Origin of the sequence: Nannocystis exedens (assembly GCF_002343915.1) — a bacterium.
In the GTDB taxonomy this organism is placed as follows: domain Bacteria; phylum Myxococcota_A; class Polyangia; order Nannocystales; family Nannocystaceae; genus Nannocystis; species Nannocystis exedens.
This window is the reverse complement of record NZ_NETK01000001.1, coordinates 9,125,124-9,182,794: the sequence shown is the minus strand read 5'-3', so window position 1 is coordinate 9,182,794 and position 57,671 is coordinate 9,125,124. Positions and strand designations below refer to the sequence as shown.

At 72.4% G+C, this 57,671-nt stretch carries 32 protein-coding genes and 1 pseudogene (2 of these 33 cut by a window edge); 7 read left to right on the top strand and 26 right to left on the bottom strand.

From position 1 onward, the window contains the following. From NAEX_RS35930 to NAEX_RS35850, 17 genes are all read right to left on the bottom strand, one after another. A protein-coding gene (locus NAEX_RS35930) for a serine/threonine-protein kinase (RefSeq protein ID WP_096331981.1) crosses the window boundary here: on the bottom strand, positions 1-965 show its 5' portion. 742 nt of this gene lie to the left of the window's left edge; 965 of the gene's 1,707 nt are visible here — the first part of the coding sequence; the start codon lies at positions 963-965; its stop codon lies beyond the left edge, outside the window. A 662-nt stretch (positions 966-1,627) separates the two neighbouring features. Further along, positions 1,628-2,428 (bottom strand): hypothetical protein, encoded by an 801-nt coding sequence (locus NAEX_RS35925; RefSeq protein WP_100793095.1) that lies wholly within the window; start codon positions 2,426-2,428, stop codon positions 1,628-1,630. A gap of 42 nt (positions 2,429-2,470) precedes the next feature. After that, positions 2,471-3,679: an RNA polymerase sigma factor gene (locus NAEX_RS35920; RefSeq protein WP_096331979.1), complete on the bottom strand. Its 1,209-nt coding sequence runs from the start codon at positions 3,677-3,679 to the stop codon at positions 2,471-2,473. 47 nt (positions 3,680-3,726) lie between these two features. Then, complete coding sequence (locus tag NAEX_RS35915) at positions 3,727-4,794, bottom strand: hypothetical protein (RefSeq protein ID WP_096331978.1); 1,068 nt, start codon at positions 4,792-4,794, stop codon at positions 3,727-3,729. A 377-nt stretch (positions 4,795-5,171) separates the two neighbouring features. Then, the gene (locus NAEX_RS35910; RefSeq protein ID WP_096331977.1) at positions 5,172-6,782 is read right to left on the bottom strand and encodes a hypothetical protein; all 1,611 of its coding nucleotides are present in this window, start codon (positions 6,780-6,782) and stop codon (positions 5,172-5,174) included. 454 nt (positions 6,783-7,236) lie between these two features. Then, positions 7,237-9,429 (bottom strand): BamA/OMP85 family outer membrane protein, encoded by a 2,193-nt coding sequence (locus tag NAEX_RS35905; RefSeq protein WP_143140728.1) that lies wholly within the window; start codon positions 9,427-9,429, stop codon positions 7,237-7,239. A gap of 183 nt (positions 9,430-9,612) precedes the next feature. Continuing rightward, positions 9,613-10,959: a cytochrome P450 gene (locus tag NAEX_RS35900; protein ID WP_245913877.1), complete on the bottom strand. Its 1,347-nt coding sequence runs from the start codon at positions 10,957-10,959 to the stop codon at positions 9,613-9,615. Positions 10,960-11,055: 96 nt separating this feature from the next. Continuing rightward, positions 11,056-11,559 (bottom strand): DUF6335 family protein, encoded by a 504-nt coding sequence (locus NAEX_RS35895; RefSeq protein ID WP_096331975.1) that lies wholly within the window; start codon positions 11,557-11,559, stop codon positions 11,056-11,058. Between the two features lie 112 nt (positions 11,560-11,671). Next, positions 11,672-13,300 carry a cytochrome c oxidase subunit I gene (ctaD, locus tag NAEX_RS35890; protein WP_096331974.1) on the bottom strand — a complete coding sequence of 543 codons (1,629 nt, stop codon included), beginning with the start codon at positions 13,298-13,300 and terminating at the stop codon, positions 11,672-11,674. Between the two features lie 567 nt (positions 13,301-13,867). Then, entirely contained in the window at positions 13,868-14,839 is a 972-nt protein-coding gene (locus tag NAEX_RS35885; protein WP_143140727.1) for a glycoside hydrolase family protein, read from the bottom strand. A 14-nt stretch (positions 14,840-14,853) separates the two neighbouring features. Then, complete coding sequence (locus NAEX_RS35880) at positions 14,854-16,251, bottom strand: DUF2403 domain-containing lipoprotein (RefSeq protein ID WP_096331972.1); 1,398 nt, start codon at positions 16,249-16,251, stop codon at positions 14,854-14,856. A gap of 315 nt (positions 16,252-16,566) precedes the next feature. After that, a complete protein-coding gene (locus tag NAEX_RS35875) occupies positions 16,567-17,211 on the bottom strand; it encodes a WD40 repeat domain-containing protein (RefSeq protein WP_096331971.1) in 645 nt (214 codons plus the stop codon). Further along, positions 17,208-19,175 carry a WD40 repeat domain-containing serine/threonine protein kinase gene (locus NAEX_RS35870; RefSeq protein ID WP_096331970.1) on the bottom strand — a complete coding sequence of 656 codons (1,968 nt, stop codon included), beginning with the start codon at positions 19,173-19,175 and terminating at the stop codon, positions 17,208-17,210. Before NAEX_RS35870 ends, NAEX_RS35875 begins: the two co-directional genes overlap by 4 nt. An 87-nt stretch (positions 19,176-19,262) precedes the next feature. After that, positions 19,263-19,910, bottom strand: a complete 648-nt coding sequence (locus NAEX_RS35865; protein ID WP_096331969.1) for an RNA polymerase sigma factor — start codon at positions 19,908-19,910, stop codon at positions 19,263-19,265. Between the two features lie 150 nt (positions 19,911-20,060). Beyond that, the gene (locus NAEX_RS35860; RefSeq protein ID WP_096331968.1) at positions 20,061-21,092 is read right to left on the bottom strand and encodes an STAS domain-containing protein; all 1,032 of its coding nucleotides are present in this window, start codon (positions 21,090-21,092) and stop codon (positions 20,061-20,063) included. Positions 21,093-21,100: 8 nt separating this feature from the next. Further along, positions 21,101-22,282, bottom strand: coding sequence for an FIST signal transduction protein (locus tag NAEX_RS35855; protein ID WP_170136287.1), 1,182 nt, complete (start codon positions 22,280-22,282; stop codon positions 21,101-21,103). 274 nt (positions 22,283-22,556) lie between these two features. Then, complete coding sequence (locus tag NAEX_RS35850) at positions 22,557-24,317, bottom strand: WD40 repeat domain-containing protein (RefSeq protein ID WP_096331966.1); 1,761 nt, start codon at positions 24,315-24,317, stop codon at positions 22,557-22,559. A gap of 316 nt (positions 24,318-24,633) precedes the next feature. Between NAEX_RS35850 and NAEX_RS53340 the strand changes: the two genes are divergently transcribed. Beyond that, complete coding sequence (locus tag NAEX_RS53340) at positions 24,634-24,828, top strand: hypothetical protein (protein WP_096331965.1); 195 nt, start codon at positions 24,634-24,636, stop codon at positions 24,826-24,828. A gap of 259 nt (positions 24,829-25,087) precedes the next feature. Here NAEX_RS53340 and NAEX_RS53335 read toward each other — a convergent pair. The 3 genes and pseudogenes from NAEX_RS53335 to NAEX_RS35835 all read right to left on the bottom strand — a co-directional run. Continuing rightward, a pseudogene (locus NAEX_RS53335) lies at positions 25,088-25,494 on the bottom strand (type 1 glutamine amidotransferase domain-containing protein); the annotation flags it as partial. 228 nt (positions 25,495-25,722) lie between these two features. Next, positions 25,723-26,526 (bottom strand): hypothetical protein, encoded by an 804-nt coding sequence (locus NAEX_RS35840; RefSeq protein ID WP_143140725.1) that lies wholly within the window; start codon positions 26,524-26,526, stop codon positions 25,723-25,725. 120 nt (positions 26,527-26,646) lie between these two features. Continuing rightward, the gene (locus NAEX_RS35835; RefSeq protein ID WP_096331963.1) at positions 26,647-28,137 is read right to left on the bottom strand and encodes an alpha/beta hydrolase family protein; all 1,491 of its coding nucleotides are present in this window, start codon (positions 28,135-28,137) and stop codon (positions 26,647-26,649) included. A 677-nt stretch (positions 28,138-28,814) separates the two neighbouring features. On the opposite strand from NAEX_RS35835, the gene NAEX_RS35830 reads away from it, so the two are divergent. Next, positions 28,815-29,030, top strand: coding sequence for a hypothetical protein (locus NAEX_RS35830; RefSeq protein ID WP_096331962.1), 216 nt, complete (start codon positions 28,815-28,817; stop codon positions 29,028-29,030). Between the two features lie 34 nt (positions 29,031-29,064). Here NAEX_RS35830 and NAEX_RS35825 read toward each other — a convergent pair whose 3' ends face one another. From NAEX_RS35825 to NAEX_RS35815, 3 genes are all read right to left on the bottom strand, one after another. Then, a complete protein-coding gene (locus NAEX_RS35825; protein ID WP_170136286.1) occupies positions 29,065-30,072 on the bottom strand; it encodes a DUF4003 family protein in 1,008 nt (335 codons plus the stop codon). Positions 30,073-31,144: 1,072 nt separating this feature from the next. Continuing rightward, complete coding sequence (locus NAEX_RS35820) at positions 31,145-31,357, bottom strand: hypothetical protein (RefSeq protein ID WP_143140724.1); 213 nt, start codon at positions 31,355-31,357, stop codon at positions 31,145-31,147. Positions 31,358-31,430: 73 nt separating this feature from the next. Further along, the gene (locus NAEX_RS35815; RefSeq protein ID WP_143140723.1) at positions 31,431-31,682 is read right to left on the bottom strand and encodes a hypothetical protein; all 252 of its coding nucleotides are present in this window, start codon (positions 31,680-31,682) and stop codon (positions 31,431-31,433) included. Between the two features lie 129 nt (positions 31,683-31,811). Here NAEX_RS35815 and NAEX_RS35810 point away from each other — a divergent pair, with 129 nt between their 5' ends. Continuing rightward, positions 31,812-33,893, top strand: a complete 2,082-nt coding sequence (locus NAEX_RS35810) for a DUF11 domain-containing protein (RefSeq protein ID WP_143140722.1) — start codon at positions 31,812-31,814, stop codon at positions 33,891-33,893. 190 nt (positions 33,894-34,083) lie between these two features. On the opposite strand, the gene NAEX_RS35805 is transcribed toward NAEX_RS35810, so the two are convergent. Beyond that, the gene (locus NAEX_RS35805; RefSeq protein ID WP_096333840.1) at positions 34,084-35,007 is read right to left on the bottom strand and encodes an FHA domain-containing protein; all 924 of its coding nucleotides are present in this window, start codon (positions 35,005-35,007) and stop codon (positions 34,084-34,086) included. A gap of 130 nt (positions 35,008-35,137) precedes the next feature. On the opposite strand from NAEX_RS35805, the gene NAEX_RS35800 reads away from it, so the two are divergent. Next, positions 35,138-39,223, top strand: coding sequence for a serine/threonine-protein kinase (locus NAEX_RS35800; protein ID WP_170136285.1), 4,086 nt, complete (start codon positions 35,138-35,140; stop codon positions 39,221-39,223). A 128-nt stretch (positions 39,224-39,351) separates the two neighbouring features. Here NAEX_RS35800 and NAEX_RS35795 read toward each other — a convergent pair whose 3' ends face one another. Together NAEX_RS35795 and NAEX_RS35785 are read right to left on the bottom strand one after the other, a co-directional pair. Further along, positions 39,352-40,230, bottom strand: coding sequence for a DUF3179 domain-containing (seleno)protein (locus NAEX_RS35795; RefSeq protein ID WP_275937579.1), 879 nt, complete (start codon positions 40,228-40,230; stop codon positions 39,352-39,354). Between the two features lie 541 nt (positions 40,231-40,771). Then, positions 40,772-41,347 carry a biopolymer transporter ExbD gene (locus NAEX_RS35785; RefSeq protein WP_096331954.1) on the bottom strand — a complete coding sequence of 192 codons (576 nt, stop codon included), beginning with the start codon at positions 41,345-41,347 and terminating at the stop codon, positions 40,772-40,774. A gap of 371 nt (positions 41,348-41,718) precedes the next feature. Here NAEX_RS35785 and NAEX_RS35780 point away from each other — a divergent pair, with 371 nt between their 5' ends. From NAEX_RS35780 to NAEX_RS35765, 3 genes are all read left to right on the top strand, one after another. Further along, entirely contained in the window at positions 41,719-42,864 is a 1,146-nt protein-coding gene (locus NAEX_RS35780) for a cysteine desulfurase family protein (protein WP_096331953.1), read from the top strand. A gap of 461 nt (positions 42,865-43,325) precedes the next feature. Continuing rightward, on the top strand, positions 43,326-45,272 hold the full coding sequence (locus NAEX_RS35775; RefSeq protein WP_096331952.1) for a multicopper oxidase family protein: 1,947 nt from the start codon (positions 43,326-43,328) through the stop codon (positions 45,270-45,272). A 654-nt stretch (positions 45,273-45,926) separates the two neighbouring features. Then, positions 45,927-57,671, top strand: the 5' portion of a protein-coding gene (locus NAEX_RS35765; protein WP_143825693.1) for a non-ribosomal peptide synthetase. Its footprint extends 5,520 nt past the window's final position; only the first 11,745 of its 17,265 coding nucleotides appear in the window; its start codon is at positions 45,927-45,929; its stop codon lies off the right edge, out of view.

The following is a 57,671-nucleotide window of genomic DNA, read 5'->3' as shown; positions in this document are numbered from 1 at the left end:
ACCACCGGCGGGCTGACCGCGGCGGCCGGGGCCTCGAACGGCTGCAGCGCGTCCGCCAGCTCCTTGGCCGACTGGAACCGATCGTCTGGCTTTTTGGCCAGGCAGCGCAAGATCACCGCCGACAGCGCGCGCGGGACCCCGGGCACGCGCGCGTCGACCGGCTCGGGCTCGGCGGTGATGATCGCGATCAGCGTCGCCGGCACCGAGGCCGCGGTGAACGGGTCGACGCCGGTGATCGCCTTGTAGAGCACGGCGCCGATCGCCCAGATGTCGGTGCGGGCGTCGGCGAACACGGCCCCGTTGATCTGCTCGGGCGCCATGTACTCGGGCGTGCCCATGAGCACGCCGCTGCCGGTCAGGGCCCCGTCGCGGTCGATGAACTTGGAGATCCCGAAGTCCATCAGCTTGATTACCGCGGGGCCGGTGTCGGGCTGGTGGATGAACAGGTTCTCCGGCTTGAGGTCGCGGTGGATGATGCCGGCGCGGTGGGCCGCGTCGAGCGCGTGGAGGGCCTCGCGGATCAGCGCCACCGCGGCCGCCGGCGCCAGCTTGCCCTCGCGGGCGATCCGCTGGCCGAGGTTCTCCCCGCGCAGCAGCTCCATCACGATCACCGGGCCGAGCGCGCTCGTCTCGAGGTCGAGGATGTCGCAGATCCCCGGGTGCCCGATCCGCGCGGCCACCCGCGCCTCGTTCTGGAACCGGGCCACGATCTCCTTGTTCTTCAGCGCCTCCGGCAGGATCAGCTTGAGCGCGACGTCGCGGTCGACGTGGACGTTGCGGGCCCGCCACACCGCCCCCATGCCGCCGCGACCGAGCTCGCTGACGAGGCGGAACTTGCCCGCCAGCATCCGGCCCTCGAACGGCAGAACCATGTCCGTGGCCGGACAGCGCAGCGTCGCCTCGTCGTGGTCCGCGCCGCAGAACGGACATGCTTCGAGGTGCGCCCCTGCCGACTCGGCGTTCATCGGGACCCGCACCGTATCACAGGCACAAGGGCCCCGGCTCGCGCCCGGCGGCGAACCGAAGCGCGCCTGTCGCGGCGCGACCGCGGCGTCTCCCCGGGCGATCCCCGGCGACCCCCTCTGCCGTCCACTGGCGCCCCCGCCATGAGCGCACGACGCGCACGCGCCTCCGCGAGCACCACCGCGAAGATCGCTCGCCCCGCGCCAGCGCCCGCCCGCGAGTGCACCTGTCTCCGAGGACAGGATCTCGCCGGCCGCGGCGCGCGCGTCGGGGCCGTCGAGCCTGTCTTATGGGACAGGCGCTTCGACGGCCGACATGAGCCGCCGCATGAGGCAGCCTGTCGCGGGCCCGCGCGCGCGGCTCAGGTGATCCGTCCCGCGAGACAGTCGGCCGCACGCGCCTGCCCGCTCGCCGCGCCGAGCTGCGCCCCGCGGCGCGGCCGGAGATGTCCCAAGAGACAGCCCGTCCGCAGGTCCGGCCCTCGTCACGGCCGATCTGTCCCATGAGACAGACTGCCAGCGCTCACGGCACCGACGAGCTGTCCCGGGGGACAGCCTGTCGGCGCCAGGTCAGGCCTCCCGGGCGCGGCCGCGAGTCACCGCGGCCGTCTCTCCGGACCCGCGCCATGGGCCCGCGGACGCGCCCGGCCGGGCCGCCGGTCGCGTCAATCGCACCCCGAAACGCCCCTCTCGCCGCACTCGACCCAGCCGGCGGGGATGCAACCCGACGGCGAGTCGTAGGGCTGCTCGGGGTTGTCGGGGTCGCAGACCACCGGGACGAAGGGCGGGCAGGCGCCGCCGTTGGCCTGGCAGATCAGGAATTGCATGTCGGTGTAGTCGGCGCAGACGCTCCCGTTGGTCTCGATGTGCGGCGCGCCGTAGATCGGCTGGCACTCGGCGGGTTCGGCCAGGCACTCGGCCTCGGTCAGCGACTCGCACGAGTCGCAGAACGCGACCCCCGGCGGCTCGCACTGGACGTACCCGGGCGGCTCGCAGGTCGTCTCGATCAATTCGTAGGCCTCGTCGGTGCCCTCGCGGCAGAAGGTGTGCTGGTCGTGCTCGCAGTCCTTCGGGTCCGAGCAGCCGAGGAACAGCAGGCCCGACGTGCAGCCGGGGAACTCGTAGGCGCTGCCGTAGTAGGCCATGCAGCCGCTGGCCTCGCAGTCGGCCTCGCCGAGCTCGAGGCAGTCGATCGGCACCGGCCCGTCGGTGGTCTCCGGGATCGGCCCTGCGGTCGTCTCGGACGGATCGAACATCGAGGTCGACGTCAGCCAGGTGTCGGAGACATTGTCCGTCGTCGCGGCGGTGGTGCCGGCGCTGGTCTCACCGTCGGTCGCGTCGAGCGTGGTGCCGGCCTGCTCGTCGGTGTCGGTCCCGCTCAGATTGCCGAGTTTGGTCGGCAGCTCGCAGGCGGCCAGGGCGAGCGCGATCGTCAAGCTCCGGGGGGTGTAAGCGAAGTGGTGCATGTCGATTCCTCGCCCCCTCGTCTCCGACCGCCGCCCGATCCGTCACTGCTCGCAGCGATTAAAATTCGCGAACCGCTGCGCCACCGCCGACGACGGGAACGAGCGCACCAGCAACTGCGCCGCCGACTGCGCCGCGGGCTCGTCGCCGAGCCGGCACAGCGCCTCGACCCGCGCCGCCTCGCGCACGTCGGCCAGCGTCCCGTCGGGGAAGCGCTGCGCATGCTCGGCCACGCCGGCCAGCGCGGCCGCGACGTCGCCGGCCGCCAGTCGGGCCTGCACGCGATCGATCGCCGCCACCTCCGCGGCCAGGCGCGCGCCCGCGTCGCTCGCCGCCGCCGGCGCGGGCTGCCGGACGGACGTGACGCTCGTGGCAGATGGCTTCTGAGCCATGTCCTTCGGGACCTGTACCGGAACGACGGGCGGCTCGCTCGGCGGGGCCGGCTCCGGCGCGCTCGCGGGCTCCTTCGCCGCCGCGACCACCGGCGCGCTCGCGGCCGGCGGCGGGCGATCGGCCGCGCGGGCCGGCTCGCGCGCGACCACCAGCCCGACGGTCGCCGCCCCGGCGACGATCATCGTCGTCGCCGCGGCCGTCTGCGTCGACACCCACGCGGTCAGCCCGACCGCCGCGCTCGACTTGCCGAGCACCGGCAGCATCAGGCCCCACGTGCGCGACTCGGCCTCGCGCGGCGGCGCCTGGCGCTGGCGGGTGGCGTCGCGCAGCGAATCGAGGCGGTCGGCGGCGACCAGCGCCTGCAGCTGCTGCCGCGCCAGCCGCAGCCGCGAGTACACCGTGTTGAGCGGCAGCCCCAGCTCCGACGCGATCTCCGGCGCGCTCATGCCGAGCAGCTCGGTCATCTCCCACACCGTGCGGGTGCCGTCGGCCAGCTCGCCGAGCACGCGCGTCAGCAGCTGGGCGTCGTCGTGGCGCTGCTGCGGGGCCGCGGCCTGCGGGCGGGCCAGCTCGGCGAACGCCGCGTGGCGCCGGGCCAGCCGCGCGGCCCCGCGGCGGTGGCGGAACGCGACGCGGCGGGTCACCCCGAACAGCCAGGCCCGCGGCGAGACCTCGAAGTGAAGCTGGTCGAGCCGGCGGTAGGCGGTGAGGAAGACCTCCTGGACCACGTCGTCGACCGCCCCGGCCGACACGCCGAAGTGCTGCGCCGCCGACCACACGAACGCGAATTCGGCGCGGTACAGCGCCTGGAAGCGACGCAGGCGGGGTTCTTCGTCGTGAGCGGTTTCGCGCGGGGTCATCGCGGGTCCGGCCGGTACCCACGATTCTCCGCGTCCCCGCCGATCCGTCACCACGGATCCCCGAATCGCAGCTCGACCCCGAGCATGAGCCGGCCCGAGGCCCAGGACGGGGCCCACAGGCGCACCGGGTCGGGGACCGCGTCGAGCTCGAACTTCGGATGGACCGGCGACAGCACCGCCTGCACCGCCCCCCACACGCCCCAGCGGGCCCCCGCGTGCCACACGACCCCGGCGCCGAGCACGCCCGCGAGCCAGCCCTGCGCCGCCGCGCGCCCGGAGGCGAGCCCGCGCGCCTCGCCGCGCATCGCCCCCGCCTCGAGCCCGACGCACAGCGGCACCTCGAGCGCCCCGCGCCCCAGCCGGGCGCAGCCGTGGACCGCCGCCGCGAACAGCCCGGCCCGCACCTCGACCGACATGCCGGCCACCTCGCGCGCCGTCGCCTGCGGGGCGACGAACAGCCCCTGCACCTCGAGCCGCCAGCGCGGCCACAGCACGCCGCCGGCGACCCCGACGGCCCCGGTGATCCGCGGCGCCGCCCCGACCTCGCCGCCGCCGTGGACGCGCACGAAGCCGCCTGGCTTTTTGGACCTGCGCGAAGGGACAGGCTCCGGCGGCGGCGCGAGCGGCTCCGCCAGCGGCTCGTCCACCGGCGCGGGCTCGGGCGAGCTCGCGGGCTCGGGCGCCGGCTCGGGCGGGCTCGCGGCCGCGGCCGCCGGCCCGGGCGAGCTCGCGGCGGTCCCGGGCTCCCCGGGCTCGGGCGCGGTCGTCGGGGCCGGGGCGGGCACGCGGGCCGGCTCGACCGCGGCGGCCACCAGCACCGCGACCACGTCGGCCAGCGCCGCGCACGACGGGTCGGAGATTGCCCGCGTCTCGCCGCGCTCGCCGGCGGTCAGCCGCAGCCGCAGCGTGAACCCGCGCCCGCTCTCGCGCACCACCGTCGCCTCGACCTCGGCCTCCTCGGCGGTCAGCGGCCGCCCGAGCCGGCGCGCGATCGCGGCGAGCACCTCCTCGCGCTCGGGGCAGCCCGCCGGCGCCCGCCATTCCAGCGCGACCTCGGGCGGCGCAGGCACCTGCGCCGCGCCGAGCAACGGCGCGAGGGCGAGGCGCACGAGCATCGTCCGCCGAGGATACCACGCGCCCCTCGCCCGGCGAGCGCCGGCGCGCGGACCCGCCCGTGCGCCGAGCCCTCGCCGCGAGCCGCGTGAGGCGTATCCCGGGACGCGCGGCGATCGATCCTGGCCCGGCCCTCGCGGCGGCGGACAGCCGATCGTGCGGGCGCTTCCGGCCGACCTCGCGGACCCGACGGCCTCGCCTCACACCGCCGAGCTCGCGGCGGATCGGCTGCCTTTAAAAAATGTCCTTTCGCACCTGTCCGATCGGACACAGGCGGCGAACCGGAGGCCGACCCTCGCGGGCGCCGGACGACGGGCTGGAGCCGTCCGCGTGGGACCGGCTCGCCGCCCTGCTCGGCGCCCGCGCTCGTTGACCGCGCTCAGGGCACGCAGGCGGCCGGGCCGACGGTGACGTCGTCGACGTTCCAGCCCGCGACCGTGTACACCCCGCCGCTGGCGACGTTGAAGCACCAGCGGGCGCGGAAGTTCGCGTTCTTGTGCGCGGTGACGTTGTACGAGAGGAACTGCCACTCCGTGTCGTACGTCCCGGGGAACCCGAGCGTCTCCCACAGCACCACCCAGTCGGTCCCGTTGAACACCGACAGCGTGTTCTTCATGTACGGCGTGTAGTCGCTGTTGAGCCAGCGCCAGTACGACAGGTGGACGTCGGCCGTCGCCGCCGACAGGTCGATCGTCGGGCTCTCGAGGCAGTAGTAGTCGTGGAGGTTGGCGTTGGGGATGCAGCCGCCGAGGACCACCCCGGCGACCCCGTTATCGGCGCTCGCCGAGTGGTCGGACGCCGGATCTTGCCCGTTCTGGCAGCCGACCGACGCGGCCGTGGGACCGATCGCCCACTGCGTCCCGAGCGTCCAGCCGGCGCTGTTGTCGGCGAAGTCCTCGGTGAAGATGTCGTCGAGCGAGCCGCCGCAGACGCCGGCGCTGCACACCTCGAGGGTGGTGCAGGCGTCGCCGTCCTCGCACTCGGTGCCGTCCTGCACCCCCTGCGCGAAGCAGCCGCTCACCGGGTCGCAGGCGCCGACGTGGCAGGCGTCGGCGACGTCGCTGCAATCGAGCGGGTCGCCGCCGCCGCAGGCGCCCGCGTTGCACACGCTGTTGTCGAAGCAGACGGTGCCGTCCTCGCACGGCTGGCCGTCGTTGATCGGCTCGGCGACGCAGGTGAAGCCCGGCATCTGGCACACGCCCTGCGTGCATTCGCCGTCGAGCGCGTCGCAGTCGGCGTCGACGAGGCATATCGGGGCGGTACACATGCCGAGCGTGCAGGTCCCCGACAGGCAGTCGCTGTCGGCCATGCACAGCTCGTCGCCGAGGCAGCCGGTGCAGGTGGCGCCGCCGCAGTCGACGTCGGTCTCGTCCTGGTTCAGCACGCCGTCGCCGCAGGTCGCCGGGGCGCAGGCGCCGTCGGTGCACACGCCGCTGACGCAGTCGGACGGCGCGGCGCAGCCGAGGCTGTCGCCGCACGCCGGGCACCCGGCGCCGCCGCAATCGACGTCGGTCTCGTCGGCGTTCTTGACGAGGTCCTCGCAGCCCGGCGCGGCGCACACGCCCGCGACGCAGCTCCCCACCGCGCAGTCGCTGTCCTGCGCGCACTGGAGGCCGTCCGCGCACGGGGAGCAGGCGGCGCCGCCGCAGTCGACGTCGGACTCGTCCTGGTTCAGCGTCCCGTCGTCGCACGAGGCCGCCGGCTCGGTCGTGTTCTCGCCGGTGCTCGGGTGGAGCGTCGAGTCCGACGCGCTCGCATCGTCGGTGGTCGCCGGTCCGGTCGAGCTCTCCGACGTGGTCGGGGCGCCGCTCGTCGTCGTCGACGTCGGCTCGTCGGTGGTCCCCGGCTCGGTCGTGGCCGGCTCGCCCGAGGTGCTGCTGCTGGTGCTCGCGGTGACCTGGCCGTCGGTGGCCGTCGCCCCGCCATCGCTGCAGCCGACGAGCGCGAGGGCGCCGGCGAGGAGCGCTGCTGGTGTCCGTGGGTTCTTCATTCCGGGCCACAATGCCAGCACCGCGCACGCCGGCGAAAGTCCGACGATTGTGGAGACTCGGCGAATGATGGCAGCGCACGGACCGCCGGATCGGCGGCGGACGAATGTAGGTACTCGTCGCCGACGGCGACCGAGGTCGGCGCCGGCGATTGTACGCACCCGCGGCGCCGCCGAGACGCGGCTGCCGCCCCATGAGCCCGCCTTCGTCGATTCGATGCGCCGCCGACGCCGGCTCCTCGGGCTGCCGATCCGACTCGACGGTTCGCCGCCCGGCCTGGAATTTGGGGGGACCGGCGAGGTCTCACCGCGGCGCGGCCCGACGCCCTCGTCGGCGCCGGACTATGCGCTCGAGCCGTCCCACGGGACCGGCTCCCGCCCTGCCCGGCGCCCGCCGACGTCGACCGCGTCGGTGACGTCGCCCTCGCCGAGCGACGTCGCGTTGGTTCCGCTCGCCCTAAAATGCTTCGCCGAGGCCAAAATGCACGGCCCACCGCTGCTGGCCCAGCGCATACTCGGAGTCATTGAGGCGCACGCCGAAGTCGAGACGAAAGGTGCCGATGGGCGTGGAGAGACGGGCGCCGGGCCCGGCCGAGTAGCTCAGGCGATCGAAGCGGAACTCGTTCCGGCCGGCGCGAACGTCACCGACATCGAGGAACGCGACCGCGGTCAGCATGTCCGTCAACTGGACGCGGGCCTCGATGTTGCCGAGGATCATCGTATTACCCCCGACGGGGATCGAGCGGCAGTCCGGGCCTCCGGGCGTGCACCCCGGCGGGAACACCTGCGGAGAGAGCCGCCGCAGACCCCAGCCGCGGACCGTATCGGCGCCGCCGAGGTAAAACCGCAGGTCCAGCGGAGCCCCTCCGCGAGGGCCGAACGGGAAGATCCATCCGAGCTCGATCCGGGCCGCGAACGTCAACCGTCGGTGCGGCGTCCAGTACAGGCGCAGGCTGGGGCGCACGCGGTGAGCGGTGAAACTTCCGCCGAGGCCGAAAAAATCGTACACGACCCCGAGGACCGCGCCGTTCTTCGGGCGCAGGATCGAGTCCGTCAGATAGATCCGCAGCGACGGCTCGATGTAGCTCAAGAAGTACGGGTCGCGAAAATCGAGGCCGAGGATCGTGTTCTGCGCGGAGAGCGTCGGAGAGACGTTGAAGAAGTCGACGAAGCGGAAGTTGTAGGTGAGCTCGGCCTCGACGAATCGGCTGAAGAACCGCGACAGGCCGGTTCGCAAGGTCGGGCTGTAGAACTGATACCCCTCCCAGATGCCGAGCTCGAACGCCGGCGTCAAGGTCGCGGTCGTGCGCTTCTCGATCAGCCCCTTCTGCCGGAAGCTCAGCTCGAGCTTCGCCACCGGGCCGTGCTCCCGCGGATTGAACAGGCTGGGCAATTCCGCGTAGCCGGCGCGCGCGTCGAGGTCGAACCGCGTGAGGTTGGCGCCGAGGTTCCGGTGCGTGTAGAGGAGGCTGGCGCGCTGCTCCCACCGCACCGGATCGAGGCCGAAGCCCGCGCCGAGCTTGATCGACTGGGGCCGCGTCGGCCGCACCTTGACCGTCAGATCGAGCACACCCGCCCCCGGTGGCCGGTCGCGGGTCTCCACCGTGACCGTGTCGAAGACCTCGAGGGCGTACACGGCCGCCTCGACCTTGCGGACGAGCTGCGGCGAGTACGGCTTCCCCGGGGCATAATCGACCTCATTGCGGACATACCGCTCGGGGACCCCTCCCAGGCCCTCGAAGCGGATCTTTCCGATCTTGAAGAAAGGTCCAGGGCGCACGACGAACAGGACGTCGGCGCCCACGCCGGGCACCACGGTGGCCGACTCGGCGACCTCGGCGTGGGCATAGCCGGCCGCCTGCAGGGTCTGTCGGAGGCTGTCGACCGAGCGATTGAGGGCGGGGACTTCGAAGGTCCTGTTTTCGCGGAGCTCGATCTGCCGCCGCAGCGCCGGCTCGCTGACCTTGCGATTGGGGGGACCGGAGGGCGGCCCGGCGGGAAACTCCAGGCGAACCCTGCGAACCGGCGTCGGCTCACCCTCCTGCACCACGACCTGGATCGTCACGGCGTCCCGCCGTCCCCACCGCCGGTGCCGTCGCCGCGGGGTCATCGAGACGACCCGGGCATCGTAGTAACCGTGAGCCTTGTAAACGGCCTCGATGCGCTCCGCATCGACGGGCAGGTTGGCCTCGAGGAACTCGTATCGATCCTTCCAGGGCAGCCGCGACGTCTCTCCCATATGCAGGTACCTGAGGAGCTCCCGCTCCTTGAAGCGTTTGACGCCGATGAACTGGACATCGGTGATGTCGGCGGTCGAACCGCGGACATCCTCGCGGTGAGCGCACGCCCCCGCCTCGAGCACCCCACCCGCGCAGCAGGCCGCGCACAGCCAACGGCCCGCGCGCCGGCGGGGCGACGCCCCGCGCTCCACCGCGTGCGGACGCTCGGATGCGCCGGCGGACGAGTTCGTCCAGGGGATTTGGGTCATGGCGGGTGCCGGCTTCCTTCGCTCCGCGGAACGCTCGGCCGAGCGATACCGCGACTCGGCCGTCTCGCAACCGTGCTCGCGCGCCCACGGCTCGAACCGATACCGGCGATCCGATCGCCCGCTACGGCGAAGAGGAATACGGCCCGGCTCGCCTGACTTCACGCGTGGTGCGCCGCGGCGGCGCGCTGCGCTGCCACGCCGGCCGTCTGGCTGCTCCGCGCGACGACGCCGAGGACCGCCGGACTGCGCGCACCGACCGCGATGACGAGCGCTCCGCCGAACGAATTTCCCCTGGTCTCGATTTCACGGAGCTCGCGGGCGAGAGCTTCGGTTTTTCGTCGGCCTTCACGGCCTCCGGGCGGAGGTCCCGAGCGGGTCGTCGGCGACTGGACTGACCAGCTCGATCAGGTTCGATCGCACCCGATGGATCACGAACCCGCTGCGCGGCAGCGTCGGCATGCGGGTGAGGTCGAAGCCGAGGTCCTGGGCGGGCACTTCATACTCCATGTGCCGGGTGAGGTAGAGGATCCCGATCTTCATCAACTCGACCGTCGCAGCCTCGCCGGCGCACCGGTGACCCGTATCGGGGTCGCCGCCGCCCTGCGGGATGAAGTCGAACGGGCTGGCGGTCCGCTGCATGAATCGCTCCGGCAAGAAGTCGTCGGGACGCTCCCAGCGCCGCGGGTCGCGGTTCGTGCCGTAGATGTCGAGCAGCACCAGCGTGCCCCTCCGGAATGCGTGGTCTCGCCAGACGAAGTCCTTGCGGACCCGCGCTCCGACGAACGGCGCGAACGGGTAGAAGCGTCGGACCTCGTGCGCGAACAGGACGGCGTGGTTCTCGGTGCCCTCGCGCACGAGTTCGCGAGCGCGCGGGTACTCGTGCAAGGCCAGGGCGGCGAAGGTGATGTACCGCGCGACGGCGACGATCGGGCGGATGAGGTTGATCAGCTCGACCGCCGCCGTTCGGGTGTCGAGCGGCGACCCGCCGGGTTCGACGTGCTCGGCGATCACGCGCAGCGCGGTCTTCCGGGCCGGGGAGAGCGTCTCGGCGCGCACCTGCGCGATCAGCCCGCCGATCCAGCGCTCGAGGCTGCGCCGGGCCAGGCGCCCACGCCAGTGGCGCAGACCCACCCCGCCGAATGCATCCACCAGCGCGCCGAATTGGCGAGCCCGCCGGCGCGCCTCGGATTCGTCGAGCGGCACCCCCGCCCACGCGCACGCCGTCCGGCACAGGATGTCCTCGACCTCCGGAAAGAGGACGACGCGGTCGGCCTCGGTCCAGCGATCCAGCGCGGCCCGCCAGAACTGCTCGTTGAGGTCGCCGAGGTCGCCCAGACGCTCCGGGCTGAGCAGGGACAGGAGCATCGCCTTGCGGTGCCTGTGCGCCGCGTCATCGAGCGTCTGGACGCCGCCGTCGCCGAACAAGGTCTTGCGGATCCGGCGCGGCACGGCCCCGGTCCGCTGGAAGCGCTCGCCGTCGTAGAACACCTCGGCGGCCGCCTCGCCGCTGATCCAGATCGCCTTCTCGCCCATCAGGCGGGCGCTGAAGATGTCCGTGGCGAAACGACGACACCGGCGCGGGATGAACAGGTAGCCCTCTCGCAGCAGCGCCAGCGTACTGTCGAAGCTCGGGTCTTCGGGGATAGGCGTGGTCGCGCGAGGCGACTGCTGGGCTCGGCCGCGATTCATCATCGGTTTCTCTGTTCTCTGTTTCCAAGATCGGAACCCGCGCAAGCCGACTGAACCGGGGCTGCGCCGGGCACCTCGCCGGGCCCGCTGCCGACGAGCTCAGGGCCGCTTGTCGCCGGGCCTGCCGCTCGATCGCGGATCCAGCTCCCACCGGCGCGCGTCGCGTTCGTCGAGGATCTCCGCGGGCGTCCGCAGCCCTTCGCCGGCCAGGCGGTCGTCATCCTCCTCGTCGAGCCCGGCGGCGCGGCCGATCTCGTCGACGTTGTTCTGGTCCGGCGTCGGATCGCTGGCGCCTGGAAGCTCTTCTCCCGAGAAGAGATTGTCGAGCGGGTCGACGTCCGGGTCGCCTGCGCGCAGCACGTCGTCCTGACCGGGCACCTTCTCCAGCGTTCGCTCGGGGTAGACGCCGCTGCGCAGCGTCTCCGCAGCGATCGCGGTCAGCGAGCTGTCATGCGGCGGCTCGACGTCCTCGTCACCCTCCCCCTCCTCGCCCTCGGTGACGAGCTCATCGGGGCTGGCGCCGTATTCGCGTACCGTCTTCTCCGCCAGCCGCTCCGGATCGGCGACGGGTTCGATTCTGGCGCTGCTTCTCCGCTTCTTCATGACGGCTCCTGCGCGATCCTTTGACTCGAGGCGAGGGCCCAGGCAAGGCGACGCCGCCGATCGCCGGCCGCCATGCTCTATCGGGCATGTCCTCTCGCACATGCTTGAAAGTTCACGAGGCGCCGCGCTCGCCCGGCGTCTTGTCGATCTCGGGGAAGTCGTACGGGCTGCCGCGGACGACCGGCGTCTCGTCGAAGTTGTGCTCCGGCGGCGGGCTCGGCGTCTGCCACTCGAGCGAGACGCCGCCCCACGGGTTGGCCGGGGCGCGCGGGCCGTACCTCAGCGACCACAGCCAGTAGATCAGGATCCAGATCAGGCCGGTGGCGAGGATCCACGAGCCGACGGTCGAGACCTGGTGCATCCGCTGATACTCCGGCAGGTACGCGTAATAGCGGCGGGGCATCCCCTGGTGGCCGAGGAAGAACTGGGTCATGAAGGTGAGGTTGAAGCCGATGAATACGAGCAGCGCGCCGACCCGACCGGCCCGCTCGCTGAACATCCGCCCGGTGATCTTCGGCCACCAGTGGTGCATCGCGCCGATGAAGGCGACGACGGTGCCGCCGACCATCACGTAATGGAAGTGCGCGACCACGAAGTAGGTGTCGTGGAGGTGGACGTCCATCGCCAGCGTCGACAACGCGATGCCGGTGAGCCCGCCGATCGTGAACGTCCACAGGAACATCAGCGCGTACAGCATCGGGGTGGTGTACTGGATGCTGCCCTTGTAGAGGGTGGCGAGCCACGAGAACACCTTGATCGCGGTCGGCACCCCGACGGCGAAGGTCAGCAGGCTGAACAGCACGGCGGCGACCTCGGACTGGCCCGAGACGAACATGTGGTGGCCCCAGACGAGGAACGAGATCACCGCGATCGCCACCGACGACAGCGCGATCGCCTTGTAGCCGAAGATGTGCTTGCGCGAGTGGACGGTGACGAGCTCGGAGATCATGCCGAAGCCCGGCAGGATCATGATGTACACCGCGGGGTGGCTGTAGAACCAGAAGAAGTGCTGGTAGAGCACCGGGTCGCCGCCCATCGCCGGGTCGAACACGCCGATCCCGAGCGTGCGCTCGACCACCAGCAGCAGCAGCGTGATCGCCAGCACCGGGGTCGCCAGCACCTGGATCACCGCGGTCGCGTAGGTCGACCACACGAACAACGGCATGCGGTTCCAGTGCATGCCGGGCGCGCGCAGCTTGTGGGTGGTGACGATGAAATTGAGGCCGGTGAGGATCGACGAGAACCCGGCGATGAACACGCCGAGCGTCGCGGTGGTCACCGCGGTGCCGGTGCTCGTCGAGTAGGGGGTGTAGAAGGTCCAGCCGGTGTCGACGCCGCCGACGAGGATCGCCGCGATCAAGAAGCACGAGCCGAGCGCGAAGATGTAGTAGGACAGCAGGTTGAGCTTCGGGAACGCGACGTCCTTGGCGCCGAGCATCAGCGGGAGGATGAAGTTGCCGAGCGTCGCGCTGATCGGGATGATGAACAGGAACGTCATCACCGCGCCGTGCAGCGTGAACACCTGGTTGTAGGTCTGCGCGCTCATGAAGTCCTGGTCCGGCGTGAACAGCTCGGTGCGCAGGACGAGCGCCAGGATCCCGCCGACGAGGAAGAAGAAGTTGGTGGTGACCAGGTACATGACGCCGATCCGCTTGTGATCGACCGTCAGCAGCCACGACAGCAGGCCGCGCTTGGCGTTGAGATAGTTCGGTGGTTCGCGCTCGGTGCTCAAATCGCTCATGGCGGACGCCGGCCTCGGGGCCCGTCTATGGCGCGATAACGCGCAAGCGACCACCCGCGCCGGGGAGGGCCGGACCGATGGGCCGCGGCCTCCGCCCGCACGCCCGCGGGCCTCCGCGCACCACGAGCTCGCGGAGCCTCCGCCGCGCCGGCTCGGTCCGCGCCACGTGGCCGGCGCGACCTCGCAAGGAGCTCGAGTCCGACGCCGACGCAAGCGGACCTGACCGCGACGCGCCGCGGTCGTCACGGCCCCCGGCCGCGCGCTCGCCCGATGCACCCGATCCGCGCGGCCGCCGACCCCCGCGAGGAGCCTCTCCGCGACCGCGGCGCCGCGCTCGGCGCCCGCGTTACACATGTCCCTCGAGACATCACGTTCGCTGCTGACGACAGGGGCGGCGCGTCGCCCCGCCGCGGCGCCGGTGCGACCCGGTCGCCGCGAGGCCGCCTGCGCGTCACCAGCCGAGGGCGACCAGCATGTACTCCGGGTCCTCGTGCGAGATGTACGTCGAGTACGAGCCGACGTCGTCGTACGGGAACCCGTACGCCTTGCCGTCGAGCCCGTGGTCGTTCAGGGGCAGCTCGCCGGCGCGCTGACGTACTGCTGGCCGAGCTCCGTCAGCGCACCCGATTCGCCGAGCAGGTCGACCGTCGGGGTCGCCTCCCAGCGCCCGCTGAACCACGCGTAGCGGGCCACCGACGGCTCGGCCTCGAGGTACTCGAGCGCCTCCTGCATGTATTGCTTCTGCACCGCGACCGACTTGTCCTCGGCGTCGAGGCACGAGAACTCGGTCAGCCAGATCGGCCGCTCGTACTTCTTCATCTCGCCGATGTACCAGGTGAGGGCGTCGCGCGTGCAGGCGTACCAGTGGACCGCGAGGTGGTCGACCCGGCAGCCCGGGCAGGCGGCGAAGAACTCGTCGAACCACTCGAACGGGTCGGTCTTGTTGCAGTCGCCTCCGCAGTAGTTGAGCGCCGGCGACACGATCTCGAGCCCGTGGGCGTCCGCCACCGCCTCGACCTGCGGCCACAACGCCGCCGCCTCCTGCGGCGTCAGGTCGGCCTGCGCGCCGAAGTTCGGCTCGTTGAACGCCAGCAGGTAGCGCGCGCCCTCCGGGATCGGCGGGTCCTGATCGAGCGATCCGCCGCCCCACAGCATCGGCACGAACTCGACGTTCAGGGCCTGATAATCGCCGACGTCCGGGTCGGGCGGGACCGCCCAGTTGTACCACCACGACACCCCCGGCGCGAGCGCGGCCAGGTCGGCGTGCGAATGATAGCCGTAGGCGATCCCTCGCTTGCACGACGAGCGGTCGACCCCGCCCGAATCGGTCGAGTCGCCCGGATCGGTGCCGGGCCCCTCGCCCGTGCTCGTCGGCGTCGCCGGTCCCGTCTCCGTCCCGCTCGCCGGGCCCGTCTCCGTCCCGCTCGCCGGGCTCGCGGTCGACGCGTCCGAGCCGCCGTCGCTGTCGCCGTCCCCCGGGGTGGAGCCGCAGCCGATCGCAAGCCCCAGCCCCAGCCACCATGTCCTGCGAATCATCATCGTCGTGTCCTCCGTCAATTCGGCAGACGCAGCCCGAGCGCCGCCGCGATCGCGGCCTGCGGGAGCGCCCCCGGCAGCGCCGGGAGCAACGGCGCGAGCGCCGGCGGGACCTGCTCGGGATGGACGATCGCCAGCTGGACCGTGCGCGACGCCGTGTCCATCAGGATGAGGAAATAGCGATAGCCGGCGATCGGCCGGCGGAACGCCGCGCCCGGCCCCTGGTCGGGCGTCGCCACCGCGCCCTCGGCCGCCTCGACGTTCTCGCCCTTGTCGATCAGGTCGACCTCCGGCCCGAGCTGCGACACGTCGCACTGAGCGCCGCACGGCCCCTCGCCGACGTAGCCGGCGTAGCCGAAGAAGTTGGTGCTGAACACGCCGAAGTTCTGGTACTGGTTGTTGTCGTTGACGACCTCCCACACGTTGAACTGGCCGCACCCGTCGCCGAGGTACCATTCATCGGGGTTCTTGGCGTAGCACTGACAATTCGAGAACGCCCCCGCGCGCACCAGCTCGCCGAGGCTCAGGCCGATCCACGGCGCGTCGTACCAGTTGCCGCTCATGTCGTCCGAGCACGGCTCGCCGACCTCCTCGGCGTTCGGCATGCGCGCCAGCAGCACGAACAGCTTCGAGCCGGCCCAGCCGTCGTACTGCGTATCGTCGGAGGCCGGGCAGAACGGCACGCTGCCCTCGCCGCAGGCGAACGGCGCCGCGGTCGAGACATTGACCAGACACTCGGTGCCGACCGTGCCGTGAAACCCCATCGATTCGGTCGCGTTGCCCTTGAACGCCAGCCCCTGCCCGTCCGCCGGCCAGCGCTCGTCCCAGCTCGAGGCCAGGGTCCACTGGTCGCCGCCGCCCGGCTGATACACCGCGAATTGCTTGAGCTGCAGCGGCCCGCGCAGCGTGAGGATCAGGTCCTCGTCCCACGGCGTCAGCGCGTCGCCGGCGACCTCGTGCTGCGCCAGGCAGCAGGTGTCGCTCTGGTACGCGTCGCACGGGCCGACGGCCGGGTCGCGCCGGCTCGGGTACCAGCCGGGCGCGCCGATCTGCTGGAACGTGATCGTGCCGCCGTGCGACGGCGCGTCGAGCTCGTCGGCGTCGAATTCGGCCGGCCCCAGCCCGTCGCCGCCGCCGGTCGGGTCATTGCCGACATCGGGCTTGGGCCCCCCGGTCGGGTCCTGGCCGGTGGGGTCCGCTCCACCCGTCGGATCGTCGGTCTCCGCGGTCCCGGTGGGGGGCTCGCCACCCGTCGACGGCACCCCGCCGGTCGGACCGTCGCTGCCGGCGCTGGTGGCCGTCGAGCCGCCCGGGCCCGCGGTGGTGCCGTCGGTCGGCTGCTCCGAGCCGCCCGGCGTACAGGCCAGCAGCGACGCGAGCGCGAGCGTGGCGTGAATCGAGCTTGACCGCCGCATCCTCGACCTCCCGAATGCGGCCACTCTACCGCGACCTCGGGCGGCGCATCCATCGCAATCGTCGCGCGCGCGCGAATGCATCACCCGCGCATACCGTGCAAACCACGAGGGATGCGACGCGTCCTCGTCCCCGCTTGCCGAAGGCCGTGCAGCTGTGCGCAGGCATGGGCCGCCGCCCGACAGGGGTTCCACGATCCGGGCCCGCGCACGAACCTCGACGCGCCGCCGAGCGACGGCACGAATCGCGACGAGGTCACGACGCACGCCACCGAGACGATGGATGTCTCGGGAATGTCATGAGTCGGCTCGCCGCGCTCACGGCTCGCTGGCCGCCAGCAGGCCCTCGGCCGTCGCCGGCAACCTCGCCGCGCCGAGCGGCGACCCGGCCACGATCAGGTCGCGACTGTCGGCCGTGAACGCCAGGTGCAGCGGCGCGTCGCCCTGCAGCCGCGCGACCGTCCCCGCGAACGCGCCGTCGCGCGCGTCCCACAGCCCGATCGCGCCGCTGCGATCGGCCGCGACGATCCGCGACCCGTCCGGCGAGAAGCGGGCCGACAGCGGGACCCAGCTCCGCCGCCCCTCGAGGCGCAAAAGCGGCGACAGATCGTCGGCTCGCCACAATCGCCCCGAGTGGCCCTCGTCGAGCGTCAGGATCGTGCTGTCGTCCGGCGAATAGACGGCCGACAGGATCATCGTCGAGCTCCCGGTCAGCTCGGCCAGCGTCTCGCCCGTGCGGGCGTCCCACGACTTGGCGTCGCCGCGCCAGCCGTGCGCGAACACCTGCGAGCCGTCGTTGCTGAACGCGACGTGGAGGATCGGGCTCTTCATGCCCTCGAGACGCACGCGCCGCTCCGGCGACCACGGGTCCACCAGCTCGAGCTGCTGCATGCTCGCGGGCAGCGCGATCTGCCCCGCCGGCGTGCCGCGCACCTGCCCGTACGGCAGCGGCGGCGCGTTCAACGGGTGCAGATCGCGGCAGTCCCGTCCTCGCTGATCGCCACCTGCGAGTTCATCCGCGCCGACGTCGGCAGCTCACCCAGCAGCTTCCCGTCGGGCAGCGACCACAACCACGCGTCGCCGTCGGACCCCGTGACGATGCGCGAGTTGTCGCGCGAGAACGCCGCCGCATGGCCCACGCGCGGCAGCGTCGCCACCCGCGCCCCGCTGACCGCGTCCCGCACGACCACCTCGCCGTCACCGCTCGCGGCCACGCGCGAGCGATCGGGCGACATGGCCACGAGCCCGCGCTCGTCGCCCAGCTTCGCGAGCACCGCCCCCGTGCGGACGTCGCGGCGCACCAGCCCCTCGTCCCCCGCGGTGACGAGCGCCCCGTCGACCGCGACGTCGAGCCCGGACACCCCCGCGAGCTCGACCAGCATGCGCCCGCTCGCCGCCTCCCACAGCCGCGCGCGCCTGTCCTCGACCCGCGTCGCGATCACCTCGCCGCCCGCCAGCCAGTGGGCGTCCTCCACGTACGCGCCATCGCCCGCGCCGAGCGTCGTGATCGCCCGCGGCGCCATCATCGCCGCCGCCAGCGCCCGGCTCGCCGCCGCGACCGGCCCGCCGGTGCGCAACGCCTCGCCCAGCGCCGCCCGCGCGACGGCCCGCGCCTCGTCGGTGCGATCGGTCTCTTCGGACATGTCCTGCGCGCGCAGGATCGACGTCTGGAGCCGCTGGGCGTCGACCACCGCCTGGCGCTCGAACGCGATCCGCTCCGCCTTTTCGGCCTGCGCCGCCGCCTCGCGCTCGGCCTGCTCGGTGCGCGCGCGCTCCTCCGCCCGGGTGCGGGCCTTCTCGACCGTCAGCCACGTCAGCGCCGCGCCGGCCGCGAGCGCGAGCCGCAGCCCGGCCATTGCCACGCGGTGCTCGCGGGCCCACAGGCGCGCCCGCTGCGGCAGCGAGTACGCGTGCGCCGCCACCATCTGGCCGGCGTTGAAGCGCCGCAGGTCCTCGGCGAACGCCGCCGCGTCCGGGTAGCGCTCGTTCGGCGCGCGGGCCATCGCCCGGTGGGCGATCGTCGCCAGCTCGGCCGGGATCGCCGGGTCGAGCCGGCGCAGATCGGGCAGGCTGCCGGCCAGCACCTGCGCCGCCAGGCCGGGCCCCGTCACCGCCGCGAACGGCGGCTGCCCGGCCAGCACGTGATAGAGGATCGCCCCGAGCGCGTACACGTCCGAGCGGACGTCGACCACCTCGCCGGCCGCCTGCTCCGGCGGCATGTAGCGCAGCGTCCCGAGCACCGTGCCCGCCTGCGTCATGTCCGAAGCGCCATGGTCTTCTGGACCTGTGCCTTCGGACATGTGATTTTCGCCCGCCGTCAGGTCCTTGGCCAGCCCCCAGTCGATCACCACCGTCTCGCCGAAGCGGCCGATCAGCACGTTGGCCGGCTTGAGGTCGCGGTGCAGCACCTTCTGGTCGTGCGCGTAGGCGATCGCGTCGGCGACCGCGATCACGTGCTCGACCAGCCGCAGCCGCTGCGGCAACGTCGTCGCCTGGCGGATCTTCGCGTCCAGGCTCTCGCCGTCGACCAGCTTCATGCAGTAGAACGGCTCGCCGGTGGCGCGCCAGCCGAGGTCGTACAGCGGCACGATCCCGGGGTGCTGCAGCCGGGCCGTGATCGCCGCCTCGAGCGCGAACCGTCGCTGCGCGTCGGGGCTGTCGCGCAGCAGCTCCTTGACCGCGATCACCCGCCCGAGCCGCCGGTCCTCCGCGCGGCGGATCACCCCGATCCCGCCGGCCGCCAGGGCCTCGCGGAACACGTAGCGCTGCTCGTCGGCGACCTCCGGCAGGGTCGTGGGCGCGGGGCTCGGGTCGGGCTCGTCGGTCCGCGTCACCGACGGCTCGGCGAGCGAGGACACGCGGGCGAGCAGCCGGTCCTGGGCGCGGCGGACGATCTCGGTGGGCGGGGCAAGGTGGGGAACGGGCATGGCGAACTCCTCGCCGGTGGTGTGTCCGCAGCCGGGATTTCTGATCCCCGCCGCGCGCGGGTCGGCGTCGCTTTCGTCGCGGCGGCCTCACTGCTCGGGCGCGCGCACCCGCCCGAGGTGGGCCTGCAGCTTGCCGTAGATGCTCTGCATGCAGCTGTCGAGCCCGTGGACGCTGGCGTCGCGCAGCGCCGGGTCGGCGACCAGGCGCTCGACCGCCTCGCGCAGGCGCGTGCGGGCGCGTTGCAGCCGGCGCGCCACCGTCGGCTGCGGCGCCTCGAACAGGGCCGCCAGCTCGGCCTGCGTCAGCCCCTCCCAGTCCTTGAGCTCGACCAGGATCTGGTCGTCGAGCGGCAGCGATCGCAGCGCCTGGACGACGATGAACTCGAGCTCGCGGTCGGCGAACAGCGCCGTCACCGAGCCTTCGGTCGCCGGGTCGATCGCGCTGTCCTCGGCCGGCTCGAACCGCTTGCCGTGCCGCTGGCGCCGGCGGATGTGCGCCACCAGCACGAACCGGGCGATCCCGTAGACGTAGGCGCGGAACGGGCTGTCGCCGCGGAACGCGTCGCGACGGCGGACCACCACCTCGAACGTCTCCTGCGCCAGGTCCTCGCACGCCGCCGCCTCGGCCTTGCCGTAGAAGAAGCGATAGATCGCCGCGTAATAGCGGGTGATGAGCTGCCGCCCCGCCTCGGCGTCGCCGCCGCGCCATGCCTCGAGGAGCGCCCGTTCGTCCACCCGCGCAGTCTAGCGCGAGCCCCGTCCGCGCGCGAGCCTCCCGGCGCGACCACGGGGCCGGGCTCCGGCGCCCACCGATCATTCCTCGCCCGCCGAGACACTGCCGTCAATCGCCGCGATCCATCGCTTTGCCCGATTCATCACACTCATTCATGGCACTTCCCCCCGGGCGGGTCCCTGCCCGCAGCGGCGGATCGCGGCTGCCAGCGCGTCGGCCACGGTCGCGAACGTCTCGGCGCGCGGGGCCGTGCCCTGCTCGACCAGCGCGTCGGCCACGGCGGGGCGGACCCCGCTGACGAAGCAATGCACCCCGAGCAGCCGCACCGCGTGGAAGATCGCGTGCAGTCGATCCGCCGCCGCCACCTCGATCGTCTCGAGCCCGGTCATGTCGAGGATCGCCACGCGGGCGCGGGTCTCGACGATCACCTCGAGCAGCTTCTCGCACACGTGGGAGAGCTGCTGCTCCTCGAGCGTCCCGGCCAGCGGCACGGCCAGCACGTCGCGCCAGATCCGGAGCACCGGCGCCGACAGCCGGAGGATCTGCGCGCGCTGGCGCTCGATCTCCTCCACGCGCTGCTGCAGCTCCGCGTTGCTCTGCTCGAGCGCGGCCGCTCGCGCCGCCGCCACGCTGCCGAGGTGTTCGCGCTCGCGGGCCACCAGGCTCTCGAGCACCGGCCCCGCCGTGCGCAAGAAGCTCCGCGCCAGCGCCACCAGGCGCGGCGAGAACGCGGCCGCGCGCGCGTGGACCCCCAGCAGGATGGCCGTCCCGCGGCTCGTGCGCAGCGGCAGCATCAGCGCCGCGCGGACCTCCGGCACCGCCGCCAGCGGCTGCAGGTCGGGCACGCGGCCCACGTCGAACACCGCCGCCACCTCGCCGCCCTCGACGCGCCGCATGAACCCGCCGGCGGGCAGGCGCACCGAAGCCAGCGCCGGGTTCGTCGCCGTCGCCGCGCGGTACGTCGCGTCCGCGTCGGGCACCAGCGCTGCGCCGGCCTCGTAGCCGAACACCGGCGCCAGCACCTCCAGCAGCGCCGACTCGGCCTCGGGCAGCGAGCGCGCCGTCGAGGCCGCGCCGACCCCGGTCAGCAGCCCCTCGGCCTCGCGCCGGCGCTCGCGCTCGCGGTGCAGCGCTTGCTCGAGGTGGGCCACCGTCTCGCGCAGCAGTTCGTCCTCTCGCGACACCTCCGCTCCTATGTGCGCACCAGCGCGGTGACCGAGATCATCAGGTTGCCGTGGCGGTTCTCGCCGCCGACGAAGCACCCCTGCTCGCCGAACGTGAAGCAGCCGATGAACGGCGCCCCGCCGAGCGCCGCCCGCACTTCGGCCGCGATCGCCTCGAGCTCGGCGCGCACCGCCAGCATGCAGCCGGCGCACATCACCACCAGCGCCCCCGCGACTGCCTCGGTGCCCACGCCGGCGAGCGTCAGCGCGTCGGCGGCGACTCGCGCCGTGCGGGTCGCCAGGGCCTCGTACGTCCCGTGCATCAGCACCAATTCGTCGCCGACCTCGAAGCTGGCGAACAGCTCGATCCCCTTGTCGGGCCGGACCACCGTCGGGTGCGCCAGGCGATACGACGCCACCTCGCCGATCCCGCCGACCCGTCGACCCAGCGGGAACATCGTCGATTCGGCCAGCACGTTGCCCCCGGCGCGCACCCCCGGCAGCGCGCCGCCGGTCCACCGGTCGTAGACCTCGGCCGCCGGCGTCCCGTCGATCTCGAGGATCGTCCGCTCGTGCGCCCGCGTCACCTTGCCGTGGCGCAGCGTCGGCGTGTATCCGCTCTGGAACGCCGAGACCACCCGCCCCGAGGGATACAGCACGCTCACCGCCACCGCGGCCGCGTGCGTGCCCGACCGCGTCCATTGATACCACCGGCCGGCGATCGCGTCGTCGGCCGCGCTGCCGCCGACGATCGGCACATCGGGGCCGAGCACCGCCTCGATCCCGGCGATGCACGCCTCCTCCTGGCCCGGCGCCGCCGTGATCCACACCAGCATCGGCACCTCACCCGGGCGGCGGGCGTCGTCGATCGCCGCCGTCACCGCCTGCTCGGCCGCCGCGCGCGGGTCCGCGCCCAGCTCCGCCGCCCCGACCCCGAACGCCCCCGCCGGATCGCGGACGCCGAACAGCGCCAGCCCGCCCTCGTGGACCCCCGCGTCCGTCATCACCGACCCGCACGAGCTGCTGCCGTGGACCGCCGCCGCCCCGAGCTCGACCAGCGCCCGGCGCACCGCCTCGCCGGCGTGCGCCTCCGTCGATTGCGCGAACAACCAATCCGGCGGCCCCCCGAGCGCCTCGACCACCGCCGCGTACGCCGCCCTCGCCGCCTGCGAGGTGTCCCGCTCGACACTGTGAGCACTCGCTGTCCGCATGGCGGCGATGTTACTACAGAAGGCCACTGCCGGGTCCCCGGCAGACATTCGCAGGCCGCGACATGTCCGCGGAATCACGCCTCGCCCGAGCCGCGTCGACCTCGGCCTACATCGTCCTCGCGGGGCGCCCGGCGACCTACGAACTCGGCTTCGCCCGAGGGTCCCCCCATTCATCACGACCCGGCGCGGCGGACGGCGCGCGTCAATGTCGAATCGTGGCCCGCCGACCACAATCCTCGCAGATGTCCCCGAGGACAGCTCGCGTCGCGCCCTCTCAGCCCTGCAGCACCACGAGCAGCGCGTCGCAGTTGGCGATCTGCGGCTCGGCCGGGTTGAACATCCATCGCCCGTTCACCGGCAGCGCGATCCGGGCGCCGCTCGCCTCGTGCGTGAACACCGACACCCGGTCGACCTCCAGCGTCCAGCCCGCGGGCCACGGCCACGCGAAGTCGGCGGCGTCCCCGAGTCTGTCCTCGACGCGCTCCTCCCCGCTCGCGAGCGTCCAGATCCGCCACTTGTCGTCGACGCGCGCCGCGACCCGCCGGCCGTCGCGCGAGAACTCCGGGGCCGGCTGGGACCACCGCCGCTCGCCCTTCGTTTCGGTCGCCCGACCGCAGCGCCGCACCAGCGCCCCGTGCACCGTGCGGACCTCGACCTCCCCGCCCTGCTGCACCGCCAGCATGCTCCCGTCCTCGGCCATCGCCACCGCCGCGCCGGCGAGCTCGAACGTCACCCTGCCGACACGGCGCCCGCTCGGCAGCTCGTGCAGCGCCACCGTGTTCTCCCCGTTCTCCAGCGCCGCCAGGCGCGAGCCCTCGCGGTCGTACGCCAGCGTGTACCAGTGCGGGAACCCGAGCGGCTTCTTCATCTTCAGCGGCTCCCCGGTGCGCGCGTCCCACAGCTGCAGCCCGCCATGGGTGCAAATCAGAAGACGTGTCCCGAAGTACAGGCTCGGCTGCGGCGGCCCGCCCTCGAGGTACGGATCCAGCTCCGGATCGAGCCGCGCGATCCGCTGCCCCGTGCGGCCGTCGAGCAGCTCCCGGTCGCACAGCAAGCGCGAGCCGGTCGGATCGAAGCACGGCGCGAACCCGGGCTTCGGCGGCCGCGCCTCGCGGCGCAGGAGCTCCGCCAGCGACCAGATCTGCAGGTCTCGCGCGAACGTGGCCACGTACGTGCCGCTCGGCGACAGCGCGACATCGTCGCCGTGGATCGGCAGCACGTGCTCGCGGCCGTCGACCCACCCGATCGTCCCGCTGCGGAACGTCGATACCACCATGCGCCCGCCTCCCTCGGCGACCGCCGACACCGGCGAATCGACCTCGAGCGTGCGCTCGACCGCCAGCGTCTCGGGGTGGACGACGTACACGAAGCCTCCGGCGTACTCGTCGTGCGACCCGTATACGATCAGGCGCGCGCCGTCGGCCGAGAATTGCCCCCTCGCGCTGCCCTCCTCCGGGCACGGCAGCGCCACCCGCGGCGCGCCCTCCGCCCGGATCAGGTACGCCGGGCCCCACCCGTCCGTCACGATCCGCGGATACGTCGGCGAGGCCTCGACCGCCGGGTCGGGCTCGATCACCGCGCGGCCCTCGGACCAGAACCAGCGCAGTCGCTCGTTTCGCCGCTCTTCGGGCTTCTGCACGCTCGGGTGAAAGCGCCGCGCCGTGAGCACCAACTCTTCGTCCGACGCGAAGCGCGGTACGTGCAGCCCCGCGAACGACAGCGTCTCGTCCGAGGTCAGCTCGGCCAGCGGACCGTCGACCACCGGCAGCGGGCGCAGCGGACGGATCCACGGCCGCCCGCGCGCCGCGAGCTCCACCGTCCACGCCTCGTGGAGCGACGCCAGCGCCTTGACCCCCGACGTTCGCGCCAGCAAGCAGCTCCCCAGCGAATCGGGGTACTTCGTCCAGAGCTTGCGATCGACCTCGAGCGCGCGACGGACCTGCGACCGCACCGCCTCGTCGCCCAGCTCCGCCAGCCACGCCTCGACGGCACCGGTAGCGAGGGCGGACTCGAGGGCAGCGAGCGTGGCGGACATGCCTCGCTTATCGCACGGCCCCGCGGGCCTGGGCAGACGCTCCGGGGTCGGGCGCCGTCGTGCCGACCTCACGCGCGCGAGCGCGGCGACCCGTCACCGTCGCCGGCGGCCTGGCGCGAGTCCGAGCGCCGGCGACCACGTAAAGCCCCCGATGTCGCCACGAAACGGCCCTCGCCGTCGATGCGAGAGGTCGTGCCGGCCCTGCAGTCCGTCCGCGGACCTGCGAGGATGCACACCGCGGCAGCGCGGCGCCCTGGACGAATGTTCCCTCGCCGTCGCTTGCGCCGCAGCGCCAGGCCGGTAAGCTCTCGCAACCATGCAACCCACGGAGCCGAGACGACGGAAGTTCTTGTACCTGGCCGCCGGCGTCCTGGCGTCCGCCATGTGGTTTTCCTGGGACGCCATCACCTTCATCCCCGGATCGACGAGTGACGAGCTGTATTGGGCCGTGAGCAACGCCCTCGCGTTCCTGGCCGGCGCGGCTTTCGGGGCAGCCGCGGTCGCCCGCTGAGACGGCCGGCGAGCGCTCCTCGGCCGTCTTGGCGGTCGACGCATTCGCCGAGGCCGTGCCGCCCGCCCCCCGGACGCTCCTCCGTCGGCGCGGCATCGATCGCCGCCTCGAACGACTCATCACCGAGGGTCGCCGTATTTGCAGGACGCCGCCTCGTCCTCCGCCAACGCAAGGACGCACTCGCACCGCCGCACCCGCGGCCGAACCTGGGAGGACGAGGCTCAGCCTGCGGTCGCGTTCCTCCGCGCCACGAATCGCGTTACTCGAGCAGTTTCCCGACCGCCCTCGCCGTCGCCGCCGCCGACGCCGGGTTCTGGCCGGTGACGAGCCGCTGGTCGACGGAGACCTGCTCGGCCCACATCGGCGCGCCGACGAAGCGACCGCCGCGCTCGGTGAGCCGGTCCTGCAGCAGGAACGGCACCACCTTCTCGAGCTTGACCGCGCGCTCCTCCTCGTTGGTAAAAATCCGCTGACCTGCTTGCCCGCGACCAGGTAGGTCCCGCCCGACAGCTTCACGTCGACGATGGCCGCGGGCCCGTGGCACACCGCCGCCACCACCCCGCCGGCCTCGTAGATCCGGGTCGTCACCGCGGCGAACGACGCGTCGTGGGGCAGGTTCCACATCGCCCCGTGACCGCCGGCGAAGAACACCGCATCGTAGCGCGCTCGCGCTCGCGCGACCGGCCGCGGAGGCTCCCCCGCCGGGCTGAGGGGCGCCCTCGGCTTCATCGCGGTCCGCTCGGCCCGTGCAACGAATGTCTCTCGGGCCATCTCCGTGCATTCGCGCGCCAGCCGTCTCTCGATGTCCACCTGTCCTTCTGGACATGTATTTCCGGTGATTTCACGCGCGGAGGGGAAAGGCGCTTTTTCGAGGAGGGCTCTCGACGTGCTGCTTCACGCCCGCGCCGGACCGCCGCCGGGCAGCCACCCGAGCGCCCCCCGGAAGCCGTCCCGCGCGAGCGCCCCGGCTGCGCTGGCGATGTTCGCCGCGTCGAGCGGGATCCACACGAGGAGCGCCCGGCCGTCGACGTAGCCCGGGTTCGCGGCGCAGAAGTACTGCACGTCCGGATCGCGGGCGCGCTCCGCAGTGATCGGCGCCGTGCGCAGGGGTCGGACGCCCAGGTTCACCGTCCAGGGCTGCGCCCCCTCCGGCGACAGGTTCCTCGCCCGCGCGAACTCCCGGACGAGGCGGGCGACCTCCGGTGGAAAGCCGAGGCGGCGGTGCGGGTAGACGCGCGCGAAGCTGCGAGCGAAGCGCTGGTACGTCGTCGGACCCAGCAGCGCGCCGAGGAAGCCGAAGGGGACGCGAGGATGACGCAGCATGAAGCGCGCCGCCTCCGAGAGCGTGTACGCGCCGGCCATCGTCCCGCCCTTGTACGCGGGGAGGATGAAGCCGCTCCCGCCCATCGCGGCGTGGACCCGACCGTCGATCGTCAGCCGCTGGATGGTGTTGGAGGTGAAGCCGGCCAGGGTGCCGTCATCGGCGTAGAGCAGCGCGAGCCGCGTCTCGGCGGTCGGCAGCGCGATGCTCGCGAAGGTGTCCCGGTCGTGCCCGCTGAAGTAGGTGCAGAAGACCGAGTACAGCCGCTCCAGGACGGCCTCGCGCTCGGCGACGGCGAGCCCGCCCATGTGCAATCGCCGCGCGCGGACGATCGGCCTGCGGCGGGCATGAACCGCGCCCCCTGTCCTCTTGTTCACGACGCCCAGCATACCTCGCACGACGACGCGCCGGCAACGGCGGGCGAGCCAGTGCTGCGAATGAAGGGCGCGCAGGAGCGGACCGGTGCGGCCCGAGCGTGCCTCTCGCCGTCCTCGCGCTCAGGGGATCTCGATGCCGAGGTTCGTCTCGAGGAACGCCGAGAGCGCGGCCCGATCGGCCTCCGAGAGCGACGAGAACGTCGCCACGTGGTTGCCGTCGGTGACGTCGAAGCGGACGTTGCCGCTCATCGCCTCCGGAGTGACGGCAGCGGACGCCCACGGGTCCTGATCGGAGTAGACGAAGGCGACGCCGCTGCCGAGGCGAGCGAACTCCGCGAGCGCGCTGTTCTCGGCGGCGTCGAACTCCGGCGGGATCACGCCCTCGGGCACGAGCCCGCGCTCCATGTCGACGAGGTCGGCGGGGATGAGGCCCTCCGCGACGAGCTCGGCGCGCGGCAGGGCCGGCCAGCCGCTGCTCCGCTGCGCCTCGTAGAAGTAGGCGCCGAAGAACGCCAGGTACGCGTCGGACATCGGGTAGGTGCCGAAGATGCTGGTGACGCCGAAGAACGCCGCCGTCAGCTCCTCCGCCGCCGCCGTCGCCGGATCGGGCAGAGCGGCGCAGTCGTCGGGGGTGCCGAAGTACTGCCAGAACAGCCACGGATAGGAGAGCGCCGCGGCCTCGAAGGCGCGCGTCGGCTCGACGCGGGCGAAAGTGTCGCCGAACTCGTCGGCGGCCGAGGCCAGCACGGCGGGCTCGACGTCCGGACGGTGGGTGCCGAGGACGGCGCGCTGGATCGCCTCGAGACGGCCCTGACAATCGGCGTCGACCGTGTCGAAGAACGCCAGGAAGCGCGTGTCCTCGGCCACCATGAACGGGGCGCCGAAGGCGACGGTGACGTCGACGTCGTCGGGGTAGTGCTGGCGGAAGCTCACCATGTCGACGCCGCCGTTGCTGAAGCCCGAGCCGAGCCACGCGCTCGTGTACAGGTCGTGCAGGCGCATCACGACGTCGTGGGCGTCGTCCGCGACCTGCTCGCGGGTGAAGTGGGCGAAGTCGCCGCCGTTGCCGTTGTGGAAGCGCTTGTCCAGGACGAGCTGGTTGCCCTGGAGGAGCGTCGTCAGCTCGTCCTCCTCGAACCCGAGGTAATTGCTGTACCCCGTGGAGATCAGGTTCATCGGCAGGTCGAAGCCGCGGTGGATCAGCGTGAGGTGCTGCTCGTGGGTGCCCGCCTTCGGATCCTGGTGATCGTTCGACTGCAGGAGCGTGAGGTCGTAGAGTTCGGCGCCGTCGTCGCTGGTGCCGGCCGGGCTGACGATGAAGCCGGCCGCCTCGAGCGCCGCGGTCACGCTGACGCACGGCTGCGCTTCGCCCTCGCCGTCGACGCAGGCGTCGCAGGCCGGGTTGTCGACGCCGGTGCCCGGGTCGGCCGAGCCGGCGCCGTCGCAGTCCGGATCGGGCGCGCCGCAGCCGCAGTCGCAGCCGTCAATCCCGGCGAAGCGCTGCGCGTCGCAGGTCCATTCCGGCGGCGGCGACACGGGCGTCCCGCCCGGGCTGTCGCAGGAGGCGAGGGAGAGCAGGAGCGGCGGTACCAACAATGCAATCGATTTCATGGGAATGTCCTTCTCGGTGATGCGTTCAAGCAAAGAGCGCTCGATCCGCGCGCACGCGGCGAGGCAAGAGTCGCAAGGATGGGAAAGGGCTCGGCGACGTCCGGCGCGACCGCAGGCCGCCCCGTTCGTTGAGACCCCGCGAAAGACGGGGGCACGAACGCCTCAGGTCTCGTCCGTCGCCAATCGTTCGGTCGTGATGGCGGTGGCGAGTACCGTACTCAAGCCCACTCCGAGTGCCAGTAGCATTCCTGCCACTGTGACTCGCAGAGCTGCGAGCGCTCCGGGCGCCGCTCGGGAGCCTCCCCTCCGCCGAGAGGAAGAAGCCGCACGGCCAGGCGGGTCGGCGCCCGAGCGATGCGGCTCGTCAGGGCCACCTACGGCGGCGGCTGTGGGGCAGCGGGCGGATTTCGCACGGCTGTCAGGACGGCGCCGAGCTCCCCGTGCCGGCGGCCTCGCATCGGCGCCCGCCAGTCGAGCGGGACCGAGCGGAGCGCAGGGGCGCGTTGCAGCGGTGCGAACGTGCCTCGCACCGCTGCGACGACGATGCGACCCGCGAAGCGTACAATGGCCACACTGAACTTACGGGGCGCGGCCGTGAGCGTGGTTCACGACTCGCACGAATCCGCCGTCCCGGCGATTCCGCCCCGGCGTTCGTCAGCCCGCACGAGGAACCCACCATGAAGAAGCTCGCATTCATCCTTTCGTTCGCCGTCGGCGTCATTCTCGCCAACACCGCCCTCGCCGCCCAGCCCACCAAGGCCTGCACCGCCAGCAACGAGGGGGAGATCGTGAGCACGTGGAACCAGACGCACACCCGCGAGGAGACCTACCTCTGCAGCTCGGGCTGGCAGTTGATCCGGGTCTGCAGCAACGGCGTCTGCGAACATTACTGACCGCCGGTGTGCCGCCGACGGCCATCGCGGGCGCTCAGGTGGTCGCGCTGATCGCCGCGATCGAGGCGGTCTGGCGGGCCGTGACGATCGTCTGCATGTCGAGCAGCAGCTTGGCGTCGGCCAGCGTCCCGAGCTCGCCCGAGGCGCCGGCGAGGCGGACGAACGCCAGGCTGGCGCCGAGGCTGAGGGCGTCGCGCTCGCTCAACCACTTGAGGCGGGCGCGCAGGCCGGCCTCCAGCTCCCGCACCGTGGCGACGATGCTCGCCGCCGGCAGGGCGACGAAGCTGAGGATCGCCACCTCGTCGTACTCGCCGGTCCCGATCTTCGCGCCCGCGGCCCGAAACGCCGCGAGCAGCCCGCTGAAGCGCTCGACGATCACCGGCGCCTCGAGCCCGCCGAGGTACAGGATGTGGGCGGCAGTCTGCAGCGGGTCGCCGCGCGACAGGCCAGCCTGCTCATGCAAAGCCCTGTAGATCGCGTCGGTGCCGGTGCCGATCGCCGCCGGCTCCTCCGGGCGAGCGGCCAGCATGGCACAGGCCGGGAAGTCCTCGGGTCCGGTCAGCCACCAGTGGTGGGCCTTCATCGCGTCGTAGATCTCGTGGAAGCGCTCGACGTGCTCCGGCTCGATCTTGCCGAACAGGCGGCGCAGGACCAGCACCGCGAGGACCTCGTACACGCCGCCGCGGCGCAGCTTGTCGGCGCGAAACATCCCGCGCACGCGCTCGAGCTCGTCGACGAACGCTTCGGGGTGGTCGTCCGCCTTGACCAGGTGGGCCGCGATGACCAGGCGGACCGACTCGTCGACGCCGGAGAACCACCCGAGCCGCTCGCCGAGCACCGCGCTGGCCGTGCGGGTCGACGCCGCGATCCTCTTGGCGTCGCCCGGGGTCACGAGCAGGGTGATCGCCGCGAGGCGGATCGCCGCCTTGTCCTGCATCCACCCGCGGCCGGCGTCGAGCGCGGTCAACAGCTCGTCGAAGCGCGCCAGCGGGTCGGCGGGCACCACGAAGCCGGAGTCACCTTCGAGGTTGCGAAACGGCATGGACCCGAGGGTAACCCCGTCCGCGCCCCGCGGCCGGCCTTCGCGCCGCCCGCGTCGTGCGACCGGGCACACGCGCGTGGTCGCCAGCGGCCGAACTCGGCCGAGTGCGATCTGCCCGCCGTGGCCCGCCTCGCGCTCGCTGCGGCGATGAGCGCGGTCGCGGGATGAATCCGTCGAGGGCAACGCCGCGGATCTCCGCGGGCATCCCCTCGAGCCCGGCAGCGAGCGATGCGCGGAGGTTCGCAGCTTCCACCGGCCACAGCCGTCGCGACCGCGACGGCCGCTCATCGCCGCGCTCCGCGGGAGGCCCGTGCGCGCGGACTGCTACGTTCTCCCGGTGCTCCCCTCCGCCGTCCGGCTTGGTCTCGCCCTCGCCCTGATCGCATTATTATCGCCGAGCCGTGGTAGCCCCATGAGGGCCCGACATTCCACGCATCCCGGACAGTGACCCCGACACGCTCCCCGAGCCGCGGCCGGTCGCAATCATCCCGACCCGCGCGTGCTTCCTCTCGCCGGGCGTCTCGCGCTGGCCTCGTCCCTCACCTGCAGCCTCGGCGATCGAGTGCGCGCCGGAGCCGGCAGCGACGACGCTCGCGTCGACGCCTGCCGTAGCGCCCGGGCGACCTCCGAGGCTCCCCGTGCACGAGGCCACGGCCACGGCCCGACGGCACGACGAGCAGGCGCCGCCGGCACCGACGACAGCGACGAGCGAGCCGCAGGCGGGCCTTTCGCCGCCTCCTCCGGAGAGCGCACCGCCCGACCCGACCCCCGCGCCGCTCGAGGTCGTGGCGAAGCTGGTCGAGCCGAAGCACACGGCCGACTGCGGCATTCTTCATAGGGTGGTGGTGGTGCGCTACGAAACCCTCGATGTGCTCGAAGGGACATACGGCGAGCGCGAGCTGTACGCTGCCCATCACTGCCCCGAGATGGGGACGACGCGCCCGTGGAGCTGCTCGACCGGACCAGCTCGACGGCCGCGGACCCCGGGCGCAGGAGGACGCGGTGATGAAATACGCGGCCATCCGCCCCCAGCACCACGGCAACGAACGGGCACGACCGAGCCGTGGATCGCCTAAATAATGGCATGCCCGTTCTTCTCGCTCCCCGGGGCGGGGATGATCTCAATATAGTCATCCCTCCGGGCACGACGAATCTTCGTGCCAATGGGCAGCCCGAAGTCCGGCTTCAGGATGATGTAGGCGCTCCCCTCTTCATTAAAGTAAATGGTACCATTGACCTCGAATGCCTTATTGATGGGGAAATTTTGGCCGCTCTCTCGGGACATGGTCGACTCCTGTTTCTGTTCAGAAACGAGTATCTGGGGCTGCCGGCGCAGCAAGGAGGAATGGTGCTCTGCATCACATGACAATTATCGAGCAAAGCGGCTCAGAGCCGCTTTTGAACCCGGCTGCATGCGCGCGGCATGCTCGACGCGGCCATTCTGGACGTCCCAACGCGTGGAGCCCCATCGCGGTCGCCTGCGGGCCTTCGACCGCGCAGCCGCGGAAGTCCCACAAGCTCCCCGTCTCCGCGTCGCGCAGGTGTTCCGCGTCTGCCGGCGCGAGCAGCAGCGCCTTGCCGTCGACGCGGCGGTCGAACACCCGCAGCATCCGTCCAGCGCCCGACCCCAGCACGACCGGCACCTCCCCGAGGCGCACCGGCAGCGGCTGTAATTTGCCTGTAATTTCCTCGCCCCGCGCTGACGGTAGGGTCGATGACGCCGTTCCGGAGTCACCGTCGTGCGAAAGATTGGTCTTGGAGTGGGTCTGCCCGCGATCGCGGGTTGGTTGGGGCTGGTGGCCGGCGCCGAGGCGGCGCCGGCGCTGCGAGTGCAGGTCACCCAGCGCGGCGACTTCGCGCTCATCGGCAACACGCTCGGGCACAACTGCGCCCCGAACGTGCCGATGCCGGTGGTCGGCGCCGTCGGGATGTGCGGCACGAACACGGGCGACGCCGCGATCGACGTGCACTGGCGCGCCGACTCGCCGAGCCCTGGCGAGGCCGAGGCCAACCTGGCGGTCGCGCCCGCCGATGCCCGCAGTTCGGCGCTCCTCGAGCTCCCGCCGGGCGCCGCCGCCTCGCACGCGTTCCTCTACTGGGCCGCCTCCATCGACGACCCCGGGTCCGACGGCATCGTCACGCTCGACCGCCCGGGCGTGTTCTCGGCCGACATCGACGGCTCGATGCACTGCGTGATCACCCCGTTCGACGCCTACCAGTGCAGCGCCGACGTCACGGACCTGGTCCAGCAGCACGGCGCCGGGTCCTACCGGGTCGGCGGGGTCGACACCTCCACGCTGACGAACGTCAACAACGAGGGGACCTTCGCCGGCTGGTGGATGGTCGTCCTCTACCAGGACCCGGGCGAGCCGACGCGCAACCTCGCGGTGTTCGACGGGTTCGACCTGGTGGCCACCAATGCGTCCCTCGACATCCTGCTCGAGGGGTTCCTGGTCCCCGACGGCGGGATCGAGGGCAAGCTCGGCCTGGTCGCCTTCGAGGGCGACATCGGCCTCCAGGGCGACCAGTTCTTCTTCGGGGGCGGTCCGGCCCTCGGCAACGGCATAAACCCGGCCAACAACTTCTTCAACAGCACGCGCTCGCAGCTCGGCGCGCCGCTGTCGGTCCCCGGCGACCTCCCCCAGCTCACCGGCGCGCCGAACTCGATGTCGGGCCTCGACCTCGACACCGTCGACGTTACCGCCAAGCTCACGGCGGGGCAGACCCAGGCGATGTTGACGGCGAGCACCATGGGCGACCAGTACTTCCTGTCCGGCTTCATCACCTCGATCTCCGACCTCCGGCCCGACTTCACGACGTCGATCAAGACGGCCGTCGACGTGAACGGCGGCGCGCTCGTGGCCGGCGACGAGCTCGAGTACACGATCGAGGTGCTCAACACCGGCAGCGACGTGGCGATCGAGGTCGCCCTCACCGACCCGCTGCCGACCGGCGTGACCTACGTGCCGGGCTCGCTCGAGATCGCCGCGGGCGACAACGCCGGCGCCAAGACCGACGCCGCGGGCGACGACCAGGGCGAGTACGACGCGAACACGAACTCGCTGGTCGTCCGCCTCGGTGAGGGCGCCAACGAGACCGCCGGCGGGTCGCTGGCGATCGATGCGTCCGCCACGGTGAAGTTCCGCGTGACCATCGACGCCGACAGCTCCGGGCAGATCGACAATCAGGCCCTCATCGGCGCGGCCGGCCTGCTCGGCGCCGAGCCGGCCTCGACGCCGACCGGCGACGGCAACTTCCCGGGCGCGCCGACCTCGGTGTTCGTCGATCCGTGCGAGACCGACGCGCAGTGCACCGACCCGGACCTGCCCCACTGCGACACCGCGAGCGAGCCCAGCGCGTGCGTCGGCTGCGTCGACGACGGCCACTGCACCGCCGGCTGGATCTGCGACCCCGTGGGCCACGCCTGCACCTGCACGCCCGCCGACGCCGAGCTGTGCGACGACGGCCTCGACAACGACTGCGACGAGGAGATCGACGAGGGCTGCGACACCGACACGACGACCGGCGAGCCGTCGACGACCGGCGAGATCCCGACCAGCTCGGCCTCCGGTGGCGACTCGATGTCGGGCGGCGACTCGATGTCGGGCGGCGACTCGTCGACCGGCGATGACGGCTCGACGGGCGGGACCGACGACGGCGGCTCGAGCACCGGCTCCGGCGCCACCGGCGAGACCGACACGGGCCCGGCCGGTGCGGGCGACGCCGGCTGCGGCTGCGACGCTCGCGGCCCCGACGCGGGCGGCCTGCTGCTGCTCGCCGGCGTCATCGCGGCCAGGCGGCGTCGCCGGACCTCGACGTGACGCTCGGGTCGGCGGCTCGGCCCTCCAGGCGGTGTTCGGCGAGCTCGCGGTCCGTCCCGTCGATGCGGAGCCGGCGGGTCCCGCGGTGTCGGCTGTCGCAAGAGACAGGTTGACGATCGGGTCGGGTCCGCGGACGCGCCGACGTGAGCCCGTGCTTCCGACCGCGCTGGGCAGCCGATCGTCGCTGCTCTCATCCGGAAGCGAGGGGGCGATCGAGTTGCACGATCTCGAGGTGCGCCGTGCCGATCCGCAGTTGCCGGGTTCCCGGCCGGCGTTCGACGATCCGGGCCGCGTCCACCACGCCGGCCTGGGCGAATTGCTGACGCAGGCGGTGGATGTCGACATAGAGCTGGTTGCGGTCGACCTGCAGGGCCATGAGCAGCTCCTCCTGGAGGACCCAGCCCTGCTGCGCGGGCGCCAGACGGCCGTGACGCAGGCGCTCGCGCGCGAGCAGCAGCAGCGGGTAGTGGCAGGTCCGGGCCTTGAAGTCGAGCGCGGACGCGCCGTGGAAGGCGACGAGCTCGACGTACTCCGTGCCGGGCCGGACGGCGAAGTGCAGGCGCAGGTCGGCGATCTTCCGCGGCGCCTCGGTGGCCTCGGCGGTGGGCGGCAGCGACTCGGGGAGGGCGAGCTGCCAGGCGACGTCGCCGATCCGGACGACTTCGTCGTCGTGGACCTCGCGGACGTTGCCGGCGTGCTCGAGGTACCACCCGTGCGGTCCGCGGTAGATCGTCGCGGGATCGGACGGATCCGGCAGGGTCAAGAGGCCGGCCTCCGCGACGAGCACTTCGCGACCGCCCTCGGGGACGGCGAACGCGTCGGGCGGGCCGGCGTCGACGAGCACGAGGCCGCCGGGCTCCCCGAGGCCGATCTCGGCGCCGGGACCGAGGGCGAACCGCTCGTCGGGGGCCAGGCGCCGGCCGGCGACGAACACGCCGTTGCGGCTGTGGAGGTCCTGAAGATGCCAGTGGCCGCCGGCCCAGCGCAGGAGGGCGTGCTCGCCGGACACGGAGGGCGCGAGCAGCTGGATCGTGCACTTTCGCGAGCGTCCGAGGATGTTGCGCTCACGCAGCTGCCACGCGCAATCACCGCTGCTGGTCGTCAGACGCCCCACGGCTCGCCATGACTATGACGGGCGGCGAGGAGGCCGTCCAGGACGCGCGATCGCGACCGCGGCCTGGGGCGGGCGCTGCGTGATAGGCTGCCGGAGCTCGTCGTCCGCGACGAGTTCGCGCGCTCCCGTGATGCTCCGCGACGAGAACGAGCGACCGACGGCTGCGACGGTGAGCTCGGGGACGGGACCGCGGGCGCAGGGCCTCCCGGCGCCCGCGCGGATCGGCCGCTACACGCTGCTCGGCATGCTCGGACGCGGCGGCATGGGCGAGGTCCACCTGGCGCGCGACGAGCTGCTCGGGCGCCGCGTCGCGCTCAAGCTGCTCGGCACGCCCGACGCCCGCCCGACGGCGCAGGCCCGCCTGCTGCGCGAGGCGCAAGCGCTGGCCCGCCTGTCCCACCCGAACGTCGTGACGATCCACGAGGCCGGCGAGCACGAGGGCCGCGTCTACCTGGCGATGGAGCTGGTCGTCGGCGACACGCTGCGCGACTGGCTGCGCGCGCACCGACCCGCCGTCGACGTGCGCCTCGAGGTCGCGCTGCAGGCCGGTCGCGGGCTGGCGGCGGCGCACGACCGCGGGCTCGTCCACCGCGACTTCAAACCCGACAACGTGATGGTCGGCGAAGACGGCCGCGTGCGCGTCATGGACTTCGGCCTCGCCCGCCTGGACGCGCGCGACCTCGCGGTGGAGAGCGGCGCTCCGGTCCCGCACGCCACGGTCGTCGGCGCCGTGCTCGGGACCCCGGGATACATGGCGCCGGAGCAGCGCGAAGGCCGGCCCGCCGGGGTCGTGAGCGACATCTACGGGTACTGCGTCGTGGTCTGCGAGCTGTTCACCGGCAAGAGCCCGCCGCCCGACGCCGACGCCGACACGGTGCGCGCGACGCTGCGGCACGGGGCGGTGGCCGGGACGGTACCCGGGTGGCTCGCCCCGCTCGTGGAACGGGGGCTCGACCCGCGGCCCGCCGCGCGCTGGCCGACGATGCACGCGCTGCTCGACGCGATCGAGGCGGCGATGGCACGGCGACGGCAGCGTCGGATCGCCGGCCGGACCGCAGCGGCGGCGCTGATCGCCGGCGTCCTGGCGCTCGGCGGGGTCGCGCTGCACGGGTGGTGGGACCGGGCCGAGCGCGAGGCCACGGCCGCGGACCGGATGGCGGCGATCGCCGCCGCGGACGCGCCGGAGCCGGCGCTCTCGGGGTTCATCGCCGAGCCGGACCACCGCCGCACGCGGGCGCTCGGGCGGGCGTGGCTGCTGCGCGGGGACCGGGCGCTGGCCGACCGGCGGATCGAGGAGGCGCTCGCCGCCTACGCGCGCGCGTACGTCGAGGCGACGGACCCGGGCGACGTCGCGGCGGCGATGCGGGCGCTGGCCGCGGTGTTCGCCGCGCGGGGCGACGCGCCGGAGCTGGCCCGCGTGGTCGCGGAGCAGCGGGCGCGCGGGCTCGGCGATCCGACGGTCGACGGGCACGCGGCGATCGCCGCGCTCGGCCTGCGGGACGGCGCCGGCGCGGTCGACTCGCTCGCGCCGGACGACCCATGGCGGGCGCCGCTGGCAGCGCTGGCCCGCGGGCAGCCGCTCGGGTGGCTGATTCACCGGTTCGACGCGCTCGGCCCCGGCGGCCCGGCGGCGTTCGCGGCGGTGAGCGGGTACCAGGACACGCGGCTGCTGGATCGCTCGCTGGCGACGATCGGCCGGGCGGCCGGCAGCTTCCCCGTGTTCCCCGGGACGACCCTGGCGGCGCGCGACGCCTGGCAGGTCGTCGACCTCGCCGCGCCGGCGGTCGAACTGTGGCGGACCGAGCACGTGATCGCCGCCAACGCGGGGCTGCGGCTGGCCGACGGGCGGGTGGCGTCCGTGTACTCGCACGTCTGGCCGCACCAGGGGTTCTGGCGGCTCGCGGACCCGCCCTCGCTCGGCGCCCGCCCGGCGCACGCGGGGACCCACCGCACCGGCGCGGCGCTGATCGACGGGTGGAGCGGCGACCTCGACGGCGACGGCCGCGACGAGCTGGTCGCGGCGTTCGACTCGCCTGCCGACGACGTCCGGGTGTTCCAGGCCGACGCGCGCGGGGAGCTCGAGCTGGTGGACCGGCGGGCGCTCGCCGGTGCGCGCGCGGTGGCGGGGATCCGCCGCGGTTCGTCGCGCGCGGTGGTCGTCGCCCAGGACGCGGCCTACACGGTGTTCGTGTGGACCGGCGCGGCGCTGACGGAAATCGGCACCACGGCGATGCCCGCGATCGAGGCCTTGGTGCCGCAGACCACCGAGCGTCTGCTCGCCGCCGACCTGGACGGCGACGGAACCGACGAGCTGCTGCATCCCGGGAAGTTCGGGCAGCAGTACGGGATGCGGATCGTGCGCGACGTGGGCGGGCAGGCATCGTGGCGGACGATCGGTGGTATCGACCCTTGGGCCGCGGTCCAGTTCGACGCCGATGCGGCCGACGAGGTGGTCGTGCGGATGTTGCCGGGCCTCGACGCGTGGGTCCTCGGCGCCGGCGACCAGGCGCCGCCCGACCTGCGGACCGCCGCGGAGGCCGTCGCCCCGCCGGACATCGCCGACGCGTGGCTGGCCGATCGCGTCGCCCGCACCGAGGCGCTGGCGGCCATGGGCCGGTCCGCCGACGCGGCGACGGCGTTCGTCGACCTCGCGGCGATGGCCGGCGAGCCGCAGCTTCGCCACCACCTGCTGGACCGGGCCGCGGCGCTGTGGACCGCCGTCGGCGACGATGCGCAAGCCGAGGCGATCGACCGCGGCCTCGCCGGCCCGCGCCCGCTGGCCCGCCGCGCCGCGGCCCTGACCCGCCTCGGCCGCTGGTCCGAGGCGCACGCCGCCGCGACTGCGCTCGCCGGCGATCCGCAGGCCGACGCCGCCGCCGTCGCCGAGGCGCGCCGGCTCGTCGCGCGCCTGGACCCGCTCGTGCGCGTCGGCGTCGTGCTCGACCCCGACCTCGAGGCGTGGCGATTCGTCCGCCCCGCGGGGCTGCGGCGCGACCCGGTCGGCGAGCGCCTGGAGGTCGCCGCCGCCGCCGGTCCAGCCCCGCTCGCCGAGGTCTCGCTGGCGTGGGACGGGTCGGCGCTGGCCTTCGAGGCCGAGGTCGAGACGTCGTGGCTCGAGAGCGCGGGCTGCCTGACGATCGGCGTCGACGACGAGCACGGCGCGGAGTGGCTGGCCATCGCCGTGTGCGGCAGCGCCGACGAGCGATCGCTCCATCGCGGCATCTCGTGCCGCATCGGCGACCAGGGGAGCTCCCTCCTCGGCCAGCAACACATCGCCTCGGCTGCGACCCCGGGGCGAGTCGTCGCGCGCGTCGCGTGGTTCGCCGACGGCACCGTCGAGTGTGCGGCCGACGGCGTGAAGGGCCGCTGGACCGCCGCCGATATGCCTTCGCCCGGCGCCGCGCTGCGCTTCGTCGTCTCGGCCCGGTCCACCCACCAGCGGCCGGCGCTGGCCAAGGGCGCGTTGCGGGAGATCCGGGTCCACGGCGCCCGCCTCGCCGCGCCGTCCCCCGAGACCGCGTGGGACGCCGCGGCCCGGCACCTCGTCGACGACGACCCGGCGGCGGCTGCTGCTGTCCTTTCGGACATGTCGGCGACCACGGCGCGCGAGCACGCGATCCGGCTGGTCACGCACGATCGCCTCGGCGACCTCGCGGCGCTCGAGCGAGCCGCCGTGCTCGCCGCCCCTGTCCTGCTCGACCCGGCGGCGCGGGCCGACCTCGCCCTCCTCGTCCGCACGCGCCCGCTCGTCGCGGCCGCGCTGGTCGGCGTCGGCGCGCCGCTGCTGCCGGCAATGGTCGAGATCTGGTCCGGGCTGCGGGCCCACCTCCGCGACGGCGAGGTCCGCCCGGCCGCGCTCGCCGGGCTGCACGCGCTCGCTGCGGCGACCCCGACGAACCCCGACGAATACGCGGCGCTCGCCCGGTTGCTGGCGCTGCGCGGGCTCCTGGCGATGTCCGAGGGCCGGACCGCCGCGGCGATCCGCGATCTCGAGGCGGCGCTCGAGCTCGCGGACCCGACCGAGGACGAGGACGAGGACGAGGAGCTCGCCGACGTCCACGCCGCGCTCGCGCGCCTGCTGGCCCCGGAGTCGCCGACGCAGGCCCGGATGCACGTGCAGGCGGCGGTCCACCGCAGCGTCACCCCGGAGCGGACCCGCGAGCGGATGCTCGCCGATCCGGCGCTCGCCGGCTTGCTCACCGACGTGGGACCGTGAGGCCAGCCGGGGCCGGGGCCTGACCTCATCCATCCCGCCGACACGACGAAGGCGGCTGCAGCCACGTCGGCACGCGCTCGCAGTTCGAGCCGGGTTATCCTCCGTGTCCATCACGAACACCTTGCCTCTCATCTCCCATAGATACTGGTCGCGGGATGATATTCCCTCCAGTCAAACCAATAGTCCCATAGAACAGGTAGGGTGACCATGCACGCGTTCGAGCGCGCATGGGGGCCCTCGATCGCGCAGCCGCGGAAATCCCACAGGCTTCCAGCATCGGCGTCACGGAGGTGCTCGGCGTCGGTGGGTGCGAGCAGGAGCGGCCTGCCGTCGATTCGCCGATCAAACGCTCGCAGCATTCGCCCGCCGCCTGACCACAACAGGATCGGGACGTTCCCGATCTCGTCGAGGATCACCCGCTCCGCCTCCAATCGGCTCGCCTCGTACGCGCGCGCCTGCCCGCCCACCACGATCCCAGCGACGAGCGCCCGCGGAGGCAGCGGCGAGTCGCTCGTGTCGACGACCGTCGGCAGCGGGTCGATCCCCGGCTCCCAGTCGCGCTCGTAGCTGTTCATACGGCCAGGTTCGCCGAGGAGCACCTGCCCCGCCGGTGATTCGACCCGGAAGCGCGCGACCGTCAGCTCGTCGTTGTGGACCCGCTCGAGCTGCGCCCCCTTCATCGGCCCGGCGATGCACTCCCCGCTGACCTGCTGCCAGAAGCTCCCCGTCTCCTCGTCGCGCATCAGGAAGTTCTGGTTGTGGATCCCCGCGAGGTGGAACGTCAGCGTCTTGCCCTGGATTGTCCGCGCCCACACTAGACCAGTGTGGCAGAGCGTTCAATATGTCACCCCGATCGGCTGATCACCGACGACGTCGTTGAGCACGTGATGGTAGGCCATCACCTCGACCGGGTACGCCCGCGCCGCCGCGCCCACGCGCACCGCCATCACGATCGCATCGTCGGGCAAGCTCGACTCGCTCGCCCCCGCGAAGCGCGGCGCCGGCATCGGCTCGAACATCTTCTCGAACACGTTGATCCGCGACAGCCCGCCCGCGCCGAGCGTCAACAGCAGCATCGCCACCGCGCCGCTCCGCCGCCACCACCCGCCGGGCCATGCGCGCACCACCGCAGCGACGGCCAGGAGACCTGCCCCAAGGAGCAGCCACGGCCCGAAGCGCAGCACCCACAGCGCGACCGCCAGCTCGGTCGGCCCCTGCGGGCGGAACGGGCGCATCACCCACAACGGCGTGATGAGCGTCGCCGCGGCGAGGAGCACGGCACCGAGGCCGAGGAGGACGAAGGGGCGCCGGGTCGAGGTGGGCATGGCTCGTGATCCTATACCCGCCCCTCGGTTCCGCCCATTGTTTCTGCAGGCCCCGCATGGCCCCGTCGCCGGGGTGGATGATGTCCGCCGACCGCTCCGCCGCGGCCTCCATCCTGCCGTTCTCGCCCCCACGGGGCGCCTGCTTCGCGTCGCCGCGGGTCGCCACGCCCCGGACGAACTCGGGCCATCGTTTTTGGACAAGCAGAGGAACACGCCCCCGGGTTCAGCCGGCCCCCCCTTCCACGATCGGTTGCCAGAAGTAGCAGTCCGCCGGGATGTTCTCGCCCTTGAGCGCCCTGCCGAGCTTGCACGTGCGCCCGGCGAGCGCGTCCATCGTGGAGATCAGGGCCTGCATCGGGACATTGCCCTCCGCGGAGATGGTCACGGTCGTCTCGTTCGGGAACAGATCCTTGTAGCTCTTCGCCTTCTGCTCGAGCGCTCCATAGTCGTAGCGGTCGTAGTCGGTGAGCGGCGTGCCGGGCTTCGCCAACGGGATCGTCGGCGCCTTGGAGTCGGTCCCCTTGCCGGCCTCGGCGCCGTCCTGCTGGCCGTCGGCCGAGATCCGGAAGCCGTCCTCGAGGACGATCACCTTGAGGTTGAGCGGCTTGTCCTGGGGCGAGTCCTCCTGCTTGGCCTCGGACCGTTCGGCGGTGAAGCGCGGCGGCGCGACGTTGACCGAGGCCATGGTCGCGAACTCCATCGCCTGGAGCAGGAGCGGGACCAGCAGGAACATGACATTCATGACGGGGAGGAGGTCGGCCACGATCTCCTCTTCGACGAATTTCGCTCTCTTGCGCATCGCGTCATCTCCTCTCCACGAGGCCAAAGGGCAGGCGTACCTGCGCGGCGAGCCGGTTCGGTACGAACCTTGAACCAGCCGCCATCGCGGCAAAAAGCGCCGCACAGTGACTATGAATAATCCCGGCGAGCACCGGCCGCACCTCCGCAGAGACGCGGAGGTGCGGCTGCTGGCAGGCCGCGAGGCGAGCCCCGAGCGAGACGGTGCGGGACGGGTCGCATGCTCCGGTCCGTACAGTGCCGCGGCCGCCGAGGATCCTACACGCGCGCGACAGAAACGTTCACCGGCCCCGGCACGCCCTCCGCGCCCGGCGCTCGCCGCCGCGTTGACGCGCGACGCCGGGCCGGCCCAGACTGCGGCGCGAGGACCTCGTGCAGCCGGACGCCGTCATCTACCTCGATCACAACGCCACCACGCCGCTCTTGCCCGAGGTCGTCGACGCGATGCTGCCGTTCTTGCGCGCGCACTTCGGCAACCCGTCGAGCGGCCACGTCTACGGCCGGCACGCGCGCGAGGCCGTGGCGCGGGCGCGCGGCCGGGTCGCCGCGCTGCTCGGGTGCGACGACGACGAGGTGCTGTTCACCTCGGGCGGCACCGAGGCCAACAACCTGGCGATCCGCGGGGTCGCCGAGCGCTGCGAGCGGCCCGGCGCGATCGTCACCACCGCCGTCGAGCACCCGGCCACCGAGCGGCCGTGCGCCTGGCTCGAGCGCCACGGCTGGCAGGTGACGCGCGTCGGCGTCGACGCCGGCGGGCGTGCGCGCCTCGACGAGGCCCGCGCCGCGCTGGCCCGGGGCGCCGCGCTCGTCACGGTGATGCACTCGAACAACGAGACCGGCGTGCTCCAGCCGATCGCCGAGCTCGCGCCGCTGGCCCGCGCCGCGGGCGCGCTGCTGCACACCGACGCCGCCCAGTCGCTCGGCAAGGTCCCCGTGCGGGTGCGCGAGCTCGGCGTCGACCTGCTGTCGATCGCCGGCCACAAGCTCTACGCGCCCAAGGGCGTCGGCGCCCTCTACGTCAAGCGCGGCACGCCGCTGGCCCCCCTGCTGCTCGGCGCCGGCCACGAGCGAGGCCTGCGGCCGGGCACCGAGAACGTCGCCGGCATCGTCGGCCTCGGGGTCGCGTGTGAGACGGCGGGCCGCGACCTGGAAGCGACCGCGGCCCGGGTCCAGCGCCTGCGCGACCTGCTGTGGGCGCGCCTGGCCGACGCGGTGCCCGGCCTGGCGCTCAACGGCCACCCCGAGCTGCGCCTGCCGAACACCCTCAACGTGCGCTTCCCGCGGGCCTCGGGCACCGCCGTGCTGGCCGGCGCGCCCGAGCTGGCCGCCTCGACCGGCTCGGCCTGTCACGACGGCCACGAGAGCGCCTCCGCGGTGATCGTGGCCATGGGCGTGCGCGCGGCCGAGGCGATCGGCTCGGTCCGGCTGACCCTCGGCCGCGGCACCACCGAGGAAGAAGTGACGCACGCCGCCGCTGCCCTCGGCGCCGCCTGGCGTCGGATCGTGGCCGACGTCTGAAGCCCGTCGCCATGTCATGAGGTCGGCATAGGGGGCGCACGCAGTGCGAGCCCTGATGCCCGCCGGATCGACTCGCCCGACGGATCCCTGTCCGCGTCGAAATTACCCTGTCGGGGTTCTCGCCAACCCAACGATTGTGCATCCTACGCGGCAGGGAGCCCAGAAGCGCGAGAACGGCCATCCGTTCACGAACGAGTCGATCGCGCCCCTCCATCGCTTCGAGGCCGTCGAGCAGGCGGCTCTGCTGCCCTGCCGCCGCCGGCGTCGCCGTCGAGGCTCGCACCGGCGCACGAGCGCGGAGATGTCGCCTGCAAGGGCGCGAAAAAAGTTCGAAGTTTTTTGGATCGCAACGGGATGGTCCTGGCTCTCCACCCTTGAGGCTCGCTACGGCCGGTCGTCCTCCGACGGAACCTGAACCGGGCGGGCCCATCCACCCCGAGGCTCGACCGACGAGAAGCGTCATGACCTTTCAGAAAAAACCTTCGTCTGGCCACAACCGCTCCCATGTCGCGCTGACGCTCGATCGGCGCGGCTTCCTCACGGTGGGCGCCACGCTCGGCGCTGGCTTGTTGCTACCCGAGCTCACAGGTTGCAGTCCGGGCGATGACGACAATCCCCAACCGGTCGTGAATGAGGAGCTCTTCACGCCCGCCAGTGTCCGCTCCCGGGACGGCGTCCTCGATATCGAGCTGACCATCACCGAGACCGAAGTGACGGTCGGCCAGTATACGTTCATGACCCGCGCGTACACTGGCCTCAAGGTCAATCGTGGGGAGTCGAGCTTCGGCGATGCGACGTATACGGGGACGGTCCCGGGCCCGAGCATCGAGCTCCGCCCGGGCGATCAGCTCAAGCTGAAGCTCATCAACCACCTTCCGGACGACAGCAGCGCCGTGGACCCCCCGGACTGCGCCATGGGCGGCGGCGGCGGCGGCGGCGGGCACGGGCACGGCGCGGGTACGCACAACAACACGACCAACCTCCACACGCACGGCCTGCACGTCGACCCCGGCCCGCCCGGAGATGACGTCTTCCTGGCGATCGGCCCCGGTGAAAGCTACGACTTCGTCTTCGATATCCCGCGAGACATCGCCATGCCGGACGGGACGAAGGCCAATCACCCGGCCGGGACCTACTGGTACCACCCACACATGCACGGATCGACGGCGATCCAGGTGGCGGGCGGCATGGTCGGGGCGATCATCATTCGCGACGAAGAGAGAGACGACCTCGACAGGCTGTTTTCCCCCGAGCCCGGGCCGGGGCAGGGCAAGGAGCAGCTCCTCGTCGTCGGCGAGTACATGATCCAGACCAAGGACTCGTGCGACGGAAAGACCCGCCTCGCGACGTATGGGGAGATGGGCCATGCCGGTCCCCTTCCTCCTGGCGTCGAGGATTTCTTCCACATCAACGGCCAGCTGAATCCGGTCATTCGCATGCGCCCGAGCGAGGTGCAGCGTTTCCGACTGCTGCACACGGGCTTTCGTGCTCCGCTGGACGTCGCCTTCCTCCGCGTGCCGGACGACCAGGTGGACCCCGCGACGTCGTTGCCGAAGCCCGACTACGATCCGTTCGGCTATTCTTGCGCCTCATCGCCCATGGTTCCACCCGTGCTCAACCGGGACGAGCTGCGAGCGAAGTCGGCCACGTACTACCAGGTCGCGACGGACGGGATCACGTACGGCGCACCCCTGAAGATGCCGCTCGCCAACCCCGTCTCCGAGGTCGAGTATGTCATCCCCCCGGGGGGCCGCGTGGACATGCTCGTCCAATTCGAAGCGGGCACCTACCAGATGGTGGCGCTCGGCTACCCCGATTTCGTCTGCTGGGGGCCGCAGGTCCTCGCCACCGTGGTCGTCTCGGGGGAGCCGGACACGAGCCTTCAGATCCCGCAGGTGCTCACGCCGCCGGCGCTTTACCCGCCGTTCGACGACACGTCGAAGCCCGGTAACGAGGTCACAAACACGCGCCAGCTCGAATTCGCGGTGACCCTGGACAATGCCGGAGCAGCCCACTTCACCATCGACGGCAGGACGTTCTGCATGGGCCGCGTCGACCAGTGCGTCCTCCTCGGGGCCGTGGAGGAATGGACAATCATCAACAAGGTCACTCCCAAGGCGGGCGCGACGGTTCATCCCTTCCACATCCACGTCAACTCGTTCCTCGTGACGTCCATCAACGGGAAGAGCCCGTCACAGCCTATCTGGCGCGACACGTGTATCATACCCACGAACGGGCCAGCCGACGGCAGCCTCACGTTCCTGTCGCGCTTCCTGCACTTCAAGGGACCGTACGTGCTGCACTGCCACATCCTGGAGCACGAGGATGAAGGCATGATGCAGCTCGTCGAGGTGCAGGAGGCGGCATGCCCGGCGCCGCCGGTGGACGACACTTGCGAGGCCGAATGAGTCTCCTCGCATCCACGAGAGCGCTGCGGCCTCGCCCGGGTCAACGTGGTCGCCGCCGCACGCGAACATGCGTGCAATCGCACTCTACGCGCGGTTCGTTGGGCGCCCGGCGGCGCCCAATGGGCGCCCAACCACCGCTCGATGCCGTCAGCGCCACGGCTCGTCCGATTTCCCCGAAAATCCGCCGTTTCTGAACTCTGCGAATTTCAAGCGAAATATGTGAGGAGTGTGAAGGCGCCCGTCACGGGCAGGCCGCGGGGTACCAACCTCGGGGGCACGATGAGGTCTTTTCTCTCTTCGAAGACGAGCCGAATATGAGCGCGTTTTTCCTCGATGACGGCAAGCTCCCGGTCACTGCAGGGCGTCAGCGACGGCGGCACCGCCATCGCACTCGAGGGGGAGGGAGGCGAGGTTGTCGAGATCGATCACGAAGGGCCGGTGGATCCAGGGTCGACCCGCGGGCACGGGCATGGGACATCCCGTGATCGGCACGACGCTCGGTATGGCCTGCGCGCGGATGGATGCCAGGGGAATCGATCAGGACCTACGATGAGCATGCACGACGAGAGCCGGGACGTTTGGGGGGTCGAGCCGAGGTCGGAGCGGAATGTCGCGGCGCAGCAGGATCCAGGCAGCCCCGACGACGCTGGGGACGTGCTCTGCCGGGCCGCCGTCGCCGACCCGAAGAGCCCGACTGGGCACCTGCCCCTGCTCACCTCGGACGAGCTGCGTCAGCTCGCGGGGTGGAACGACACGGCGGTGGCGTACCCGCCGGCGAGGTGCATCCACGAGTTGTTCGAGGACCAGGCCGCGCGGACGCCCGACGCCGTGGCCCTGGTGTTCGGCGACCGGCAGCTGACGTACCGCGAGCTCGACGAGCGCTCGAACCAGCTGGCCCATCACCTGCGCGGGCTGGGCGTCGGCCCGGAGGTGCTGGTGGCGCTGTGCGTCGAGCGGTCGCTCGAGATGGTCGTGGGGCTGCTCGCGATCCTGAAGGCGGGCGGGGCCTACGTGCCGCTCGACCCGAGCTATCCGCAAGAGCGGCTGGCGTTCATGCTGACGGACGCACGGCCCGCCGTGCTGCTCACGCAGGCGCGCCTGCGTGACAACCTTCCGGCGCACGAGGTCGTAACCGTGCATCTCGATGCGCCCGCGTGGCAGCAGCAACCGTCCACGTCCCCTGCCGTCCACGTCGGGCCGGATCACGCGATCTACGTCCTCTACACGTCGGGCTCGACGGGCCGGCCCAAGGGCGTGCTCAACACCCATCGCGGGCTCGACAACCGCCTGCGCTGGATGCAGCGGGCCTACGGGCTGAACGCGAGCGACGCGATCTTGCAGAAGACGCCGCTGTCGTTCGACGTGTCCGGCTGGGAGCTGTGGTGGCCGCTGCTCGAGGGCGCCCGCATGGTGATCGCCGCGCCCGAGGGGCACAAGGATCCGCGCTACCTCGCCGCCCTCATCGCGGCACGCGGCGTCACCGTGGCGCACTTCGTACCGTCGATGCTCGGCGTGTTCCTGGCCGCGACGGAGCCCCGGGAGCGCGCCTCGCTGCGCCACGTCTTCGCCAGCGGCGAGGCCTTGCCCGCGCACCTGCGGGCGGCCTGGTATGCGGGCAGCCGCGGCGCGCTCCACAACCTCTATGGCCCCACCGAGGCCGCCATCGACGTCACGAGCCATGCCTGCCGGCCCGAGGAGACGGGGCCGGTGCCGATCGGGCGGCCGATCGACAACACCCGCACCTACGTGCTCGACGCTGCGCTCCGCCCGGTCCCCGTCGGCGTCGCGGGAGAGCTGTATCTGTCGGGTGTGCAGCTCGCACGCGGCTACCTCCGCCGCCCCGGGCTGACGGCCGAGCGATTCGTGCCCGATCCGTTTGCGCCCGAGGCGGGCGCGCGGATGTACCGCACCGGCGACCTGGCGCGCTTTCGCGACGACGGCGTGATCGAGTTCCTCGGCCGCATCGACCACCAGGTCAAGATCCGCGGCGTCCGCATCGAGCTCGGCGAGATCGAGGCCGCGCTCGCGGCGAACCCGTCGGTACGCGACTGCGTGGTGGTCGCTCGCGAGGATGCGAGCGGCGACAAGCGCCTGGTGGCTTACGTGGTCGGCGACGACGCCACGGCGAGCGAGCTGCGCGCGTGGCTCGGCGCGAGGGTGCCGGAGTCCATGGTCCCCTCGGCCTTCGTCTTCCTCGACGCGCTGCCGCTGAACCCCAACGGCAAGATCGATCGCAAGGCCCTGCCCTCCCCCGAGGCGACCCGCGGCGCGGCAGAGACATACGTGGCGCCGCGGACCGAGGTCGAGCGCGCCCTCGTGGCCATCTGGGAAGAGCTGCTCGAGGTGCGCCCCATCGGCGTCAGCGACAATTTTTTCCTGCTGGGTGGTCATTCGCTCCTCGCCTTTCGCGTCGTATCCGCCATCCAGGCGCGGTTCGGGAGCGCGCCGAGCCTGGCCGCGCTGCTTCGCAACCCGACGATCGAGGCGCTGGCGGCCCTCTGGGACACGAGGGCGGAGCGACCGGCGCCGCAGATCGGCCTCGCGCCGCCAGCGGACGGCGAGGCGCCGTTCGAGGGCCTGTCGGGCACGGAGCGGCGCATCTGGTTCCTTGAAAAACTGTCGCCCCAGGCGAGGTCGTACCAGATCCCGCACGTGTTCGAGGTGGCGTCCGCGCTGTGTGCTCCGGCGCTCCGGGAGAGCGTGCGCGTGCTGGCATTGCGCCACCAGATCCTTCGCACGACCTATCCGGAGGTGGACGGCACGCCGCGGCGGGAAGTGTCCGACGACGTGTGGATCCCGATCCGCGTGGAGGACGTCTCGTCGCTGCCCGAAGCGGAGCGCGATGCGGCGTTGCGGGCGCTGCTCGCCGCGGAGGTGAAGGCCCGCTTCGACCTGGAGCGCGGGCCCCTCACCCGCGTCCTGGCCGTGACGACAGCCGCGGACCGGCACGTCGTCGTCGTGCATCAGCATCACATCATCACCGACGAGTGGTCCTGGGGGCTGCTGCTCGCGGAGCTCTCGTCCCTGTACGAAGCGTCGTGCCGCGGAGAGACGGCCGCTCTGCCTCCCCTCGCCTACCAGTACTCGGATTATGCGCGTGCAGAGCGGTCGGCGCTCGCGGGCGACGGGCTCGCGGCGTCACGGGCCTACTGGAAGGAGGCCCTCTCCGACGTACCGCGGCTCGACCTCTCGATCGTTTCTCCCGCTTCGGGAGCCGTCCCGGGGCCCGAAGGGCAAGTCTCGCTCCGCCTTTCGCCGGAGGCGAGCCGCCAGATGCAGGCGCTCGCCCACGAGAGCGCCGCGACCCCTTTCATGGCCTGGTATGCCGCGCTTGCGGCGGTCCTGTCGCGGTACAGCGGCCAGCAGGACTTCGGGCTCGGCGCGGTGGTGGCAAACCGCCAGATCGCCGGGACCGAGGCGATGCTGGGGTTCTTCACGAACACGGTGGTGCTGCGGACCGACCTCTCGGGCGACCCGACCTTCGCCGAGCTGCTCGCGCGGGCCCGGCGGACGGCGCTGGACGCCTATGAGCACCAGGCGCTGCCGTTCGACGTCGTCGTGCAGGAGCTGGGGCTGTCGCGGCAGGCCGGCGAGAATCCGCTGTTCGACGTGACCTTCTTCGAGGTGACGCCGCCGACGACCGGCGCCGCGTCCGGCTGGTCGCCGCGCCTCGGCGCGGTGCCGCAGGGCGTGACGACGGCCAAGAACGCGCTGGCCGTGTCCGTGCAGCACGCCGCCGAGGGGACCCTCGTCGAGGTCCTGTACGACACCACCCGCGTCTCGCGAACGGCGGCCGAGCGGCTGTGCGGGCACCTGAGGACGCTGGTGACCGACGCGGCGGCGCACCCGAACAGGCGGGTCTCCGAGCTCGAGCTGCTGACCGACGAGGAGACCGAGAAGCTCACCGCGTGGAACGACACGCCGCCGACCGATCCCGCCGCCCGCTGCATTCACGAGCGGATCGCCGAGCAGGCGGCGAAGGCGCCGCAGGCCGTGGCGCTCGAGCAGGACGGGCGGCAGCTGCGCTACGGGGAATTCGAGGCGCAGGCCAACCGGCTGGCGCACCACCTGCGCGCGCTCGGCGTCGGGCCCGAGGTGCGCGTCGCGGTGTGCGTCGAGCGGTCGTTCGACATGGTGGTGGGTCTGGTCGCGATCCTGAAGGCCGGGGGAGCCTTCGTGCCGCTCGACCCGTCCTCTCCGCCGGACAGGCTCTCGCTGCTGCTGGCCGAGGCCGACGCGCCGGTCTTGCTGACGCACGCGGACCTCGAGGGTCGGCTCTCGGCGCCGGGCGTGACGGTGGTGCGGCTCGACGCCGACGCGGCGCAGTGGGCCTCGCAACCGATCACGCCGCCCGCGAGCGGCGTCACCCTCGAGCACGCGAACTACGTCGTCTTCACCTCGGGCTCGACCGGCAAGCCCAAGCCCGTGATCAACGAGCACCGCGGGCTCGCCGCCCGCGTCGCCTTCCAGCGCCAGCACATCCCCGTCCATCCCGGCGATCGCATCCTCTTCAGCGCCGCGATCGCCTTCGACGGCGCCATCGTCGACTGGATGCTCTCCCTGTGCAACGGCGCCACCTGCGTGTTGCCCAGCAACGCCCACGACGCCGTCGAGGGGATCGCCGAGTGCCTCGAGCACCGCGCCATCACCTTCTCCTTCATCCCGCCCGCGATGTTGCGCGTGCTCCGCTGCCGCGCCCCGGCCCTGCGCCACATCACCCTCGCCGGCGACAAGACGCCGCCGTCCCTGGTCGCCCAGTGGGCCGAGGGCCGCCAGGTCCTCAACTCCTACGGCCCCACCGAGTTCAGCATCTTCGCCGCCCAGGCCTGGTTCGATCCCGCCCGGCCCGAGCGGTTCTCGATCGGCCGGCCCGTGCATGGCGTGCGCATCTACCTGCTCGACGCCGCCAAGCGCCCGGTCCCCATCGGCATGCCGGGGGAGATCCACCTCGCGGGGGTCGGCCTCGCCCGCGGGTATCTCCACCGTCCCGCCATGACGGCCGAGCGCTTCGTGCCCGATCCTTTCGCGAAGGAGCCGGGCGCCCGCATGTACTGCACCGGCGACCTCGCGCGCTGGAACGAGGACGGCGAGCTCGAGTTCCTCGGCCGCGCCGATCACCAGGTCAAGATCCGCGGCTTCCGTGTCGAGCTCGGCGAGGTCGAGGCGGCGCTCTCGTCCCACGCCGCCGTGGCCTCGTGCGTCGTCGTGGCGCGGGAGGATACGCCGGGGAGCAGCCGCCTCGTCGCTTATGTGGTGGCGAAGGACGGCGCGCTCGCGGCGGGCTCCCTCCGCGAGCACCTGCGGAGCTACCTGCCCGACTACATGCTCCCGTCGGCGTTCGTCTTCCTCGACGCGCTGCCGCTCTCCGCCAACGGCAAGGTCGACCGCAAGCGGCTGCCTGTCCCGGAAGACACGCGGCAGGCCGCGGAGACGTCGTACGTCGCGCCGCGCACGGAAGCGGAGCGAGCGCTCGCGGAAGTTTGGTCGGAGGTGCTGCGCGCCTCGTCGGTGGGGATCCACGACAACTTCTTCTCGCTGGGCGGAGATTCGATCCTGGCGATCCAGGTGGTGGGTCGGGCCAAGCGAGCCGGCTTGCACGTGACGGTGCGCGACATGTTCATGCACCAGACGGTCGCGGAGCTGGGGCAGGTGGCGCGCAGATCGAGCGCAGCCGTGGCAGAACAGGCGGTGACCGGCGCGGCTCTGCTGACGCCGAGCCAGCAGTGGTTCCTGGGCAAGAACCCCGAAGAGGCCCACCATTTCAATCAGGCCTGGATGTGGACGCCGTCGTCCGCGTTGTCGCCCGCGATCGTGGCCGAGGCGTTGCAGGTCGTATTGCGGCAGCACGACGCGCTGCGGTTGCGGTATCACCAGGCGGAGTCCGGGTGGGTTCAGAGCCACGCGGAGGAGGTGGCGTTGCCGCTCGAGCCGGTGGACCTCTCGGCGCTGCCGCCCGGCGCGCGCAGGGCGGCCGTGGAGGCGTCGGCGGACGCTCTGCAAGGCAGCCTGTCGCTGTCCGCGGGTCCGGTGGCCCGCGCGGCGTGGCTGGATCTGGGCGAGGAGGGCACGCGGCTGCTGCTCGTCGTGCATCACCTCGTGGTGGACGGCGTGTCGTGGCGGATCTTGCACGAGGACCTCGAGCGCGCCTGCGAGGCCCTGCTGGCTGGTCGGACGCCGGAGCTCGCGGCCAAGACGACCTCGTTCCGGCAGTGGTCGGAGCGGCTGCACGCCTTCGTCGCTGCCGGCGGCCTGTCGCAGGAGCTCGGCTTCTGGCGAGCTCAATGCGCGCGGGGCATCACGCCGCTGCCTCGGGACCACGAGGCGGCGCTGGGCACGGTCGGAGACGGTCGCACGGTGGACGTGGAGCTGTCCGAGGCAGAGACCCGGGCGCTCCTGCACGACGTGAGCGCGGCCTACCGCACCGAGATCAATGATGTCTTGCTCTCGGCGCTCGCGGCGGCGCTGAGCGCGTTCTGCAAGACGGACACGGTGTGCGTCACCCTCGAAGGGCATGGACGCGAAGCGCTGGTCGAGGACGTGGACGTGTCCCGCACCGTCGGCTGGTTCACGTCGATGTTTCCGGTCTGGCTGACGGTTCCGGGGACCGACGATCCTGCGACGCTGCTGAAGGGGGTCAAGGAGCAGCTTCGATCGGTGCCGAACCGCGGCGTCGGATACGGCTGGCTGCGTTACGCCCACCCGGACGAGGCGGTGCGCGCCTCCCTCTCGGTGGATCCGCCGGTGGTGTTCAATTACCTCGGGCAGTTCGACATGGCGGCGCAGGGCCGAGGGATGCTCGGACCGGCGGCGGAGCCGACAGGGAGGACCACGAGCTCGCGGATGGAGCTGTGGCACGCGCTGGCGGTGAACGGCGGAGTGTGGCAGGGACGGCTGCGGTTCGAATGGACGTACAGCGCGGCGATCCACGACGACTCGACGGTGGCGCGGCTCGCAGCTCGGTTCGTCGCCTCGCTGCGGCGGATCATCGCTCACTGCACGTCGGGCGAAGCGTTTGGATACACGCCCTCGGACTTCCCGCTCGCGCGGCTCGGGCAGCAGGCGCTGGACGGGCTGTTCGGGACCATGCGCGACGTCGAGAGCGTCTACCCGCTCTCGCCGCTGCAGGCGGGGCTGTTGTTCCACGCTTTGAACGAGCCGGAGTCGCCGACCTACACCGTCCAGCTCGCGCTGCAACTGGGAGGCGAGGTGGACGCCGCGGCGCTCGAGAGCGCGTGGAAGACCGTGTTCGCACGCCATGCGGTGTATCGGACGTCTTTCTTGTGGCAGGGTGTCCCGGAGCCGCTGCAGGTGGTGCGGAGGAGCACCGCCTTCGCGATGCCGACCTACGACTGGTCCTCGCTGGACGCGGCCCGAGCGGAGGCGCGGTGGGAGGCCCTGCGGCGCGAGGAACGGGCGGCCGGCTTCGATTTCGGGCGGGCCCCGCTGGCGCGGGTCGTGCTCGTGCGCATGCCCGGAGGCCGGACGTGGGTGGTGAAGACGACGCATCACATCCTGGCCGACGGCTGGTCGATGCCGGTCGTGCTCGGAGAGCTGCAGGCCGCCTATGCTGCGCACCGGGGCGGGCACCGGCTCGCGCTGCCGGAGCCGGTGGCCTACGAGCGGTACATCGCCTGGCTCGCGACACGAGACCAGGAGGCGTCGTCGGCGTTCTTCGCCGAGTACCTGGCCGGCGTCGAGGAGCCGACGCGGCTGCCGTTCCCGCCGCCCGCGGCGCCGCCCGCGGCGGCGACGCGGGAGCACAGGCACCGTGATGCCTCGCTGACCGCGGCCGAGACCGAGGCGATCACGGCCTTCGCGCGGCGGCACGGGCTGACCCTGAACACGGTGGTGCAAGGGGCGCTCGCGCAGGTCCTCGGCCGTATCACGGGGCGGACGGATGTCGTCTTCGGCATGACGACCTCCGGTCGCAGCGCGCCTCTCCGTGGCGTCGAGCGGATGGTGGGCCTGTTCATCAACACGTTGCCGCTGCGCGCTCGGTGGTCCGGCTCGGAGGGCGTCGTCGAATGGCTGCAGCGGCTGCAAGCCGAGCAGGTCGAGCTGCGCGTCCACGAGGCGACCCCGCTGTACGAGGTGCAGCGGGCGAGCGCGGTGGGTGGAGGTCGCGCGCTGTTCGACACGCTCCTCGTGTTCGAGAACTACCCGGTGGACGAAGCGGCGCAGCAGGCCGAGGTCCTGCCGATCGAGGATTTCCAGGCTTTCGAGCAGACGAGCTACCCGCTCGCCATCACGGTGGCGGCGGGAACGACCCTCGACCTGCGCTGGATGTGGGAACCCGCAGCGCTCCGCGGCGAAGACATCGAGCAGCTCTGGGGGCACCTGCGAACCGTCCTTCTCGACATGGTCGCGCACCCGGACAGGCGCCTGTCGGAGCTCGGCCTCCTGACGGAGGCGGAGCACGCGAAGCTGGCGGCGTGGAACGACACGGCGGTGGCGTACCCGCCGGCGAGGTGCATCCACGAGCAGTTCGAGGATCAGGCCGCGCGGACGCCCGACGCCGTGGCCCTGGTGTTCGGCGACCAGCAGTGGACGTACCGCGAGCTCGACGAGCGCGCGAACCAGCTGGCCCATCACCTCCGCGGGCTGGGCGTCGGCCCGGAGGTGCTGGTGGCGCTGTGCGTCGAGCGGTCGCTCGAGATGGTCGTGGGGCTGCTGGCGATCCTGAAGGCGGGCGGGGCCTACGTGCCGCTCGACCCGAGCTATCCGCAAGAGCGGCTGGCGTTCATGCTGACGGACGCACGGCCCGCCGTGCTGCTCACGCAGGCGCGCCTGCGTGACAGCCTCCCGCCGCACGAGGTGGTGGTCGTGGAGCTCGACGCGCCCGCGTGGCAGCACCAGCCGCGTACGACCCCTGCCGTCCACGTCGGGCCGGATCACGCGATCTACGTCCTCTACACGTCGGGCTCGACGGGCCGGCCCAAGGGCGTGCTCAACACCCATCGCGGGCTCGACAACCGCCTGCGCTGGATGCAGCGGGCCTACGGGCTGAACGCGAGCGACGCGATCCTGCAGAAGACGCCGCTGTCGTTCGACGTGTCCGGCTGGGAGCTGTGGTGGCCGCTGCTCGAGGGCGCCCGCATGGTGATCGCCGCGCCCGAGGGGCACAAGGATCCGCGCTACCTCGCCGCCCTCATCGCGGCACGCGGCGTCACCGTGGCGCACTTCGTACCGTCGATGCTCGGCGTGTTCCTGGCCGCGACGGAGCCCCGCGAGCGCGCCTCGCTGCGCCACGTCTTCGCCAGCGGCGAGGCCTTGCCCGCGCACCTGCGGGCGGCCTGGTATGCGGGCAGCCGCGGCGCGCTCCACAACCTCTATGGCCCCACCGAGGCCGCCATCGACGTCACGAGCCATGCCTGCCGGCCCGAGGAGACGGGGCCGGTGCCGATCGGGCGGCCGATCGACAACACCCGCACCTACGTGCTCGACGCTGCGCTCCGCCCGGTCCCCGTCGGCGTCGCGGGAGAGCTGTATCTGTCGGGCGTGCAGCTCGCACGCGGCTACCTCCGCCGCCCCGCCCTGACGGCCGAGCGATTCGTGCCCGATCCGTTCGCGCCCGAGGCGGGCGCGCGGATGTACCGCACCGGCGACCTGGCGCGCTTTCGCGACGACGGCGCGATCGAGTTCCTCGGCCGCATCGACCACCAGGTCAAGATCCGCGGCGTCCGCATCGAGCTCGGCGAGATCGAGGCCGCACTCGCGGCGAACCCGTCGGTGCGCGACTGCGTGGTGGTCGCTCGCGAGGATGCGAGCGGCGACAAGCGCCTGGTGGCTTACGTGGTCGGCGACGACGCCACGGCGAGCGAGCTGCGCGCGTGGCTCGGCGCGAGGGTGCCGGAGTCCATGGTCCCCTCGGCCTTCGTCTTCCTCGACGCGCTGCCGCTGAACCCCAACGGCAAGATCGATCGCAAGGCCCTGCCCTCCCCCGAGGCGACCCGCGGCGCGGCAGAGACATACGTGGCGCCGCGGACCGGGGTCGAGCGCGCCCTCGTGGCCATCTGGGAAGAGCTGCTCGAGGTGCGCCCCATCGGCGTCGACGACGACTTCTTCGCGCTCGGCGGCCACTCGCTCCTGGCGGTGCGCGTCGTGTCGGCGGTGAAGGCGAGGCTCGGGCTCGGGCTGACGCTGGCCACGTTGCTGCAGCGGCCGACGGTCGCGGCCCTGGCGGCGTGGCTCGACGGGATGGAGACGCGACCGGCGCCCGCGCTCTCTCCCTCCCCGCGCGGCGCGGCCGAGCCCGCGTACGACGGCCTCGCGGGGACCGAGCGGCGAATCTGGTTCGTCGACAAGCTCGCGCCCGAGGCGCGGTCGTACCAGGTCCCGCACGTGTTCGTCGTCCGCGGCGCGCTCTCGGAGCCGGCGCTGCGCCAGAGCGTGAAGCGGCTCGCGGAGCGGCAGGAGATCCTCCGCACCACCTACCCCGAGGTCGACGGCGTGCTGACGCGAAGGGTGGCGGAGAGCGCTTCGATCCCCCTGCGCGTGGAGGACGTCTCGGCGCTGTCCGAATCGGCGCGAGAAGTCGCCTTGGGCGCCCACCTGGAGGCCGAGATCGCGGTCCCCTTCGATCTCGCGACCGGACCGCTGACGCGCGTGCTGGTCGTGAGCCTGGAGGCCGAGCACCATGTCGTGCTCGTCCTTCAGCACCACATCATCACCGACGAGTGGTCCAGCGGGGTGCTGCTCTCCGAACTCTCGCGCCTGTACGAGGCGTGCTGCCGCGGCGAGACGGCGGAATTGCCGGCGCTTCCCTACCAGTTCGCCGACTATGCGCGCGCCGAGCAGGAAGCCCTCACGACCGGCGGCTTCGCGGCGTCGCGGGCCTACTGGAAGGGCAGGCTCGCAGGCGTCCCGCGGCTGGAGCTGCCCATCGTTCGCACCGCCCCGGGGCGCGGCCCCGAAGCGAGCGTCGCGCTCGGCGTCCCGCTGGAGGCGAGTCGCGGGTTGCAAGCGCTCGCGCGCGACCACGGATGCACGCCCTTCATGGCCTGGTATGCCGCCCTCACGGCGGTCCTGTCGCGGTACAGCGGCCAGCAGGACTTCGGGCTCGGCGCGGTGACTGCGAACCGCGAGGTGCCGGGCACCGCCGACCTGCTGGGGTTCTTCACGAACACGGTGGTGCTGCGGACCGACCTCTCGGGCGATCCGACCTTCGCCGAGCTGCTCGCGCGGGCCCGGCGGACGGCGCTGGACGCCTATGAGCACCAGGCGCTGCCGTTCGACGTCGTCGTGCAGGAGCTGGGGCTCTCGCGGCAGGCCGGCGAGAATCCGCTGTTCGACGTGACCTTCTTCGAGGTGACGCCGCCGACGACCGGCGCCGCGTCCGGCTGGTCGCCGCGCCTCGGCGCGGTGCCGCAGGGCGTGACGACGGCCAAGAACGCGCTGGCCGTGTCCGTGCAGCACGCCGCCGAGGGGACCCTCGTCGAGGTCCTGTACGACACCACACGCGTCTCACGAACGGCGGCCGAGCGGCTGTGCGGGCACCTGAGGACGCTGGTGACCGACGCGGCGGCGCACCCGGACAGGCGGGTGTCGCAGCTCGAGCTGCTGACCGACGAGGAGACCGAGAAGCTCGCGGCGTGGAACGACACGCCGCCGACCGATCCCGCCGCCCGCTGCATTCACGAGCGGATCGCCGAGCAGGCGGCGAAGGCGCCGCAGGCCGTGGCGCTCGAGCAGGACGGGCGGCAGCTGCGCTACGGGGAATTCGAGGCGCAGGCCAACCGGCTGGCGCACCACCTGCGCGCGCTCGGCGTCGGGCCCGAGGTGCGCGTCGCGGTGTGCGTCGAGCGGTCGTTCGACATGGTGGTGGGTCTGGTCGCGATCCTGAAGGCCGGGGGAGCCTTCGTGCCGCTCGACCCGTCCTCTCCGCCGGACAGGCTCTCGCTGCTGCTGGCCGAGGCCGACGCGCCGGTCTTGCTGACGCACGCGGACCTCGAGGGTCGGCTCTCGGCGCCGGGCGTGACGGTGGTGCGGCTCGACGCCGACGCGGCGCAGTGGGCCTCGCAACCGATCACGCCGCCCGCGAGCGGCGTCACCCTCGAGCACGCGAACTACGTCGTCTTCACCTCGGGCTCGACCGGCAAGCCCAAGCCCGTGATCAACGAGCACCGCGGGCTCGCCGCCCGCGTCGCCTTCCAGCGCCAGCACATCCCCGTCCATCCCGGCGATCGCATCCTCTTCAGCGCCGCGATCGCCTTCGACGGCGCCATCGTCGACTGGATGCTCTCCCTGTGCAACGGCGCCACCTGCGTGTTGCCCAGCAACGCCCACGACGCCGTCGAGGGGATCGCCGAGTGCCTCGAGCACCGCGCCATCACCTTCTCCTTCATCCCGCCCGCGATGTTGCGCGTGCTCCGCTGCCGCGCCCCGGCCCTGCGCCACATC

What these genes read in the sequence shown, in the direction of transcription:
- NAEX_RS35785 (WP_096331954.1), bottom strand. Translation starts at nt 41,347, where the DNA reads ATGCGCAAGAGAGCGAAATTCGTCGAAGAGGAGATCGTGGCCGACCTC.
- NAEX_RS35885 (WP_143140727.1), bottom strand. Translation starts at nt 14,839, where the DNA reads ATGATGATTCGCAGGACATGGTGGCTGGGGCTGGGGCTTGCGATCGGC.
- NAEX_RS35870 (WP_096331970.1), bottom strand. Translation starts at nt 19,175, where the DNA reads ATGCCCGTTCCCCACCTTGCCCCGCCCACCGAGATCGTCCGCCGCGCC.
- NAEX_RS35800 (WP_170136285.1), top strand. Translation starts at nt 35,138, where the DNA reads ATGCTCCGCGACGAGAACGAGCGACCGACGGCTGCGACGGTGAGCTCG.
- NAEX_RS35775 (WP_096331952.1), top strand. Translation starts at nt 43,326, where the DNA reads ATGACCTTTCAGAAAAAACCTTCGTCTGGCCACAACCGCTCCCATGTC.
- NAEX_RS35900 (WP_245913877.1), bottom strand. Translation starts at nt 10,959, where the DNA reads ATGATGAATCGCGGCCGAGCCCAGCAGTCGCCTCGCGCGACCACGCCT.
- NAEX_RS53340 (WP_096331965.1), top strand. Translation starts at nt 24,634, where the DNA reads ATGCAACCCACGGAGCCGAGACGACGGAAGTTCTTGTACCTGGCCGCC.
- NAEX_RS35925 (WP_100793095.1), bottom strand. Translation starts at nt 2,428, where the DNA reads ATGCACCACTTCGCTTACACCCCCCGGAGCTTGACGATCGCGCTCGCC.
- NAEX_RS35820 (WP_143140724.1), bottom strand. Translation starts at nt 31,357, where the DNA reads ATGTCCCGAGAGAGCGGCCAAAATTTCCCCATCAATAAGGCATTCGAG.
- NAEX_RS35815 (WP_143140723.1), bottom strand. Translation starts at nt 31,682, where the DNA reads ATGCTGCGGGTGTTCGACCGCCGCGTCGACGGCAAGGCGCTGCTGCTC.
- NAEX_RS35880 (WP_096331972.1), bottom strand. Translation starts at nt 16,251, where the DNA reads ATGCGGCGGTCAAGCTCGATTCACGCCACGCTCGCGCTCGCGTCGCTG.
- NAEX_RS35920 (WP_096331979.1), bottom strand. Translation starts at nt 3,679, where the DNA reads ATGACCCCGCGCGAAACCGCTCACGACGAAGAACCCCGCCTGCGTCGC.
- NAEX_RS35835 (WP_096331963.1), bottom strand. Translation starts at nt 28,137, where the DNA reads ATGAAATCGATTGCATTGTTGGTACCGCCGCTCCTGCTCTCCCTCGCC.
- NAEX_RS35850 (WP_096331966.1), bottom strand. Translation starts at nt 24,317, where the DNA reads ATGTCCGCCACGCTCGCTGCCCTCGAGTCCGCCCTCGCTACCGGTGCC.
- NAEX_RS35855 (WP_170136287.1), bottom strand. Translation starts at nt 22,282, where the DNA reads ATGCGGACAGCGAGTGCTCACAGTGTCGAGCGGGACACCTCGCAGGCG.
- NAEX_RS35910 (WP_096331977.1), bottom strand. Translation starts at nt 6,782, where the DNA reads ATGAAGAACCCACGGACACCAGCAGCGCTCCTCGCCGGCGCCCTCGCG.
- NAEX_RS35915 (WP_096331978.1), bottom strand. Translation starts at nt 4,794, where the DNA reads ATGCTCGTGCGCCTCGCCCTCGCGCCGTTGCTCGGCGCGGCGCAGGTG.
- NAEX_RS35830 (WP_096331962.1), top strand. Translation starts at nt 28,815, where the DNA reads ATGAAGAAGCTCGCATTCATCCTTTCGTTCGCCGTCGGCGTCATTCTC.
- NAEX_RS35825 (WP_170136286.1), bottom strand. Translation starts at nt 30,072, where the DNA reads ATGCCGTTTCGCAACCTCGAAGGTGACTCCGGCTTCGTGGTGCCCGCC.
- NAEX_RS35895 (WP_096331975.1), bottom strand. Translation starts at nt 11,559, where the DNA reads ATGAAGAAGCGGAGAAGCAGCGCCAGAATCGAACCCGTCGCCGATCCG.
- ctaD (WP_096331974.1), bottom strand. Translation starts at nt 13,300, where the DNA reads ATGAGCGATTTGAGCACCGAGCGCGAACCACCGAACTATCTCAACGCC.